54 protein-coding genes (2 of these 54 only partly in view) are annotated in these 56278 nt (G+C 71.3%); 32 read left to right on the forward strand and 22 right to left on the reverse strand.

Annotation, left to right across the window (positions count from 1 at the left end; translation table 11 throughout):
• The 5 genes in view from HHX35_RS25610 to HHX35_RS25630 are tightly spaced (at most 19 nt apart) and all read right to left on the reverse strand, a layout consistent with a single transcriptional unit that may run on beyond the window.
• Positions 1 to 230, reverse strand: the beginning of a protein-coding gene (locus HHX35_RS25610) for a methyltransferase (protein ID WP_310739301.1). Its footprint begins 775 nt before the window's first position; only the first 230 of its 1005 coding nucleotides appear in the window; it begins with the start codon at positions 228 to 230; the stop codon falls past the left edge of the window.
• Positions 227 to 1003 (reverse strand): ABC transporter ATP-binding protein, encoded by a 777-nt coding sequence (locus HHX35_RS25615; protein ID WP_139580873.1) that lies wholly within the window; start codon positions 1001 to 1003, stop codon positions 227 to 229. The genes HHX35_RS25610 and HHX35_RS25615 overlap by 4 nt, the downstream gene beginning before the upstream one ends.
• 9 nt (positions 1004 to 1012) lie before the next feature.
• Entirely contained in the window at positions 1013 to 1801 is a 789-nt protein-coding gene (locus tag HHX35_RS25620) for an ABC transporter permease (RefSeq protein ID WP_182901258.1), read from the reverse strand.
• Positions 1798 to 2571 carry an ABC transporter permease gene (locus tag HHX35_RS25625; RefSeq protein WP_182901259.1) on the reverse strand — a complete coding sequence of 258 codons (774 nt, stop codon included), beginning with the start codon at positions 2569 to 2571 and terminating at the stop codon, positions 1798 to 1800. The genes HHX35_RS25620 and HHX35_RS25625 overlap by 4 nt, the downstream gene beginning before the upstream one ends.
• Before the next feature lie 19 nt (positions 2572 to 2590).
• Positions 2591 to 3682 (reverse strand): ABC transporter substrate-binding protein, encoded by a 1092-nt coding sequence (locus HHX35_RS25630; RefSeq protein WP_310739302.1) that lies wholly within the window; start codon positions 3680 to 3682, stop codon positions 2591 to 2593.
• Positions 3683 to 3984: 302 nt separating this feature from the next.
• Here HHX35_RS25630 and HHX35_RS25635 point away from each other — a divergent pair, with 302 nt between their 5' ends.
• The 5 genes from HHX35_RS25635 (at position 3985) to ffh (ending at position 9857) form a co-directional block, all read left to right on the forward strand.
• Complete coding sequence (locus HHX35_RS25635; protein WP_310739303.1) at positions 3985 to 6762, forward strand: nitrate- and nitrite sensing domain-containing protein; 2778 nt, start codon at positions 3985 to 3987, stop codon at positions 6760 to 6762.
• Entirely contained in the window at positions 6759 to 7187 is a 429-nt protein-coding gene (locus HHX35_RS25640) for a roadblock/LC7 domain-containing protein (RefSeq protein WP_182901260.1), read from the forward strand. The genes HHX35_RS25635 and HHX35_RS25640 overlap by 4 nt, the downstream gene beginning before the upstream one ends.
• A gap of 4 nt (positions 7188 to 7191) precedes the next feature.
• Positions 7192 to 7623: a DUF742 domain-containing protein gene (locus HHX35_RS25645; RefSeq protein WP_182901261.1), complete on the forward strand. Its 432-nt coding sequence runs from the start codon at positions 7192 to 7194 to the stop codon at positions 7621 to 7623.
• A 7-nt stretch (positions 7624 to 7630) separates the two neighbouring features.
• Positions 7631 to 8182, forward strand: a complete 552-nt coding sequence (locus HHX35_RS25650; RefSeq protein ID WP_182901262.1) for an ATP/GTP-binding protein — start codon at positions 7631 to 7633, stop codon at positions 8180 to 8182.
• Between the two features lie 127 nt (positions 8183 to 8309).
• Positions 8310 to 9857, forward strand: a complete 1548-nt coding sequence (gene ffh, locus HHX35_RS25655) for a signal recognition particle protein (RefSeq protein ID WP_139580151.1) — start codon at positions 8310 to 8312, stop codon at positions 9855 to 9857.
• Positions 9858 to 10006: 149 nt separating this feature from the next.
• On the opposite strand, the gene HHX35_RS25660 is transcribed toward ffh, so the two are convergent.
• The gene (locus HHX35_RS25660) at positions 10007 to 10714 is read right to left on the reverse strand and encodes a DUF4232 domain-containing protein (protein ID WP_182901263.1); all 708 of its coding nucleotides are present in this window, start codon (positions 10712 to 10714) and stop codon (positions 10007 to 10009) included.
• Positions 10715 to 10980: 266 nt separating this feature from the next.
• Between HHX35_RS25660 and rpsP the strand changes: the two genes are divergently transcribed.
• From rpsP to HHX35_RS25710, 10 genes are all read left to right on the forward strand, one after another.
• Complete coding sequence (rpsP, locus tag HHX35_RS25665; protein WP_182901264.1) at positions 10981 to 11436, forward strand: 30S ribosomal protein S16; 456 nt, start codon at positions 10981 to 10983, stop codon at positions 11434 to 11436.
• 1 nt (position 11437) lies between these two features.
• Complete coding sequence (locus HHX35_RS25670; RefSeq protein ID WP_079320659.1) at positions 11438 to 11680, forward strand: RNA-binding protein; 243 nt, start codon at positions 11438 to 11440, stop codon at positions 11678 to 11680.
• 165 nt (positions 11681 to 11845) lie between these two features.
• Complete coding sequence (rimM, locus tag HHX35_RS25675; protein WP_182901265.1) at positions 11846 to 12364, forward strand: ribosome maturation factor RimM; 519 nt, start codon at positions 11846 to 11848, stop codon at positions 12362 to 12364.
• A 9-nt stretch (positions 12365 to 12373) separates the two neighbouring features.
• Positions 12374 to 13234, forward strand: coding sequence for a tRNA (guanosine(37)-N1)-methyltransferase TrmD (gene trmD, locus HHX35_RS25680; protein ID WP_182901266.1), 861 nt, complete (start codon positions 12374 to 12376; stop codon positions 13232 to 13234).
• 154 nt (positions 13235 to 13388) lie between these two features.
• Complete coding sequence (gene rplS / locus HHX35_RS25685) at positions 13389 to 13754, forward strand: 50S ribosomal protein L19 (RefSeq protein ID WP_139580156.1); 366 nt, start codon at positions 13389 to 13391, stop codon at positions 13752 to 13754.
• 108 nt (positions 13755 to 13862) lie between these two features.
• Entirely contained in the window at positions 13863 to 14717 is an 855-nt protein-coding gene (gene lepB / locus HHX35_RS25690) for a signal peptidase I (RefSeq protein WP_182901267.1), read from the forward strand.
• Positions 14718 to 14737: 20 nt separating this feature from the next.
• Positions 14738 to 15451 (forward strand): signal peptidase I, encoded by a 714-nt coding sequence (gene lepB / locus HHX35_RS25695; RefSeq protein WP_310739304.1) that lies wholly within the window; start codon positions 14738 to 14740, stop codon positions 15449 to 15451.
• 78 nt (positions 15452 to 15529) lie between these two features.
• Positions 15530 to 16255: a ribonuclease HII gene (locus HHX35_RS25700; RefSeq protein ID WP_139580158.1), complete on the forward strand. Its 726-nt coding sequence runs from the start codon at positions 15530 to 15532 to the stop codon at positions 16253 to 16255.
• Between the two features lie 54 nt (positions 16256 to 16309).
• A complete protein-coding gene (locus tag HHX35_RS25705; RefSeq protein ID WP_030511723.1) occupies positions 16310 to 16633 on the forward strand; it encodes a DUF2469 domain-containing protein in 324 nt (107 codons plus the stop codon).
• Between the two features lie 166 nt (positions 16634 to 16799).
• Complete coding sequence (locus HHX35_RS25710; protein ID WP_220505897.1) at positions 16800 to 17603, forward strand: M23 family metallopeptidase; 804 nt, start codon at positions 16800 to 16802, stop codon at positions 17601 to 17603.
• 187 nt (positions 17604 to 17790) lie between these two features.
• Here HHX35_RS25710 and HHX35_RS25715 read toward each other — a convergent pair whose 3' ends face one another.
• From HHX35_RS25715 to HHX35_RS25730, 4 genes are all read right to left on the reverse strand, one after another.
• The gene (locus HHX35_RS25715) at positions 17791 to 18711 is read right to left on the reverse strand and encodes a tyrosine recombinase XerC (RefSeq protein WP_310739305.1); all 921 of its coding nucleotides are present in this window, start codon (positions 18709 to 18711) and stop codon (positions 17791 to 17793) included.
• Positions 18712 to 18989: 278 nt separating this feature from the next.
• On the reverse strand, positions 18990 to 20261 hold the full coding sequence (gene dprA, locus HHX35_RS25720; protein ID WP_259405377.1) for a DNA-processing protein DprA: 1272 nt from the start codon (positions 20259 to 20261) through the stop codon (positions 18990 to 18992).
• Positions 20261 to 21910: a YifB family Mg chelatase-like AAA ATPase gene (locus tag HHX35_RS25725; RefSeq protein WP_182901268.1), complete on the reverse strand. Its 1650-nt coding sequence runs from the start codon at positions 21908 to 21910 to the stop codon at positions 20261 to 20263. Before HHX35_RS25725 ends, dprA begins: the two co-directional genes overlap by 1 nt.
• Before the next feature lies 1 nt (position 21911).
• Positions 21912 to 22265: a YraN family protein gene (locus HHX35_RS25730; protein ID WP_182901269.1), complete on the reverse strand. Its 354-nt coding sequence runs from the start codon at positions 22263 to 22265 to the stop codon at positions 21912 to 21914.
• Positions 22266 to 22569: 304 nt separating this feature from the next.
• Here HHX35_RS25730 and HHX35_RS25735 point away from each other — a divergent pair, with 304 nt between their 5' ends.
• From HHX35_RS25735 to HHX35_RS25760, 6 genes are all read left to right on the forward strand, one after another.
• Positions 22570 to 24087, forward strand: coding sequence for a CoA transferase (locus tag HHX35_RS25735; protein ID WP_310739306.1), 1518 nt, complete (start codon positions 22570 to 22572; stop codon positions 24085 to 24087).
• 438 nt (positions 24088 to 24525) lie between these two features.
• Positions 24526 to 25422: a 30S ribosomal protein S2 gene (rpsB, locus tag HHX35_RS25740; protein WP_182901271.1), complete on the forward strand. Its 897-nt coding sequence runs from the start codon at positions 24526 to 24528 to the stop codon at positions 25420 to 25422.
• A gap of 193 nt (positions 25423 to 25615) precedes the next feature.
• Complete coding sequence (gene tsf / locus HHX35_RS25745; RefSeq protein ID WP_182901272.1) at positions 25616 to 26449, forward strand: translation elongation factor Ts; 834 nt, start codon at positions 25616 to 25618, stop codon at positions 26447 to 26449.
• Between the two features lie 52 nt (positions 26450 to 26501).
• Positions 26502 to 27272, forward strand: coding sequence for a UMP kinase (gene pyrH / locus HHX35_RS25750; RefSeq protein WP_030511713.1), 771 nt, complete (start codon positions 26502 to 26504; stop codon positions 27270 to 27272).
• A 9-nt stretch (positions 27273 to 27281) separates the two neighbouring features.
• Positions 27282 to 27839 (forward strand): ribosome recycling factor, encoded by a 558-nt coding sequence (gene frr, locus HHX35_RS25755; protein WP_139580165.1) that lies wholly within the window; start codon positions 27282 to 27284, stop codon positions 27837 to 27839.
• Between the two features lie 106 nt (positions 27840 to 27945).
• The gene (locus HHX35_RS25760; RefSeq protein WP_182901273.1) at positions 27946 to 28839 is read left to right on the forward strand and encodes a phosphatidate cytidylyltransferase; all 894 of its coding nucleotides are present in this window, start codon (positions 27946 to 27948) and stop codon (positions 28837 to 28839) included.
• A gap of 36 nt (positions 28840 to 28875) precedes the next feature.
• On the opposite strand, the gene HHX35_RS25765 is transcribed toward HHX35_RS25760, so the two are convergent.
• Positions 28876 to 29910, reverse strand: coding sequence for a suppressor of fused domain protein (locus HHX35_RS25765; RefSeq protein WP_182901274.1), 1035 nt, complete (start codon positions 29908 to 29910; stop codon positions 28876 to 28878).
• 104 nt (positions 29911 to 30014) lie between these two features.
• Between HHX35_RS25765 and rlmN the strand changes: the two genes are divergently transcribed.
• Positions 30015 to 31127 carry a 23S rRNA (adenine(2503)-C(2))-methyltransferase RlmN gene (gene rlmN / locus HHX35_RS25770; protein WP_182901275.1) on the forward strand — a complete coding sequence of 371 codons (1113 nt, stop codon included), beginning with the start codon at positions 30015 to 30017 and terminating at the stop codon, positions 31125 to 31127.
• 19 nt (positions 31128 to 31146) lie between these two features.
• Here rlmN and HHX35_RS25775 read toward each other — a convergent pair whose 3' ends face one another.
• Positions 31147 to 31818, reverse strand: a complete 672-nt coding sequence (locus HHX35_RS25775) for a hypothetical protein (RefSeq protein WP_182901276.1) — start codon at positions 31816 to 31818, stop codon at positions 31147 to 31149.
• Complete coding sequence (locus HHX35_RS25780) at positions 31815 to 32573, reverse strand: ATP-binding cassette domain-containing protein (protein WP_182901277.1); 759 nt, start codon at positions 32571 to 32573, stop codon at positions 31815 to 31817. Before HHX35_RS25780 ends, HHX35_RS25775 begins: the two co-directional genes overlap by 4 nt.
• 126 nt (positions 32574 to 32699) lie before the next feature.
• Between HHX35_RS25780 and HHX35_RS25785 the strand changes: the two genes are divergently transcribed.
• The gene (locus HHX35_RS25785) at positions 32700 to 33446 is read left to right on the forward strand and encodes a DivIVA domain-containing protein (RefSeq protein ID WP_182901278.1); all 747 of its coding nucleotides are present in this window, start codon (positions 32700 to 32702) and stop codon (positions 33444 to 33446) included.
• A gap of 60 nt (positions 33447 to 33506) precedes the next feature.
• Positions 33507 to 34919, forward strand: coding sequence for a M1 family metallopeptidase (locus HHX35_RS25790; RefSeq protein WP_182901279.1), 1413 nt, complete (start codon positions 33507 to 33509; stop codon positions 34917 to 34919).
• A gap of 239 nt (positions 34920 to 35158) precedes the next feature.
• On the opposite strand, the gene HHX35_RS25795 is transcribed toward HHX35_RS25790, so the two are convergent.
• The 7 genes from HHX35_RS25795 to HHX35_RS25825 all read right to left on the reverse strand — a co-directional run bounded on the left by HHX35_RS25795 (position 35159) and on the right by HHX35_RS25825 (position 43968).
• A complete protein-coding gene (locus HHX35_RS25795) occupies positions 35159 to 36709 on the reverse strand; it encodes an FGGY-family carbohydrate kinase (protein WP_182901280.1) in 1551 nt (516 codons plus the stop codon).
• Positions 36706 to 38376 carry a glycerol-3-phosphate dehydrogenase/oxidase gene (locus HHX35_RS25800; RefSeq protein WP_182901281.1) on the reverse strand — a complete coding sequence of 557 codons (1671 nt, stop codon included), beginning with the start codon at positions 38374 to 38376 and terminating at the stop codon, positions 36706 to 36708. The genes HHX35_RS25795 and HHX35_RS25800 overlap by 4 nt, the downstream gene beginning before the upstream one ends.
• Before the next feature lie 64 nt (positions 38377 to 38440).
• Positions 38441 to 39328, reverse strand: a complete 888-nt coding sequence (gene lsrF, locus HHX35_RS25805) for a 3-hydroxy-5-phosphonooxypentane-2,4-dione thiolase (RefSeq protein ID WP_182901282.1) — start codon at positions 39326 to 39328, stop codon at positions 38441 to 38443.
• Positions 39321 to 40331: an ABC transporter permease gene (locus HHX35_RS25810; RefSeq protein WP_182901283.1), complete on the reverse strand. Its 1011-nt coding sequence runs from the start codon at positions 40329 to 40331 to the stop codon at positions 39321 to 39323. The genes lsrF and HHX35_RS25810 overlap by 8 nt, the downstream gene beginning before the upstream one ends.
• Entirely contained in the window at positions 40328 to 41287 is a 960-nt protein-coding gene (locus HHX35_RS25815) for an ABC transporter permease (protein WP_182901284.1), read from the reverse strand. The genes HHX35_RS25810 and HHX35_RS25815 overlap by 4 nt, the downstream gene beginning before the upstream one ends.
• On the reverse strand, positions 41287 to 42798 hold the full coding sequence (locus HHX35_RS25820; protein ID WP_182901285.1) for a sugar ABC transporter ATP-binding protein: 1512 nt from the start codon (positions 42796 to 42798) through the stop codon (positions 41287 to 41289). Before HHX35_RS25820 ends, HHX35_RS25815 begins: the two co-directional genes overlap by 1 nt.
• A 48-nt stretch (positions 42799 to 42846) precedes the next feature.
• Complete coding sequence (locus HHX35_RS25825) at positions 42847 to 43968, reverse strand: ABC transporter substrate-binding protein (RefSeq protein WP_259405378.1); 1122 nt, start codon at positions 43966 to 43968, stop codon at positions 42847 to 42849.
• Between the two features lie 253 nt (positions 43969 to 44221).
• Between HHX35_RS25825 and HHX35_RS25830 the strand changes: the two genes are divergently transcribed.
• Positions 44222 to 44959, forward strand: a complete 738-nt coding sequence (locus HHX35_RS25830; RefSeq protein WP_182901287.1) for a GntR family transcriptional regulator — start codon at positions 44222 to 44224, stop codon at positions 44957 to 44959.
• 14 nt (positions 44960 to 44973) lie between these two features.
• Here the strand turns inward: HHX35_RS25830 and HHX35_RS25835 are convergent, their stop codons facing one another.
• Positions 44974 to 46431 carry a PucR family transcriptional regulator ligand-binding domain-containing protein gene (locus HHX35_RS25835; protein WP_310739307.1) on the reverse strand — a complete coding sequence of 486 codons (1458 nt, stop codon included), beginning with the start codon at positions 46429 to 46431 and terminating at the stop codon, positions 44974 to 44976.
• 93 nt (positions 46432 to 46524) lie between these two features.
• Between HHX35_RS25835 and HHX35_RS25840 the strand changes: the two genes are divergently transcribed.
• The 4 genes from HHX35_RS25840 to HHX35_RS25855 all read left to right on the forward strand — a co-directional run bounded on the left by HHX35_RS25840 (position 46525) and on the right by HHX35_RS25855 (position 51600).
• A complete protein-coding gene (locus tag HHX35_RS25840) occupies positions 46525 to 47385 on the forward strand; it encodes a nitrilase-related carbon-nitrogen hydrolase (RefSeq protein ID WP_182901288.1) in 861 nt (286 codons plus the stop codon).
• A 71-nt stretch (positions 47386 to 47456) separates the two neighbouring features.
• Positions 47457 to 48110: a cyclase family protein gene (locus HHX35_RS25845; protein WP_182901289.1), complete on the forward strand. Its 654-nt coding sequence runs from the start codon at positions 47457 to 47459 to the stop codon at positions 48108 to 48110.
• Positions 48111 to 48356: 246 nt separating this feature from the next.
• A complete protein-coding gene (locus HHX35_RS25850) occupies positions 48357 to 49982 on the forward strand; it encodes an ABC-F family ATP-binding cassette domain-containing protein (RefSeq protein WP_182901290.1) in 1626 nt (541 codons plus the stop codon).
• On the forward strand, positions 49975 to 51600 hold the full coding sequence (locus HHX35_RS25855) for an ABC-F family ATP-binding cassette domain-containing protein (protein WP_182901291.1): 1626 nt from the start codon (positions 49975 to 49977) through the stop codon (positions 51598 to 51600). The genes HHX35_RS25850 and HHX35_RS25855 overlap by 8 nt, the downstream gene beginning before the upstream one ends.
• A 64-nt stretch (positions 51601 to 51664) precedes the next feature.
• Here HHX35_RS25855 and HHX35_RS25860 read toward each other — a convergent pair whose 3' ends face one another.
• Positions 51665 to 52156, reverse strand: a complete 492-nt coding sequence (locus HHX35_RS25860) for an Lrp/AsnC family transcriptional regulator (RefSeq protein ID WP_139580184.1) — start codon at positions 52154 to 52156, stop codon at positions 51665 to 51667.
• Between the two features lie 222 nt (positions 52157 to 52378).
• Here HHX35_RS25860 and HHX35_RS25865 point away from each other — a divergent pair, with 222 nt between their 5' ends.
• From HHX35_RS25865 to HHX35_RS25875, 3 genes are all read left to right on the forward strand, one after another.
• On the forward strand, positions 52379 to 53812 hold the full coding sequence (locus HHX35_RS25865) for a gamma-aminobutyraldehyde dehydrogenase (RefSeq protein WP_182901292.1): 1434 nt from the start codon (positions 52379 to 52381) through the stop codon (positions 53810 to 53812).
• A 51-nt stretch (positions 53813 to 53863) separates the two neighbouring features.
• Positions 53864 to 55012, forward strand: coding sequence for an ABC transporter ATP-binding protein (locus HHX35_RS25870; RefSeq protein ID WP_182901293.1), 1149 nt, complete (start codon positions 53864 to 53866; stop codon positions 55010 to 55012).
• A 97-nt stretch (positions 55013 to 55109) separates the two neighbouring features.
• Positions 55110 to 56278, forward strand: partial view of a spermidine/putrescine ABC transporter substrate-binding protein gene (locus HHX35_RS25875; protein WP_220505854.1) — the 5' portion only. It continues 91 nt past the right edge of the window; the window shows 1169 of its 1260 coding nt (coding positions 1–1169); it begins with the start codon at positions 55110 to 55112; its stop codon lies off the right edge, out of view.

Consider the following 56278-nt stretch of genomic DNA (forward strand, 5'->3'; position numbering starts at 1 on the left):
AGCTCGTACGTCCCCGGAGCGACGGCGCGGACCACGCCGACCGTCTCGAGTTCCCGCAGCAGGCGCGCCAGGGAGAGCTCGTCCGCGTCACACGCCTTGGCGAGCTCCGGCACGTCCATCGGGCCGGAGGCCAGGTGTTCGGCGCAGTTCAGCTCGGCCATCGCGGCGAGCGCGGCGAACCGGGAGAGCCCGCGGATGGCGTCCCAGACGGGGCCGGTGGAGTCGATCACTGCTTCTCCAGAACAGTTGAGGTGGGGGAGCCGCCTCGGACCAGGCGGCCCACTTCGGCACGCAGCCGGACGAACGCGTCGAGTTGCCGCGTCGCGATCTGGTCGCGTGATTCGCCCAGGTCGACCGGCAGGTCGGCGGCGACCCGGGCCGGCGACCGGGTGAGGACGATCACCCGGTCGCCGACGTAGACGCTTTCGTCGATGTCGTGCGTGATCAGCAGGGTCGTCATGCCGTGATGCGCGCAGACCCGCAGCACCAGGTCTTCCAGGTCCTCGCGGGTCTGCGCGTCCACCGAGCCGAAGGGCTCGTCCATCAGCAGCAGGGACGGGCGGTAGGCGAGGGCGCGGGCGATGGACACCCGTTGCTGCATTCCGCCGGACATCTCCCAGGGGTACTTCGCCGCGGCGTCGGCCAGGCCGACCTGGTCCAGTGCGGCCATCGCCGCCTCCCTGCGGCGCCGCCGGTCCAGCCCGCGGCGTCGCAGCGGCAGCGCCACGTTGTTCGCGGCGGTCATCCAGGGGTAGAGCGAACGGCTGTAGTCCTGGAAGACGACGGCCAGGTTGTCGGGGATGCGATCGACGGGCTGTCCGCCGATCAGCACCCGGCCCCCGGTGGGGCGGATGAGACCGGCGACGGACCGCAGCAGAGTGGACTTGCCGCAGCCGGAGGGGCCCACGACGCAGACGAGTTCGCCCTCGGCGGCGCGGATGCTCACCCCGTCGAGAACGCGATGCGAGCCGTACGAGTGGACCAGATCGGTGATCTCGAGCACGATGCCTTCCTAGGTGGTCTGCCTGGCGTTCCTGTGCCAGGCGAGAACGCGCCGTTCCAACAGCAGGAACGCGGAGTTGAGCAGATAGCCGAGGAGGCCGAGCACCACCAGGCAGCCCCACATGTCGGTGTAGAGGTAGCTGCGCTGCGCCGACAGGAGCCGGTAGCCGAGGCCGCCGGAACCGGCGAGGATCTCGGCGATGATGAGCAGGATCAGGGCCAGTGAGAGGGCCAGCCGCAGGCCGGCGAAGATCTTGGGCATCGCGGCGGGAACGATCACTCTGGTGAGCCGCTGGACCGTCGAGAACCCGAAGATGCGCGCGGTCTCCAGGTGCTGCCGGTCCACCGTCCGGGTGCCGTCGATGGTGTTGAGGAGGATCGGCCAGATGATCCCGAACACGATCGTCGTGAGCTGCGCCGGCGTGCTCAGCTTCAGCAGGGCGAGGAAGAAGGGCACCAGCAGCGGGGGCGGCACGGCCCGGCCGAGGTGGATCAGCGGGTCGAGGTAGCCGGACAGGCGGGGAGAACAGCCGATGGCGACTCCGGCGGCCACCCCGAGGACCGCGGCCAGCGTCCACCCGGCGAACAGGCGGGCGAGGCTGGGGCCGAAATCGTCCATCGCCTGCTCCGTCAACAGGAGATGGGCGGGCGGGCCGGACAGCCACATCTCGCCCATCCGGGCCAGCGTCGCCGACGGGGGAGGGAAGAACGGCTGCTCGGCGGCACGGGTGACGATCTCCCAGGCCACGAGCGTCACCGGCACCAGCCAGAGACGGCCGACGGCTCTGATCACGTTCATCGGGCGGCTCCGGTGCGTACGTCGTGCCAGCGGAACAGCCTGCGTTCCACCGCGACCAGGGCGGTGTTGGACAGGACGCCGAACAGGCCGGCCCACAGGGCCGCGCCGAGCATCAGGTCCATCCGGTTGCCGCTCGCGGCCTCCGTGATGTAGATCCCGACGCCCTCCGCCCCTCCTGCGAGCAGTTCCGCGCTGATCACGAGGATGACGGCGGTGCCGGCGGCGACGCGGATCCCGGTCGCGATGAAGGGCGCCGCGCTGGGCAGCGCCACCCGGAGCAGCACGGACACCGGGCCGAACCCGAAGCTGCGCAGGGTCTCCTTGGCGAGCGGGTCGACGTCCCGCAGCGCGTAGATCGTGTTGATGACGATCGGCCAGGACGCCGCGTAGACGACGACGGCCACGCTCAGGTGCAGGTTGTCGCTGAAGAGCAGGATCGCGAGCGGGATGATGGCGACCGACGGGATGGGCCGGAGGAACTCGATCAGCGGCCGTACGGCCCGCTCCACGGGCGGCAGGGCTCCGAGCGCGAGTCCGGCCGGGACCGCCACCGCCACGGTCAGCAGCAGCCCGAGCCCCCAGGCGGCGAGCGAGGCACGCGCGTCGGCGAGGAACTCCTGATCGACGAGCAGTTCCGCCGCGCCGCGGAGGATCGTGGACATGCGGGGCAGGAAGCGGTCGTCGATCAGGCCGGTCGCACCGACGATCTCGGCCGCGGCGAGGAACCCCGCGACGCCGGCGACGCCGCGGAGGACTCGTGCGTGTTCCATGGCAGGTGCGGGATCTCCGTCAGCTCGCCGGGGGCGGCAGGATCATCGACTTCACGTCGAGATCGTTCTTGAGGTAGCCGTACTCCTTCATCAGGTCGGCCACACGCTGCAGGCGGGTCTCGCTGAGGGAGGTCGGGTAGGAGCCCAGGGAGATGACGGCCGCGGTGGCGGCGTCGATCTTGGTGTACTTGGGCAGCGTCTCCTCGACGATCTTGCGGTCCTTCGCGACGAGCGCCTGCGCCTTGCCGAGTGCCCGCTGGAACGCGGCTATCGCCTTCGGGTATTTGCTCGCGATGGCGTCGGTGGTGAACCAGCCGGCGATGGGAAGACTTTCGGTCGGACCGGTCATCTCATCGACGATGATTCGGCCACCCGCTTTCGATTCCACCGTGATGACCGGCTCGGTCATCGCCGCCGCGTCGACCTGGCCGTTTTCCAGGGCGGCGGGCATGTCGGGGAACTTCTTCTCCACGAACTGGTTCGGGGTCGCGGTCACCCCGGCCACCTTCATCTGCACTTCGGCGGTCAGCTGGCTGACGCTGTTGAGAACATTGACCGCTATGGTCTTCCCCTTGAGGTCTGCAACAGTTTTGATCGGGGAGTCCTTTTTGACCATGATGACGAAAGCGCCGGGAGCGGCGCCGTAACTGTCCGCGACGTACTTGAACTTCCCCGCGCCCTTGTCCTGGGCGAGGAAAGTGCCGACGTACGCGCCGAGCGACAGGTCGAGGCTTCCGCCCAGCAGCTTCTGGGTGGCGACCGCGCCGCCGGCGACCACCTCGGGCTGGACCTCCAGGCCCTCGGCCTTGAAGAACCCCCGCTCGATCGCCACCTGCAACGGCGCGCTGTCCGGCACCGGAATCGTGCCGACCTTCAGCGTCGTCTTCTCCAGCCCGTTGCCCGAGGAAGAGGAGGACGTCGTGTCGGAGTTGCCGCAAGCGGTGAGCGTCAGGACGGCCGCGACGCCGACGGCGAGAGTACGCCTTATAAGCCTCATGAAGTCTCCTTGTCTGGAGTGTTGAGGTGGCCGCCCGCGACGGGTCTGTCCCGCATAGACGGCGACGGGCGAGAAGCGTACAGGAGCCGTACGGATTCGATGTGTTTGAGTCACGATTGTAGTCAAATTGAGGACTAAATCACCTCTGTCATCATTTGTAATTACGGCCAAGGGCTTGGACCGGTTCCATGATGAAGGTCGTCGTGCATCTTCCGTCCGATATTGCCTTCTCCCTGCTCGTCGCCACCCTGCACATATGCGTTTGGGGTGGGGCGAAACTCTGGACCGCTCCAAAATCCCAAGCTCTTTGTCTATCTCGACGCCTTATGCTCAAATTGCCCGGTGATGTGCGGGCTCTCGCATTAGAGCGACCCCGGAGCCTTATCCCCTGAGATTCAGCGCGAGAGGTTGCGCCAGTGAGGACAGCAACGATCGAGAGTGGTCGCCGCGCCGAGCCCGAACCGGTCGCCGAGTCCGCAGGCGGCGCGTCCTCCGCGGACGGCGGGCCGCCCGACGGGCCCGCGACCGGCAACTCGATTCAGCTGAAGAACTGGCGGGTGCGAACCAGGCTTGTCGCGCTGATCGTGCTGCCCACCGTCGTCGCGGTCCTGCTCGGCGGCCTGCGGGTGGCGAGTTCGATATCCAGCGCCGCCGAGTATCAGCGGGTGCGCGAGGCCGTCGAGCTCGTCGGCAACGTCGGCGTGCTCCTCCACGAACTCCAGCTGGAGCGCGACCTGTCGATCAAGTACGTCGCGGGCGGCCGTCGCGACAGAGACCTGCTCACCACCGTGAACAACCAGCACGACGCCGTGGACGCCGCCGCGCAGCAGGTGCGCGCCCGGGCCGGGACGAGCGGGGACGCGCTGGGCGGGCTCGGCCGGGAGGACCTGTCGCGGGCCCTGGCCCGGCTGACGGACCTGACCGCGTTCCGGAAGATCGTGCTCGAGTCGCAGCTCCCGCCGTTGCGCGGCATCGAGAATTACCGGCTCGTCACCGACGACCTGCTGAAGCTGTACGACGCGGCGGGCCAGGGAGTTCCGGACGAAGGGCTGTACGCGAGCATCAAGGCGCTCGGGGCGCTCGCACGGGCCAAGGAGGCGGTGTCGGAGCAGCGCGCGCTGCTCGCCATGGGACTGGCCCGGCAGCGGCTCGACCAGGCCGAGCTCGACGCCTTCACCGGCGCGACGGCCAGGGAGCAGAGCGAGCTGGCGGCGTTCACCGCTGTGGCCACCACCGACGAGCGGCAGCTCTACAACGACACGGTCACCGACCAGAAGGTGGACCGGGCACGGTTCTTCATCGACCGGGCGCTGTACCTCGTCGGCACCGGGCAGCCCATCCGCAATCTCAGCGGCAGGGGGGCCGACGCCGACCGCTGGTTCGACGCGATCAGCGAGCAGGCCGACCTCATGCGTGACGTGACCGCCGCCCTGAGCAAGTCGATCGTCGCCCGGAGCGACGCTCTGCAGAGTTCCGACCGGAACGTGGCCGTTGTCAACATCAGCATGGTCGTCGTCGTCCTGCTGCTGGTCCTGCTCATCACCGCCGTCATGGCGCGCTCTCTCGTACGGCCGCTGCGGCGGCTGCGCAGCGAGGCGCTGGAGGTCGCCGGGCACCGCCTGCCCGCGCTGGTGCAGCGGCTGCGCGAGTCCGAGGACGGCTCGGCGGGGCAGGCCGGGGTGCAGCCGATCGGCGTGGCGTCCGCCGACGAGATCGGCGAGGTCGCGCGGGCCTTCGACGAGGTCCACCGCGAGGCCATCCGGCTGGCGGGTGACGAGGCCCGGCTGCGCAGCAACGTCAACGCGATGTTCGTGAACCTTTCACGGCGCACCCAGACCCTCGTGGAGCGCCAGATCGCCCTGATCGACGGACTTGAGCAGGGCGAGCAGGACGAGCAGCGGCTCGGCGACCTGTTCAAGCTCGACCACCTGGCGACCCGCATGCGCCGCAACAGTGAGAACCTCCTGGTCCTCGCCGGGCAGGAGCCCGCACGCCGCTGGAGCCGGCCCGTCGAGATCACCGACGTCATCCGGGCCTCGCTGTCGGAGGTCGAGGGCTACGAGCGGGTGGTGCTGAACTTCCCCTCGGACGTCTCGATCGCCGGCCAGGCCGTCAACGACGTCATCCACCTGCTCGCAGAGCTGGTGGAGAACGCGCTGTCGTTCTCCGCCCGCGACACCCGCGTGGTGGTGTCGGGCAACCGGATCGACGGCGGAGGCGTGATGATCTCCGTCACCGACTCCGGCATCGGCATGACGTCGGAGGAGATCTCCCAGGCGAACTGGAGGCTGGCGAACCCGCCGGTGGTGGACGTGTCGGTGTCGCGGCGGATGGGCCTGTTCGTGGTCGGCCGTCTCGCCGCCCGCAACGGCATCAGGGTCCAGCTCAGGCCGCACGACGGAGGCGGGCTGACGGCCATGGTCCTGCTGCCGGAGTCCATCATGGGTCATCCGGCGAATCAGCCGGAGTCCTACTCGGGCGCGTTCGCCCCTGCCTGGAGCCCCCGGCAGGCCGAGCAGGGGACGGCACAGCAGGGCATCGGAGGCTGGGGCCGTCAGCAGCTGCCGGCCTCCGGGGTCGCGGCGCCGGCTCTCCATGATCCGCTCACCCGGATACGCGGCCGGTCGTCCGGCATGGACGAAGCGGCGACCGGGCCTCTGCCGGCGGTGACCGGGCCAGCCCCGATGGGCTTCGGCGCGATGCCGGCGACGACCGGCCCGGTCTCGATGCCCGGGCCGGTGCACGGCGCTCCCGTCCAGATGGGCGGCGTGCGTCCGAGCGGGGCACAGGCCGGGCCGTCGGCCGAGGAGTACCTGCCGATCTTCGCCTCCGTGGAGTCCGCCTGGTTCCGGCGCACTCCCGCCGCCGACACCGAATCCGGCTGGCAGGACACCCCGTCACTGGACGCCGGGTGGCAGGCCGCGGCGGCGGCCACCGAGAAGCCCGCCTCGGACGGCACGACCACCTCGGGTCTGCCCAAGCGGGTGCCGAAGGCCAACCTGGTGCCCGGCTCGGCCGATCCGGCCGCGGTGGCGTCGGCGGCGCCCGCCCCCTCGCAGCCGCTCCTGTCGCCCGACCGGGCCCGCAGCCGGCTCGCGAGCCTGCAGCAGGGCGTACGGCAGGGCCGGGCGGTGGCCAGGGGCGAACTGAGTGCAGACGAGGGCTACCCGACCGCGAAAGGGGACGGCGCATGAGTGAGTTGAGCCAGGGCGCACGCGGCCTGAACTGGCTGATCGATGATTTCGTGAGTTCGGTGCCCGGTGTGGCGCACGCCGTCGTCGTCTCCGCCGACGGGTTGCCCCTGGCGTTCTCGCACGGGTTTCCCAAGGACCGGGCGGATCAGCTGGCGGCGGTGGCGGCCGGGTTGATCAGTCTGACGCAGGGTGCCTCGCGGGTGTTCGAGGGTGGCCCGGTGACGCAGACGGTGGTGGAGATGCAGCGGGGATTGTTGCTGATCATGTCGATCAGTGACGGGTCCTGTCTGGCGGTGCTGGCGGCGGTCGACTCCGATCTGGGTCTGGTGGCCTACCAGATGACGTTGCTGGTGGAGCGGGCGGGCCAGGTGCTGACCCCCGCGGTCCGCGCCGAACTCCAAGCCATGTCCTATCCCCGGAGGTGACCGGATGGATCCGTGGGGACAGCCGCCGGGCGCGGAACCGTGGGATCAGGAACCCGGCACTCCGTGGGGGCGGCAGCCGGGCGCCCCGATCCCCGAGGAGCCCGCGTCTCCGGTCCGCCCGTTCACCGTCACCGGCGGCCGTACGACACCCCGCATGCAACTCGCGCTGGAGGCGCTGGTCTCCTCCGCCACGACCACTCACTACGACCTGTCCACGAGGCCCCCGGAATTTCGGGCCATCGCCTCCCTGTGCCGTCAGGTGCGGTCGGTGGCCGAGGTGTCGGCGTTGCTGCGGATTCCGCTGGGTGTGGTTCGCGTGGTGATCGCGGACATGGCGGCGGAGGGGCTGGTGCATGTGCATCAGCCGCAGTTGGAGGCCGGTAAGCCGGATCTGAACTTGCTGGAAAGGGTGCTCAGTGGACTTCGCAGGCTCTAGCCGGGGGTTGACCTCGACGAAGATCGTCGTTGCGGGGGGCTTCGGTGTGGGGAAGACGACCTTCGTGGGGGCGGTGTCGGAGATCGTGCCGTTGACGACCGAGGCGGTGATGACCGATGCCTCGGCGGGGGTGGACGATGTGGGGTTGGTGCCGCACAAGACGACCACGACGGTGGCGATGGATTTCGGGCGGGTGTCGCTGGACCGGGATCTGATTTTGTATTTGTTCGGTACGCCGGGTCAGCATCGGTTCTGGTTCATGTGGGATGACCTGGTGCGGGGGGCGATCGGTGCGGTGGTGCTGGTCGACACGCGGCGGTTGGCCGACAGTTTCCCGGCGGTGGACTATTTCGAGGAGGCGCGTCTGCCGTTCGTCGTCGGCGTCAACGGCTTCGACGGGCAGTACACCCACGGGGAGGACGAACTGCGCGAGGCCCTGACGTTGTCGCCCCAGGTCCCGATCGTCCGCACCGACGCCCGTGACCGCGAATCGGTCAAGAGCACCCTGATCACGCTGGTCGAACACGCGCTGACATCCCACGTGAGCGCGGTCCGGTGAGGACCGGCAACGGGCCGGACCGGCGATCTCGCCCCGCCGGCACGGGCGTGAAGGGCGTGCGGGCGGATAGTCTGGGGAGACTGATGGTTCACCGACCCGTCCACTCGCTTCGAGGCTGGCCAAACACGTGTTCGAGACGCTTTCCGACCGGCTGACTTCGGTCTTCTCCTCCCTTCGGTCCAAAGGCAGGCTTTCCGACGCCGACATCGACGCGACCTGCCGCGAGATCCGCATCGCGCTGCTCGAGGCGGACGTCGCGCTGCCGGTCGTGAAGGACTTCGTGGCCCGGGTGAAGGAGCGGGCCCGCGGCGCCGAGGTCTCCCAGGCGCTCAACCCCGCGCAGCAGGTCGTGAAGATCGTCAACGACGAGCTCATCGAGGTGCTGGGCGGCGAGACGCGGCGGCTGCGCTACGCCAAGAACCCGCCGACCGTGATCATGCTGGCCGGCCTCCAGGGCTCCGGTAAGACGACCCTGGCCGGCAAGCTCGCCAAGTGGCTGAGCGACCAGGGGCACGCCCCGCTGCTCGTCGCCTGCGACCTGCAGCGCCCCAACGCGGTGCAGCAGCTCGCCGTCATGGCCGAGCGGGCCGGGGTGGCGGTGTACGCCCCCGAGCCGGGCAACGGCGTGGGCGACCCGGTCGCGGTGGCCCGGCAGTCGGTGGACCACGCGCGCCGCCAGCAGCACGACGTGGTCATCGTCGACACCGCCGGCCGCCTCGGCATCGACCAGGAGCTGATGAAGCAGGCCGCCGACATCCGCGACGCGGTCACGCCCGACGAGGTCCTGTTCGTGCTCGACGCCATGATCGGCCAGGACGCGGTGAGCACGGCTCGCGCGTTCATGGACGGCGTCGGCTTCGACGGCGTGGTGCTGACCAAGCTCGACGGCGACGCCCGAGGTGGTGCCGCCCTGTCGGTGCGGCACGTCACCGGCCGGCCGATCATGTTCGCCAGCACCGGTGAGAAGCTCGAGGACTTCGACGCCTTCCACCCCGACCGCATGGCGGGCCGGATCCTCGACATGGGTGACATCCTCACCCTGATCGAGCAGGCGCAGAAGACGTTCGACGAGCAGGAGGCCGCCAAGATGGCGGGCAAGCTCGTCTCCGGGGACGGCTTCACGCTGGAGGACTTCCTCGAGCAGATGATGATGGTCCGCCGCATGGGGCCCATCAAGAACCTGCTCGGCATGATGCCGGGCATGGGGCAGATGCGCGAGCAGCTCAACCAGGTCGACGACCGCGACCTGGACCGCATCGCGGCGATCATCCGCTCCATGACGCCCGGCGAGCGCCAGGACCCGAAGATCATCAACGGCTCGCGCCGGGCCCGCATCGCCAAGGGCTCGGGCGTGACGGTCACCGAGGTGAACAACCTGGTGGTCCGCTTCTTCGAGGCGCAGAAGATGATGAAGCGGGTGACCCAGGGCATGGGCATCCCGGGCATGCCCGGCGGGCGCAAGCAGAAGGCGCAGAAGCCCAAGAAGGGCCGCCGCGTCAGCGGCGACCCGCGCAAGGCCGCGCTCGGCAAGGCCGGCGCGAACGCGTCGTCCTCGGACGCTCCCAAGCTGCCCAAGGGCCTGCTCGGCAACCTCGGCGGCGGCCAGCTGCCCCCCGGCTTGGAGCTGCCGCCCGGCTTCGACCCGTCGAAGCTGAAGCTGCCCGGCCAGAACTGACGACCGGACCGCCCGCCCGCCGGTTCCCGGCGGGCGGCGGCTGTCTCGTCGCGTCCCGTGTTCTCCGAGGCTCGCCGGTGTCGTCAGAGGCCGGCGCGGTGTCCTCAGAGGCTCGCGCAGTGTTCTCCTCAGAGGCTCGCGCGGTGTCCTCAGAGGCTCGCGCCTGGGGCCATCGGCCTGGCGTCGATCCTGCCGTCGTCGCAGACCGTCGCGGTGAACGGGACCTCCAGATGCGCCACCTCGTCCGGCGGAATGATCATCAGCCGGGCCGAGGAGGGGCACCGGGTCTCGTGCCCGCTCGGCACCACGGTCCAGTGGAGCCGGGCATTGGCGCTCGCCCCGGGGCGCAGCGTCACCCGATGCGGGGTGACGCTCTCGCGGCGGGTGCGCGTGCGCAGCACGTCGCCCCGGCCGTCGATGAGGACGAGCCCGACGAAGCCGTACACCCAGCAGGTCTTGCCCGACGTGTTGGTCAGCACGAGCGGCGCGTAGCGGTTGCCCGCCGCCGGGTCCTGCCGTCCCACCCGGGCCCGCAGGCCGGTCGTACGGCACCGCTCGGGGGCTGCGCCCGTGCTTCGCGTGCCCGTGCTTCGTGTGGCCGTGCTTCGTGTGGCCGTGCTTCGTGTGCCCGTGCTTCGTGTGTCCGTGGTTCGCGCCGCGGCGCCGTACCGGACGGACGCCGCGCCGGCGGCGGTGGCCCGTCCCGTGTCCGCGGCGGGTGGGGTTGTCGTGTGCCGGGTCGTCGTCCTGGCCGGGGGAGCGGCGGCCGCGGAGGGCGTGGTGCCCGTGCCGCAGCCGGCGGCCAGCAGGGCGAGGGCCGCCACTCCGGCCGTGAGGGTCCTGTTCGCAACTCGCATGAACAGTTGGACGGCCTGCCGGCGCGATCAGTTCGCATGCCCGTTCCGGAGCCATGGGCGCATCCGTGCCGAAATCAGGGCGGCGGCGGGACCGTCCTTTGCGGAGCATGGGGAATCATCTGGCAGAATGTCAGGCTGGAACATCGTGGCCAGGTGGGTGCCCTCTCACCCCCGCCGGTCGCGCCTGTCCCTCGGGCGGGCTCCCATCGTGCCCCACTCGATGAGACACCGCTCACCCACGCTCTAATGCAGGAGAGACCACACCCGTGGCAGTCAAGATCAAGCTCAAGCGGCTCGGTATGATCCGCAACCCGCAGTACCGCATCGTCGTCGCCGACGCCCGGAGCAAGCGGGACGGCCGCGCCATCGAGGAGATCGGCCTGTACCACCCGAAGGAGAACCCCTCGCGCATCGAGGTGAACTCCGAGCGGGTGCAGTACTGGCTGGGCGTCGGCGCGCAGCCGACCGACCCGGTCCTGAAGATCTTCAAGCTGACCGGCGACTGGCAGCAGTTCAAGGGCGAGCCCGCCCCCACCACTCCGCTCCTGGTCGCCGAGCCCAAGCCGGACCGGCACGCGGCGTACGAGGCCGCCGCCAAGGAGTCGCTCTCGGGTGACACCGGCGCCGCCGCCACCACGCCGAAGAAGGCCAAGAAGACCGTGAAGGCCGAAGAGACCGCCGAGGCCCCGGCCGCGGAGGAGAAGCCGGAAGGCGAGGCCTGAGGTGCTCGAGGAGGCCCTCGAGCACCTGGTCAAGGGCATCGTCGAGCATCCGGACGACGTCCGGGTCCGCGCACGGCGCATCCGCACCGGGCGCGTTCTCGAGGTCCGGGTTCATCCCGACGACCTCGGCAAGGTCATCGGCCGTGGCGGCCGTACGGCCAAGGCGTTGCGCACCGTCGTCAACGCGTTGTCGAACGGCAAGTACGTGCGGATCGACCTGGTTGACCTTGAAGAGGCGCGCTGAGCCGAACGACGCGTCCGGGGGACCCCGCACCGGGGTCCCCCGGCGTGTTTTCCGGCTTCGAACCGGTCTCTTCCGGGGGGTTCGCCATGACAGACCGGTTCGGGCGGCGGCGTTCGGACCGTCGCGTAGAAGTCGCGTTGAAGCGGTAGCGGAGGTAGGCGACAAGTGCAGCTAGTCGTGGGCAGGATCGGCCGCCCGCACGGCGTGCGGGGCGAGGTCACGGTCGAGGTGCGCACCGACGAGCCCGATCTGCGCTTCGCTCCGGGGGTGGCGCTGGCCACCGACCCGGCGTCGGCCGGTCCGCTGACGGTGGAGCGGGCCCGGTGGCACAAGGGGATCCTGCTGCTGACCCTCGCCGGCGTGGAGGGCAGGGACGCGGCGGAGGCGCTGCGCGGCACGCTGCTCGTCGTGGACTCCGCGGACCTGCCGCCGATCGAGGACCCCGACGAGTTCCACGACCACGAACTGATCGGCCTGACGGTGGTCACCACCGAGGGGGAGCGGATCGGCGAGGTCAGCGACGTCCTCCACCACGGACAGGACCTGCTCGTGGTGGCCCGTCCCTCCCGCGACGAGGCGTACGTCCCGTTCGTCAAGGCGCTCGTGCCCGAGATCGACCTCGGCAAGGGAATCCTCGTCGTCGACGCCCCGCCCGGCCTGCTCGACGCCCCAGAGGCGGAGTAGGGGCCGCAGATGCGCGTCGACATCATCTCGATCTTCCCGGAGTATTTCGCCCCGCTCGACGTCTCTCTCATGGGCAAGGCCCGCGAGCGCGGCATCCTCGACATCCACCTCCACCAGCTCCGCGACTGGACGCATGACGTCCACAAGACCGTGGACGACACGCCGTACGGCGGGGGCCCCGGCATGGTGATGAAGCCGGAGGTCTGGGGCGAGGCCGTCGACGCGGTGATCGAGGACGGACGCGCCGCCTCCGGGGAGGACGCGCTGCCCCGGTTGATCGTCCCCACGCCGAGCGGCCGGCCGTTCACCCAGGAAGTGGCGCTGGAGTACGCCGAGGAGCCGTGGCTGCTGTTCGCCCCGGCGCGGTACGAGGGCATCGACTCCCGCGTCGTCGCCGAGTACGGCGAGCGTCTGCGCACCGACGAGGTCAGCATCGGCGACTACGTCTTAGCCGGGGGAGAGGCGGCCGTCCTGGTGATGGTGGAGGCCGTGGGGAGGCTGTTGCCGGGGGTCCTCGGCAACGCGCGCTCCGTCGCCGACGACTCCTTCGCGCCGGGGGACATGGCCAACCTGCTGGAAGGCCCCGTCTACACCAAGCCGCCCGTGTGGCGGGGGCACGAGGTGCCGGAGGTCCTGCTGTCGGGCCACCACGGCAGGATCGCCCGGTGGCGGCGTGACGAGGCGCTGCGCCGTACGCTGGACCGGAGGCCGGAACTGGTCGCCAGGCTCGACCGGGACGGCCTCGACAAGCACGACCGGCGCGTCATCGAGGAGTTCGAGGAACGTCTCGAGGAGCGCCGTTCCGCCGCCGCGTCTCGCACCGCGTCTCGCCCCGGGTTTCGCGCAGCGCCGGAAGATGTGGCAGACTGAATCGCTGCTGCCTACTTCGGCATGGCCGGGTGCGCCCGGCCTGGACGTGGCAGACAAGACGTATCAAGCCAAGCACGCGTGTCCCCCTCGTCGCCGAGCCCTCGGGCCGGCCGGGTGGACCTCCGTGTGCCCATGTGAATGAGGAACCGCCGCCATGCACACGCAGATCCAGGAGATCGAGAAGGCTGCCCTTCGCAGCGACGTACCGGCTTTCCGCCCGGGTGACACGCTGGAGGTCCACGTCCGCGTCGTCGAGGGCAACCGGTCCCGCATCCAGGTGTTCAAGGGCTTCGTCCTGCGCCGCCAGGGCGGTGGCATCCGTGAGACGTTCACGGTCCGCAAGGTCAGCTACGGCGTCGGCGTCGAGCGCACCTTCCCGGTTCACAGCCCCGTGATCGAGAAGATCAACGTGGTTACTCGCGGCGACGTGCGCCGGGCCAAGCTGTACTACATGCGTGACCTGCGCGGAAAGGCCGCGCGCATCCGCGAGAAGCGCGAGGCGCAGCCGGCCGCCAAGTAAGGCTTTGGAGATCGTGGTCCGTGTCTCAGGCGCGGGCCACTTTCTTTTTGCCGGTGATGCGGTGTCCCCGGCGCTCGCCGTCGCGGACATCATCTAGGCTCAGCAGCGATGGCTAGCGAGGGACAGGGGCCGGGCACGCGTCGCCCTGCCGAGGACGGGGTGGACGTGGTCGCCGAAGACGTCAAGCAGAACGCCGAGGACGGGAAGAAGAAAGGCTCGTTCTGGCGGGAGTTGCCCGTCCTGATCGTGGTCGCCCTCGCTCTGGCCCTGCTGATCAAGTCTTTCGTGGTCCAGGCGTTCTATATCCCATCCGAGTCGATGGAGGACACGCTTCTCATCAACGACCGGGTGCTGGTGAACAAGCTGGTCTACCACGTACGCGACATCGAGCGCGGCGACATCGTGGTGTTCTCCGGCGTGGACTCCTGGGACCCCGAGGTGAAGCTCGAGGAACCGTCCAACCCCATCGCGGCCGGGCTGCGCTGGCTCGGCACCGCCTTCGGGGTCGTGCCGGGGGAGAAGGACTACATCAAGCGGGTCATCGGCGTGCCGGGCGACAAGGTCAAATGCTGTGACAAGCAGGGCCGGGTCACGGTGAACGGCGTGCCGCTGAACGAGAAGTCGTACCTGTATCCCGGCGACGAGCCGTCCGGGCGCGAGTTCGAGGTCACCGTCCCGCCGGACCGCCTGTGGGTGATGGGCGACCACCGCTCGGTGTCCTGGGACTCCCGCCTGCACATGGGCGACCCGGGCGGCGGCACCATTCCCGCCGACAAGGTGATCGGCCGCGCGTTCGTCATCGTCTGGCCGTTCAACCGGGCCAAGATCCTGCCGATTCCGGAGACGTTCGCGCAGCCGGCGCTCCATGCGGCCCTCGGGGCCGCGCCGTTCGTCGCGGGCTTCGCGGGGGCCGTGCCGCTGGTGGCCCTGCGCCGGCGACTGGTGAGGCGACGAAGGACGTGACAGAGCCGGAGGAGGCAGCCGTGGGAGAGTCCGACGAGAGTCGCTTAGGCACCGCCGGGCCGGTCGGATCCGCCGACGTTTCTGAGGCACCGGCGGAGCCGGCGGCCGCGGGCGAGGCGGGCGAGGACGAGCGGACCGTCGGCGGGAAGAAGGACCGGCCCGCGAAGAAGAAGGGCTCCGGCCTTCTGGAGACCCTCATGTACGTGCTCGGCGGGGTCGTCGTCGCCCTGCTGGTCCACACCTTCCTGCTGCAGTCGTTCTGGATCCCGTCGGAGTCGATGCAGAACACGCTCCTGGTCGACGACTACGTGGTGGTCAACAAGCTCGCGTACAAGCTCGGGCCGGTGGAGCGCGGCGACATCGTGGTCTTCAAGGGCTGGAACGGCGAGGACACGATCAAGCGGGTGATCGGGGTGGGCGGCGACCACGTGAAGTGCTGCGACGCCAAGCATCGCATCACCGTGAACGGGACGCCGCTGGACGAGGAGGGCAAGTACCTCTACCCGGGGGCCGAGCCCTCCGGCCGTGAGTTCGACGTGAAGGTCCCCAAGGGGCGCTTGTGGCTGATGGGCGACCACCGGAACAACTCGGCGGACTCGCGCTTCTACCCGGACGACGGGCACCAGGGCACGATCTCCGAGGACGACGTCACCGGGCGGGCGTTCCTGCGCTACTGGCCGCTCAACCGGATCTCGTTCCTCTCCCGGCCCGACACTTTCTCCGTCGTACGCTGATCTCACCTGCGGCTTTGCCGTCGGCGGTGGTTCCGGCCGTATCGCCGGTCCCGAATGGGGCGTAATCTGCTTGTCGTCATGACAGCTGCCTATCGCCCGCGCCCGAGTGTCGTACGACGGGACTCCGGACTCTACGGCTACGAGCGGGCCCTGGCCCGGCGGGGGTTCACGCCGGTCGCCGGGGTGGACGAGGCCGGTCGCGGCGCCTGCGCCGGGCCGCTGGTCGTCGCCGCGGTCGTGCTGGGGCGGGAGATCGACGGGCTGAGCGACTCCAAGCTCCTGACGGAGGCCGTGCGCGAGCGCCTCTACGAGCGGATCACGGCGACAGCCCGGGCCGTGAGCGTGGTCGTGATCCCTCCCGAGGAGATCGACTCGCGCGGCCTGCACAAGTGCAACGTCGCGGGGATGCGGCGGGCCGTCGCCGGCCTGGGGCTCGTCCCCGGTTACGTCCTCGTGGACGGCTTCCCGGTGGCCGGGCTGCCCGCGCCGTCGCTGGCGGTGTGGAAGGGCGACCAGGTCGCCGCGTGCGTGGCGGCGGCCTCGATCGTGGCGAAGGTGACGAGGGACCGGTTGATGCACGGGCTCGACGAGGTCTACCCGCAGTACGGCTTCGCCCTGCACAAGGGCTACGTGACCCCCGGCCATCGGCGGGCCCTGGCGCGGCATGGGCCGAGCCCCCACCATCGGTTCTCGTTCGTGACGGTGGCCAGGGTGACTCGTGGGACAAGGATCCCGGCCGGGGGCCTATGGACGGGGCAGGATGAGGACATGCGCGAGAATGAGGTTGGGACCGGTGTCGTCTGAACGGGTCGGCCTCGACAGTGGGATCCCGACGGGGAGTGGCAGAGGAGGACCGGGATGAGCGCGGAAGATCTCGAAAAGTACGAGACCGAGATGGAGCTGCAGCTCTACCGGGAGTACCGCGACGTGGTGGGCCTGTTCACCTACGTGGTCGAGACCGAGCGGCGCTTCTATCTCACCAACTCCGTCGATCTCGACGTCCGCACCGCCGAGAACGGCGATGTCTTCTTCGACGTCAAGATGCAGGACGCCTGGGTCTGGGACATGTATCGCCCGGCCCGCTTCGTGAAGAACGTGCGGGTGGTGACCTTCAAGGACGTCAACGTCGAGGAACTGGCCAAGCCCGACCTCGAGATGCCCAAGGAGGGCTTCTCCAGCTGATCGTGCGCGGCCTGTCCCCAGAACGGCGTTCGGCCGCTCGGCGCGGGCCTTCGGGGCGCATCGTCGTGGCATGCGTCTCGTCGCGTACGTGCTCGTACTGGTCCTGCTGACCGCGGCTCCCACCCGGCCATCGGGCGCCGTCCGGCCTGTGGCCGCTGGAGGCCCCATGACGCCGTACGCGGCCACGACCGCGAGGGCGCCGGGGGCTGTGAGGGTCCTGACCCGCCGGTCCGCGGATCCGTCGCCGGCGGGCGCGCGCCAGTCCGCCGCTCCGTTGCCGACGGGCGCGACCCGAACCGCGGACGCATCGTCGAGTGCGCCCCGGCCTGCGGACGCATGGCCGGCGGGGACGCCCCGGTCCGCGGGCGCCAACACGCTCGGACCGGCTCGGTCCATCGGGCCGGTAGGCGGATCGCCGGCCGGGCCGGACCGGGCTGAGGACGTCGTGCCGGCGGGGACCGCCCGCTCTCGCGGGAACGCGCACCGGGTGGGGCCGGTCGCGCCGGGCCCGACGGGGCCGCGTGGAGCCGCGTCCGGCTGGCGATGGCCGCTTGCCGGGCCCGCACATCCGATAAGGCGCTTCGATCCGCCCCCACAGCGGTGGCTGGCCGGTCACCGGGGTGTGGACCTGGCTGCTCAGCCCGGAGAGAAGGTCATGGCCGCAGGACCGGGAGTCGTCGGCCTGGCGGAGCGGGTGGCGGGCCGGGGGGTCGTGACCATCTCACATCCCGACGGCCTGCGCACCACCTACCTGCCGGTCCGGGCCCTGGTCCGGCCTGGCGACGTCGTCGCGGCCGGTCAGGTCATCGGCGTCGTCGAGGAGGACGCCGTCGCTCACTGCACCGCCCCCTGCCTGCACTGGGGACTCTTGCGCGGACGTCTCTACCTGGACCCGCTCCTCCTGTTCGGCCGAGGGCAGGTCCGCCTCCTGCCCCGCTGGCCCGTCCGCGACGCCCGCCGGCCGTCATGACGACCGAGAGACGTGACAGCCGGGCCCGCTGGTCCGGGCGAGGCTGACGAATGGTGCGCGTCCGCAGTGCCCAGGCGCGCTGCTCAGAGGCGGTGCTGAGCTCCTTGGGCGCGGGTGTCGGCTGCTTGGGCGCGGTGCTCAGTTGCTTGGGCGCGGTGCTCAGGGGCGGTGCTCGGCTGCTTGGGCGTCAGGCGCGGGGATGAGCCTGGCGGTAGGCGGCCCGCAGCCGCTCGATGGACACGTGCGTGTAGATCTGTGTGGTGGCCAGGGATGCGTGCCCGAGCATCTCCTGCACGGATCGCAGGTCGGCCCCGCCTTCGAGTAGATGGGTGGCGGCGGTATGGCGCAGCCCGTGCGGGCCCATGTCGGGGGTTCCCTCGACCTGGGCCAGGCGGGCGTGCACGACACGCCGGACGGTGCCCTGGTCGATCCGGCCTCCTCGGACGCCGAGGAAGAGCGCGGGGCCGCTTCCCTCGCGAATCCACAGGGGCCTGCCCCGCACGCACCAGGCGTCCAGGGCCTGCAGGGCGGGCAGCCCGAAGGGAACCGTCCGCTCCTTGCGTCCCTTGCCCAGCACGCGGACCGTCCGGCGGTCCCGGTCCACGTCGTCCACGTCGAGGCCGCACAACTCGCTCACCCGCACGCCGGTCGCGTACAGCAGCTCCAGCATCGCCCGATCGCGCAGGTCCCTGGCGTCGCCCGGCCCCTGCGTGGACAGGACGGCCTCGGCCTCGGTCTGGTCCAGCACCTTCGGCAGCCGCCGTTCGGCCTTCGCCGTGCCGAGGAGCAGCCCCGGGTCACTCGCCAGCCATCCCCGTCGCTGGCAGAAGGCGGTGAAGACCCGGGCGCAGGCGGAACGGCGGGCCAGCGTCCCCCTCGATCGTCCGGCCTGGTGCTGGTCCCCCAGCCAGTCACGCAGGACGGTGACGTCAAGAGCGGACACGTCGTCGTGCCCGGCGGCCCTCATGTGCGCGAACAGCGAGGAGATGTCCCCGAGATACGCCCTCAGCGTGTGCGGCGACAGGTCCCGTTCGAGCCGCAGATGCCGCTCGAACTGCTCAAGGACGGTGTCGAACTCCCCGAGTCCCTGCCCTTCGCCCGCTGCCACGACGTCGTCCTTCCCTCTCTCTTCCGGCCTGATGCGGGTGCGCCGCCCTGTTCCATCGCGCCCTGTCCCATTTCCCGGCGGGCGGCATCCGATGCGCGAGTGCGTCCCGTGAGCCCAGTGGGGAAGGCGAGGCCACGATTCGCATGCTAACCATTGGCCTCATTCCAGAGCGCCGGCCGCCTGCACCGGCGCGGTCGGCACGTCGCGATCGTGCGAGCGAACCGACGACCGCCGGCAAGATCTCCGCCGAGCACGCCATGATGACGCGCGCCGCCCGTCTATTGGCGTGCGGCAGGCCGCAGCCGCCACCCCCGGTCCACGTTCTCCACGAACCCCGCGGCGGCCAGAGCGCCGAGGCAGGCGAGTGCCGTCCCGATGTCAACACCGGCGGCGACGGCGATCGCGGCGGGACCTGTGGCGCCGCGTGCGGGGATCGCTTCGAGCACACGCCTGGTCTCGTCGTTCAGCCCGTCTCGAGGCCGCACGGGCCCGCGTTGCTCCGGTGCGAGGTCGTCACCGATGGAGCCGACCAACTCGATGATCTCTTCGGCCGAGGTGACGCAGACGGCCTTGCCCTGACGGATCAGGACGTGGCAGCCCGTGGAGACCTCCGTGGTGATGGGACCGGGCACGGCCATCAGCTGCCGGTTCAGGCCCCAGGCATGAGTGGCCGTGTTGAGCGCACCGCTGCGCGCGGCGGCCTGCACGACGACGGTCCCCCGGGACAGGGCGGCGATCACCCGATTGCGGATGAGGAACCGCAGCCGGGTGGGGTGTGCGCCCGGCGGCCACTCACTGATCACCACCCCCTGCCGGCGCACCGCACGGAACAGGTCCTCGTGCGCGCTGGGATAACACACGTCCGTCCCGCAGGCGAGCACGACGACCGTCGGTGTTCCGGACGCCAGCGCGCCCCGGTGGGCGGCGCCGTCGATCCCGTAGGCGCCACCGCTGATCACCGTCCATCCGCGCCCGCCGAGACTCATGGCGAACTCGGCCGCCACGGTCGTGCCGTACGCGGTCGCGGCCCTGGCTCCGACCAGGGAGACCGAGCGCAGGCAGGAGAAGCGCAGGTTCGCCCGTCCGTCCACCCACAGTCCGAAGGGCCTCGCGTCGCCGAGGTCGTCGAGCTGGGTGGGCCATTCGACGTCACCCGGAACGACGAGCCGCGCTCCTCGCCGCATGCCCTGCGCCAGGTCGTCTGACGGGTCCGTGTAGCGGGCCGCCCAGGCGGCCGCATGCCGGCCGAGATCCAGGTGGCGCCTGGAAGCCTCGGCGCGGTCCTTCTCATCACGCGCGAAGCCAGGGTCGAGCACGCCGCGTCTCGCCTGCTCCATGGCGCCCACCGGACCATAGCGGGCGATCAACCGGCCCATCACCGCGTCGCCTGCCTCGGCCATCCGCATGATCGCCACGCGGGCCGGCCGTTCCGCCCTTCCGGGACCGGTCGCGCCACCGGCGTCCCCAGCCGGGCCGGAGGCGTCTGCTGTCGGTGAGACGGACTTGCCGGCCGGCGCGTCGCCGGCGGTGGAGAACTCGGTCGCTTCCATCAATCCACTCCGAGCCACAGTGCGAGGGCCGCCGACGTCTCGGCCTGGCCCGGACGGTCCTTGCAGGTGAGATCCGCGATCGTCCAAGAGATGCGGAGCACGCGATCCAGGCCGCGTGCGCTGAGCGTGCCCACGTCGAGACCTCGATGGAGCGGGGCCATCGCGGCGTCGGGCAGGCGGAAATCACGGTGCAACGCGGATGGCGACACCTCCGCGTTGGTACGCCAGGGAGTGCCGGCCAACCGTCTGGCGGCCCGCTCGCGCGCCAGCCTCACCCGCTCGGCCACGGTCGCGCTGGTCTCCACGAAGTGCCGGTCCGCGAGCAACTCGGCGCGGGTGGCCCGGCCGATCTTCACCTTCACGTCGACGCGGTCCAGCAGTGGCCCAGAGAGCCGGTCGAGATAGCGGCGACGGCCCGCCGGGGTGCACTTGCAGGGGTGTCCAACCGATCCCTGCAGGCCGCACGGACACGGATTGGCCGCCAGGACCAGCATGAACCGGGCGGGAAACGTGACCGCGCCGACAGCTCGCGCGATGGTCACCGTGCCCGACTCGAGGGGTTGCCGCAGGGAGTCGAGCACGGTCGTCGCGAACTCCGGCGCCTCGTCGAGGAAGAGCACGCCTCGGTGCGCGAGCGACACCGCTCCGGGCCGCACGACGCCTCCGCTCCCACCACCCACGACGGCCGCCATCGTGGCGCTGTGATGCGGCGCCATGAAAGGGGGCCGGGTGAGCAGCGGACGCCCCGGCGGCAGCGTTCCCGCCACCGAGTGGATGGCCGACACCTCCAGGGCCGTCTCCTGGTCAAGCGGCGGCAGGAGCGTCGGCAGGCGCTCGGCGAGCATGGTTTTGCCGCTCCCCGGCGGGCCCAGCATCCAGAGGTTGTGCCCTCCGGCGGCGCACACCTCCAGCGCTTTGCGGCCCATCGGCTGCCCGGCCACATCGCACAGGTCCAGCCCCGGTGCGCCCCGGTCGCCGCCGTGCGGTCCTGCCGCACGCGACGCGTCCTCGACGCGCCCGGCGTACCCGCCATGCCCGCCATGCCCGCCACGCCCGGCGTGCTCGGCTTGCTCGGCTTGCTCGGCGTCCTGCGACAGCGAGGCGGCGTCCGCCACCACCGGAAGCCGATGCAGGTCGCCCGAGCGCAGCCACCCCACCAGTTCGGCGAGAGTGGCGACGGGAACCACGGTGAGATCGGGCACGAGAGCGGCCTCCGCGGCGTTGAGCGCGGGCACCACGACCGTGCGCACCCCCGCCTCGGCGGCGGCGAGCGCGGCCGGCAGCACGCCTCTGATCGGCCGGACCCGCCCGTCGAGACCGAGCTCGCCGAGGAACATCGGCGCCGCGATCCGCTGCGCGGGCACGGCGCCGGCCGCGCCGAGCACCGCGATCGCGATGGCCAAATCGAAGATCGATCCTCGCTTGGGCAAGGTGGCCGGGAACAGGCTCACGGTGACCCGTGCGTCGGGCCAGGCGAACCTGCTGTTGATCAGCGCGGACCTCACGCGGCCCCGGGCTTCGCTGATCGCGGTGTCGAGAAGCCCGATGAAGTGTGTCCCGGCGATGCCGGGGCCCACATCGGCCTCGACCTCCACAAGGCGTCCGGTGACGCCCACGAGGCCGACGCAATGGGTCCGGGCGACGGGCATCTCAGACCACCCCGCGTTCGTGCCTGAGTGAGAAGTCGCCGGCGAACCGCTCGATCGCGATCACGTCGACCCGTATGGTGTCGAAACGCTCCGCGTGCATGGCCAGCCATCTGACGGCCAGCGTCCGCAGGCGCAGCAGTTTCTCACCGGTCACCGCCTCGAAGGCGGTGCCGTGGCTCCGCCCGGAGCGGGTCTTCACCTCCACGATCACCAGCGCGTTGCCGTCACGGGCGACGATGTCGACCTCGCCCTCCGCGCAGCGCCAGTTGCGGTCGAGTACGCGCATGCCCTTCGCCGTGAGAAAGGTCACGGCGAGTTGTTCGCCCTGCCTGCCCAGCCGATCCTTCGCCGCCATGGGACCACCTCCGCCGCAGACACTCGCCGAAGCGGCCCCGGGCCCGTGCCACCGAACCTCTTTCTGTGGAAAAGCCCGCCGCGCGATTCGACGGCTGTGGACGGGCGGAGGAAATCGCAGGTGGGCATCGTGAGGAGGCTCTCATCGTCCACAGCCGAGGCCGGGAGCGGAAGGGGGAGGGTGGCCGAGAGCAGACTGCGATCGGCATGGATACTTGCCCCGGCTCCCGGGAGGCGGCTCTGCCGTCATGGAGCACGCCGCCGGGCATCGGGCGCCGCAGGGCATCGGCAGTGAGGAGCCGGCAGTGACCGCGAGGCTGATCAGGGAATTGGGCGCGGGCGCCGGGGTCACCCTGCCCGAGGTCCGGGTCATCGGCGAGGACCCCGTCCTGCCGTCCGTCTTCCCCCTCGGCACGATGGCCGCGGCCTCGGCCGGCGCCCTGACCGCCGCCGTCGCGGCGTACGCCGCCCGCGCTGGGGAGAGCGGCGAGGAAGGGGCCGGCGGCCGGCAGCCCACTCGCGGGGAGCTCGGCGATCCGGATGTGACGATCGATGTCCGGCACGCCGCCGTGGCATTCCAGAGCGAGAGGCATTTCCGCGCCGACGGGAAAGCCATGGACGTCTGGGCCGAGCTGTCGGGGGACTACCGCACCTCGGACGGCTGGATCCGGCTCCATTGCAACTTCGATCATCACCGTGATGCCGCCATGCGCGCGCTCGGGCTGTCGCCCGGCTCGGGCAAGGAGGACGTCGGCAGGGCGTGCGCCGGCCGCACGGCAGTGGAGATCGAGGAGGCGGTGATTCACGAGGGCGGCTGTGCGGCGGCGATGCGGAGCAGGGCCGAGTGGCTCGCGCACCCCCAGGCGCGGGCGCTGGCCGGCCTTCCTCTCGTCGGCGTCTCCCGGCTGTCAGGTGGGGACGGCCGGCCGAGCGAGACCGGCCGCAGGGGGACCGGCCGCAGCGGGGCCGATAGCGGTGGGACCGGCGGCGGGGCCGGCCGCGCGCGGGCCGGCCATACGCGCGGCGGCCCCGGCAGCGGCCTCCCGGCCGGGACGGAGCGGCCGCTCGGCGGCGTGCGAGTGCTCGACCTGACTCGCGTGATCGCCGGGCCGGTGGCCGCGCGGGCGCTCGCGGCGTACGGCGCGGACGTGCTCCATGTGGGCGCCGCACACCTGCCCGAGGTGCCGGGGCTCGTGGTGGAGACGGCGTTCGGCAAGCGGTCGTGCCACATCGACCTGCGTTCCGAGGCGGACAAGCTGCGGGAGCTGGTCCGTCAGGCCGACGTGGTCATCCAGGCGTACCGGCCCGGGGCCCTGCGGGCCAGGGGTTTCGGGCCGGACGACCTCGCCGCTCTGCGGCCCGGCATCGTCTGCGTCGACATCTCCGCGTACGGCACCCGCGGGCCATGGGCCTCAAGGAGGGGATTCGACAGCCTCGTCCAGATGGCATGCGGGATCGCCCACGAGAACGGCGACGGCCTGCGGCCGAGCCCGCTGCCCGCGCAGGCTCTCGATCACGGCACCGGCTACCTGGCCGCGTTCGGCGCGGTCGCCGCGCTGCTCCGGCGGGCGGCCGAGGGTGGCTCGTGGCACGTCGAGGTGTCATTGGCGAGGACCGCGGCGTGGCTCGACGATCTCGGCAGGATCGACGGGGCGGGGGTGCGGCAGCCCCGGGTGGAGGATCTGCTGGCGACGATGGACAGCTCCTTCGGCACGCTCACCTATGTGACCCCGCCCGGCGCCGTCGACGGGACGCGGCCGCACTGGACGAGCCCGCCGCCCCGCCAGGGGGAGCACCCCGCGGCATGGGCTCCGTCCCCCTGACGACAGCCGTCCCCCTGACGACAACGGACGCCTGCCGGGCCCGGCCGTTGCGACGTCTGTGAGGCGTGCGCGGGAGAGCGCGGGGAGGCGGCGGGGCGATAGCCGGCGGGGCGGGTGCGTGTGAAGGAGGAAGGCCGGCAGGGCACTGCTCGGCGAAGGCCCTGTGCCAGCTGGTTCCGGCAGGCCGAGGGGGATCGGCGGGGCCGGTGGTGGTGTGACGGCGTGCTGATCCGGCAAGGGTCAACTGAAGGGGCGGATCCGGGTAGACTGTTCGACGGCCTGCTAGGCGGGCCGAATTCGCACGCCCACTCACGAGCCGCCTTCTCGGTCCGGACCGCGTCCGGTGAAAGCGGCCCGGGGCGTCAGGGCGCGGGCAAGACGCCCGCGTGACCAACCGAGACCGTGCCCGAGGGCACACGACCATGGAGGACCATCACCATGGCCCCTGTCGTCACCATGCGGCAGCTGCTGGAGAGCGGCGTCCACTTCGGCCACCAGACCCGTCGGTGGAACCCGAAGATGAAGCGCTTCATCTTCACCGAGCGCAACGGCATCTACATCATCGACCTGCAGAAGTCGCTGTCGTTCATCGACCGTGCCTACGACTTCGTGAAGGAGACCGTCGCGCACGGCGGCACCATCATGTTCATCGGCACGAAGAAGCAGGCGCAGGAGTCGATCGTCGAGCAGGCGTCGCGCGTCGGCATGCCGTACGTGAACCAGCGCTGGCTGGGCGGCATGCTCACCAACTTCTCCACCGTGCACAAGAGGCTCCAGCGGCTGAAGGAGCTCGAGGAGCTCGACTTCGACAACGTGGCAGGCTCCGGGCTCACCAAGAAGGAGCTCCTGATGCGCCGCCGCGAGAAGGAGAAGCTGGAGCGCACCCTCGGCGGTATCCGTGACATGGCCCGCGTCCCGAGCGCGGTCTGGGTCGTGGACACCAAGAAGGAGCACATCGCGATCAACGAGGCCAAGAAGCTCGGCATCCCGGTCGTCGCGATCCTGGACACGAACTGTGACCCGGACGAGGTCGACTACCCGATCCCGGGCAACGACGACGCCATCCGCGCCGTCAGCCTCCTCACTCGCGTGATCGCCGACGCCGTCGCCGACGGCCTCATGACCCGTGCGGGCGCCGGCCGCGGTGACGAGAAGCCCGCGGGCGTCGCCGCCGCCGAGCCGCTGGCCGAGTGGGAGCGCGAGCTCCTCGAGGGCGGCGAGGCCGCCCCGGCCGCCGAGACCGCCGAGGCCCCGGCCGCCGAGGCTCCGGCCGCTGAGGCTCCGGCTGCCGAGGCTCCGGTCGCCGAGGAGCCCGCGCAGGGCGAGCAGGCCTGACGAACGACCACGGATCCCCGCCGGGCGCGGCGCCTCCGGCCGGCCGCGACGGCGGGGATCTCCCAGGGAACGACCTGGTTCCGGTGCGGTAGGGCGACGCCCGCCGCGCTGAGGGCTTCACCGGGTGGGTGCTCGGCACGGGTGCCCACCCCCCAGACGATTCGCATCCGGGTCCCGAAGAGGAAATTGGACAATGGCTTCCGTAAACATGGCCGACGTCAAGCGGCTTCGCGAGCTGACCGCCGCCGGCATGATGGACTGCAAGAAGGCGCTCGAGGAGTCCGAGGGCGACTTCGACAAGGCCGTCGACATCCTGCGTCTGAAGGGCGCCAAGGACGTCGGCAAGCGCGAGGCCCGCACCGCGTCGAACGGCCTGGTCGCCGTCAAGCACGAGGGCGACTCCCTCGCGGCGCTGCTTGAGCTCAACTGCGAGACCGACTTCGTCGCCAAGAACGAGCGTTTCCAGGAGCTCGCCGCCGACATCGTCGCGCACATCGTCGCGACCAAGCCCGCCGACGTGCCGACCCTGCTCGAGTCCGAGCTGAACGGCAAGACCGTCAAGGAGCTGCTCGACGAGGCCAACGCGGCGCTCGGCGAGAAGATCGAGATCCGCCGGTTCGCGGTGCTGGAGGGTGGCTTCATCACCTCCTACATGCACAAGACCGACCCGCAGCTCCCGCCGGCCGTGGGCGTGCTCGTGCAGCTCGACACGCCGAACGCCGAGGTCGCCAAGGACATCGCCCAGCACACCGCCGCGATGGCGCCGAAGTACCTCAGCCCCGCCGAGGTGCCCGCCGAGGTCATCGAGAAGGAGCGGTCGCTGTTCGAGCAGATGACCCGCGAGGAGGGCAAGCCCGAGGGCGCCATCCCGAAGATCGTCGACGGCCGGGTCAACGGCTGGTACAAGGACTTCACCCTGCTGGAGCAGGCGTTCGTGAAGGACAACAAGAAGACGATCGCGAAGTTCGCGGACGAGGCCGGCGTCAAGGTCCTGGCCTTCACCCGCTACAAGGTCGGCCAGGCTTAGGCTTACTGCCAGGAGCTTTTCGACCCGCGCTACATCCGAGGAGGCCGCCGCCGTGCAGGAGAACACCAGACCCGCCACGCCGGCGGCTTCGTCGTACGACGGGCCGCTGCGCTGGAAGCGGGTGATGCTGAAGCTGTCGGGTGAGGCGTTCGCGGGCGGGGAGTCCCTCGGGATCGACCCGCGCGTCGTCGCCCAGCTGGCGGACTCGGTCGCCGAAGCGGTCCGTGAGGGCGTGCAGGTGGCGGTCGTCGTCGGCGGCGGCAACATGTTCCGCGGCGCCGCCCTGTCGCAGGGCGGCATGGACCGCGCCCGGGCCGACTACATGGGCATGCTCGGGACCGTCATCAACTGTCTCGCCCTGCAGGACTTCCTGGAGAAGCGCGGCATCGACACCCGTGTGCAGACCGCGATCACGATGCAGCAGGTGGCCGAGCCGTTCCTGCCGCGCCGTGCGATCCGCCACCTGGAGAAGGGCCGCGTGGTCATCTTCGGCGCGGGGCTCGGCTCGCCGTTCTTCTCGACCGACACCTGCGCCGCACAGCGCGCGCTGGAGATCGGCGCCGAGGCGTTGCTCAAGGGCACCCAGGTCGACGGCGTGTACGACTCGGACCCGCGCAAGAACCCCGACGCGGTCCGATTCGACCAGCTTGATTACGGTGAGGTGCTGACGCGGGGCCTCGGGGTCATGGACGCCACCGCGATCAGCCTGTGCATGGACAACGGCCTGCCCATCGTGGTCTTCGATCTCATGGGCGAGGGCAACATCCTCCGGGCGGTCCGTGGTGAGAAGATCGGCACGCTGGTGAGTCCGGCAGGGAAGTAGGGAGCCGCAGTGATCGACGAAACCCTCCTCGAGGCCGAGGAGAAGATGGACAAGGCGGTGACGGTCGCCAAGGACGACTTCGCGAGCATCCGCACCGGCCGTGTGACGCCCTCGATGTTCAACAAGATCAATGTTGATTACTATGGGTCGCCGACGCCGATCCAGCAGCTCGCGTCGTTCCACGTCCCCGAGGCGCGCATGGTGCTCGTGCAGCCCTACGACAAGGGCTCGCTGACCGCGGTCGAGAGGGCCATCCGCGACAGCGACCTCGGCGTCAACCCGAGCAACGACGGCACCGTGATCCGCGTGGTGTTCCCCGAGCTGTCGGAGGAGCGCCGCAAGGAGTACATCAAGGTCGCCCGCAACAAGGCGGAGCACGGCCGGGTGTCCGTACGGAACATCCGCCGGCACGCCAAGGAGACCCTCGACAAGCTCGTCAAGGACGGCGAGGCCGGCGAGGACGAGGTCCATCGTGCGGTCAAGGAGCTCGACGACCTCACCCAGAAGCACGTCGCGAAGATCGACGAGCTGCTGAAGCACAAGGAAGCCGAGCTGCTCGAGGTCTGACGTCGCGGCCCGGAGAGCGGGCCGTACGGCACGACCGTGATCCTTGTGCCGCACCGCGCGAGCGGAGCGGCGCAAGGATCACGCGCATATAGAGAGTTGGGACGCTGTGGACGGAACTGCTGCCGCCGGCGACCGGAACCCGGCGGGGGGCCCGGCGGGCCCCTCCGGCGATGCCGCCGAGAAGCCCTCGGGCCGCACGGGCCGCAACCTTCCGGCAGCGGTGGGGGTCGGCCTCGCGCTCGGCGCGGTGGTCATCGGCTCGCTCTACTTTGTCAAGGTCGCCTTCCTCGTCGTGGTCCTCGTGGCCATCGGCGTCGGCATCCACGAGATCGTCAAGGCGTTCGGCGGGTTCGGCATCCGGGTGCCGCTGCCGCCCCTGCTGGCCGGCATGGCGGCCATGGTGCTCGGGCCCTTCTGGGGCGGCACGTCGTTCCTGGTCGGCGCGTTCGCCGTGACCGTGATGGTGCTGCTGACCTGGCGCATGTTCCAGGGCGCCGAAGGCTTTGTCAGGGACGCGACCGCCGCGGTGTTCGTCTCCGTCTATCCGGCGCTGCTCGCGGGGTTCGTGCCGTTGCTGCTGGCTCCCGAGGACGGGCCGGACCGCGTGATCGTCTTCGTCGTGGTCACCGTGTGCAGCGACATCGGGGGATATTTCGCCGGGATCTTCTTCGGCAAGCACCGGATGTCGCCGCACATCAGCCCGAAGAAGACCTGGGAGGGCTTCGCCGGGTCCACCCTCGCCTGCGTCGTGGGCGGCGCGTTACTGGTCCACTTCCTGTTGCAGGGCGAGTACTGGGAAGGCGCCGTCGTCGGCCTGGCGGGAGTCGTGTGCGCGACGCTCGGCGACCTCGTCGAGTCGGTGATCAAGCGTGACATCGGCATCAAGGACATGGGCACGTTGCTGCCGGGGCATGGCGGGGCGATGGACCGCCTCGACTCGCTGCTGTTCACGCTCGTCCCCGTGTGGCTGTTGCTCACGCTCCTGGTCCCGGTCGCCTGACAGGCCGGTCCGGGTCCCGGCCCGGCGCCCCACGCGTCAGATCCGGCTGGTCATCGCCAACCGTTCGCTGATCGCGCGATGGCCGTGATCGGCCACGAGGCGGAGTTCGGACTCGGTGAGCGGAAGCAGCCACAGCCACCGTACGGCGTCACCGCCGAACATGAATCCCGACATGTCCGGTAGTCCGGGCGGGTCCATCAGCATGAGCACCCCCTGGTGCCCGCCGTCCAGCGGGAACGTGACCGGGTTCTGGAACCAGCGGGCCGTGTGCCCGTGCCCCAGCCATGTCACCGAGCGCCACGGATACTGCCCGAGCCAGGCGAACAGCCGTGCGGCGACCCTCGGATCCTGCCTGGTCGCCAGCGCCAGTTCCACCCGGCACGCCGTGTCGTACATCTCCGCGGCGGGCATCCGCTGGCAGCTCATGCCGACCGTGGACAGGACCGTGTAGTCCCGCGTGAACGTGGGCGGGCGCTCGCTGACGCCCACCAGGGGGAACCGGTCGCCGCCGACGTCCCAGTAGCGGCCGGGCGTCCCGAGCCTGCTGTCCAGGTGGCCGAGCACGAACTGCTGGTAGGTGGCCCAGCTGCCCTCCGCCTGCCGCCACCGCCAGTACGCGCGGGCCTTCGCCACCCGGGGGGAAAGGCCCTCCAGCGCCTCGCCGAGCGGCCAGGCGAAAGGCGACTCCCCGACGGCGTCCCGCGCGTACCCGGGCAGGCCGCGCTCCATGTCGGCCCACGCCGGAATGACCGCCAGGAGCGTGTCGTTCTCGTACAGGGCGACGCCGTCGCCCTCCTCGAACCACAGCACCGACAGCGACTCCGCGTCCAGGGGCGGCCGGCCGGAGGGATGCGCGGTGTGCGCCTCGGGCATCACCGGCGGCAGCCCGGCGTCGGCCCGGCCGACATCGGCCTCGGCGGGCGCGGGGACGTGGTTGGCCAGCCAGACCGCTCCGTGGACGATCCCCTCCGCGCCACGAAGGTAAGCTACGGAGGAGGTCCGGTCGGCTTCGATCGTCAGTGTGCGGCTCCCGTAGGGGTTGGTGCTGGTGAGCACGACAGTGGTGTCCACACCTCACCTCTCGTACGCCTCCGGGATTCGACCGCCAGACAGAATGTAAAGCCGGTTGCGCCAGTCGTTAAGACCATGGCCGCGGATGATGGAAAGGGTTTTGCGTGAGCGAGCAGCCGAAGACCGGGCAGCTGACCTTCGTGGCGCCCCGCAGGGCCAAGCCGCAGCGCCACCTCGCCGACCTGACCATGGCAGAACGCAGGGCGGCGGTGGCGGAGCTGGGGGAGAAGCCGTTCCGCGCCGACCAGCTCTCCCGCCACTACTTCACCCGGCTGACCGGCTCTCCCGAGCAGATGACCGATCTGCCGGGCGCGCTGCGCGAGCGGCTGGTCGAGCAGCTCATGCCCCCGCTGCTGACCTCCGTGCGCGAGATCACCTGTGACGGTGGCATGACGCGCAAGACGCTGTGGAAGCTGTTCGACGGCTCGCTGGTCGAGTCGGTCCTGATGCGTTACCCCGACCGCGTCACGATGTGCGTCTCCTCCCAGGCCGGGTGCGGCATGAACTGCCCGTTCTGCGCGACGGGCCAGGCCGGGCTCACCCGCAACATGTCCACCGCCGAGATCGTCGAGCAGGTCGTCGCGGGCGCGCGGGCGCTGGCCGGCGGCGAGGTCCCGGGCGGTCCCGGACGGGTGACCAACGTGGTCTTCATGGGCATGGGCGAGCCGATGGCCAACTACAAGGCCGTCATCGGCGCCGTCCGCCGCCTGGTCGACCCCGCGCCGGAGGGCCTCGGCATCTCGGCGCGCGGCGTCACGGTGTCGACGGTCGGCCTGGTGCCGGCGATCGGCAAGCTCGCCGACGAGGGCCTGCCGGTGACGCTCGCCGTCTCCCTGCACGCGCCGGACGACGAGCTCAGGGACACGCTCGTGCCGATCAACACTCGGTGGAAGGTCGCCGAGGTGCTCGACGCGGCCTGGAGCTACGCGGCCAAGACCAAGCGGCGCGTGTCCATCGAGTACGCCCTGATCAAGGACATCAACGACCAGGAGTGGCGGGCCGACCTGCTCGGCCGCCTGCTCAAGGGCAAGCTCGTGCACGTCAACCTGATCCCGCTCAACCCCACGCCCGGCTCGAAGTGGACCGCTTCACGTCCCGAGGACGAGCGGGCGTTCGTACGCCGCCTGGAGTCCCACGGGGTCGCCGTCACCGTACGGGACACCCGGGGGCGGGAGATCGACGGGGCGTGCGGGCAGCTCGCCGCGGCGCCCCAATAGCCGCCGCCTCAGTGGTGGCCTAGGGTCGCGTGCGGCGCAGCCAGGTGTAGGCCGCCAGTCCGATCGCGGGCCACAGCAGCGACTGCACCGTGATCAGGGGCAGCCCGGACAGCAGCACACCGTGATGGGCGTCCCGCATCCAGGCCATGACCGGCACGGTGAGCCAGCGGGCACCGGCCATGCTGAGCACCAGCATCGACAGGTAGCCGAGGATCAGGGCGATCGTGGAGACCGCGGGAGAGGGCAGGATCGGGCGGCTCGTCAACGCCCCGAGCGCGACCCCCGCCGTCGCGGACAGCAGATGCAGCCACACCCCGGCCAGGAGCACGGTGAGGGTGGGGGAGGCGTCGAGGCGGAGGAGCAGCACGGCCTCGGCGAGCGAGGCCAGGACGAGCAGCGACGCGAACGCCGCCAGGAGGCCGCTCACCAGCTCCCTCGGCCCCAGCGCGGACAGGGCGACGCTGCGCTGCTCGTCGGGTTCCGTGTCGAGCAGGCCACGCGCGGCCCAGGCGAGCACCGGCACGAGCATGGCCGCCGAGTCCGCGGTGGCCCCGATCTCCTGACCGGCGGGAATGGAGCCGGCGTAGAGGACCGCGAGCAGCGCCAGCAGCGCGATCAGCGGTTGGAGAGCCCGGTGTGAGGCGACGTAACCGGCCAGGCGGAACCTCGCCAGCGCCATGACGGGTGTCATCCGGCGGCCTCCCCGGCGACGCGGGCCGTGATGCGCCCCGTGATATGCACCGTGCAGCCCTCGGCGCGCAGGCGGTCGGCCAGGTCCGAGGCCCTCGACGGGTCCACCGCCACCTCCAGCACGGTCAGGGCCGTCTCGCCGGCCTCCTCGACCGGTTCGAGTTCCCGTACGACCCGGTCGCGGACCTCGCAGCGGCGCAGACCGGGAAAGGCGCGCAGATCACCCTGGTGGTCGCTCACTACCACGATCCCTCCACGCGCGCTGACGTCCCCGATGATCCTGGGGAGTTCGGCGCGGGTGGCGGCGTCGAGACCGGCGAAGGGCTCGTCGAGCACGAGCAGCCCCGGCTCCGCGAGCAGTGCCTGCGCGAGCCCCACCTTGTGCGCGCTGCCCTTGGACAGATCGGGCAGGCGCTGCCCGAGCAGGTGGTCCATGCCGAGCCGCTCGCTCCACCTGCCGATCGCGTCCGTGCTCACCCTCCGGACCGCCGCCATGTGCCGCAGGTAGGACGCCACGGTGAACGGCTGGTCCGCGGGGAACCGCTCGGGGGCGTACCCGACGACCCTGGGGCGGTCCTCGACGCTACCGCGTACGGGCCTGAGCAGCCCGGCGACCAGTCGCAGGAGAGTCGACTTGCCCGTGCCGTTGGGCCCGGTGACCTCGACCACGTCCCCCGCGTCGAGGACCAGGTCGGCGTCGGACAGGATCCAGGGGTCGCGCCGTCCATACCGGAAGGAGAGGCTGGCGATCCGCATAGTTTTTTGAGCCTATCGGGATGTTCCTCCCGGCGTACGAACATCGGTCGATCTTTGGGTCTCGCCTTTCTGTTGGGACTCCCGTCAAAATGGACGGGCGTCAGCAACGGGCAGGGAGGTGTGGTGGTGAACCGCTTTCCCCGCGTCATGGCCGTGCGCCTGGGCTATGACCCCGGACAGGTCGACGACTTCGTGCGCAGGATCGAGCGGACGCTCGGGCTCGGCCCGCTCGACGGGCCGCCGGTGACGGCCGACGAGATCAGGAACGCGAAGTTCGCCGTCAAGCTCGGGGGTTACAACGAGACGGCGGTGGACTTCGCGCTCGACGCGTTCATCGTGGCGGTCGAGGCGAGGGCGGGCCAGGACATCGCGACCGCCCCGGCCGCGCCGCGCAGACCGGCCGTGTCGCCGCCGTCCGCCGCCGAAAGGCCCGCAGTCAGGAACGCCGCCGTCGAAGGGCCCGCCGTCAGGACGCCCGCCGTCACAAAGCCCGAGCCCGCCGCTCCGAAGCCCGCCGACCTGGCCGTGGCGGCTTCGTCCCCCCGTACGCGTGCCGAGGAGCGGGCGCGATCGGACACGGCCCCCGCGAAGGCCGCCGGCCCCGGGGAGTCCTGGCTGGAGACGCAGGCGGCCCGGGTGGAGCGCGTGGCCTTCCGTCCGGGGCGGCTCGGCATGGGCTACCGCGAGGAGGAGGTCGACGCGTTCCTCGACCGGGTGGTGGCGACGCTGCGCGGGACGGCGGCCGAGCCGTTGACGGCCGAGCAGGTCAGGAAGGCCACGTTCGCCACCGTCGTGTTCCGGCCCGGCTATGCGATCCACGAGGTGGACGGCTTCCTGGCCGAGATGGCGAGCGTGCTCGAGCGCTGCCCCTGACGCGATCCGCAAAGCTCGTAAATCGCAATTTTTGTGGCGCAATGCAGCACGATAGGGATCATGCTGCGAAGATCATCCCCCCTGGCGGCGTTCGTCGCCACCGGTCTCACCTTGATCATTCCCCTGCCGGCCGTGCCGGCCCACGCGAGCACCGGCTCCGGCGCCTACGTTCCCGGCTCGGCCGGTCTCGGCGACCCGTACTTCCCCCAGGCGGGCAACGGCGGATACGACGTCGGCCACTACACGATCCGGCTGCGGTTCACGCCGAAGACCCGTCACCTCGGAGCCACGACGACGATCACGGCGACGGCGACCGAGAACCTGTCCCGGTTCGACCTCGACTTCTCCGGGCCGGAGATCGGCAAGGTGGAGGTGAACGGCGAGCGGGCCTCGTACGCCCGGAAGGGTCAGGAGCTCGTCGTCACGCCCCGGCACGGACTGCCGTCCGGGAAGACGTTCACCGTCGAGGTGTCCTACGCCGGGCGGCCAAAGGCGATCAAGGACAGGGCGCTCGGCGTCACCGGCTGGCTCGACACCAAGGACGGCGCCGTCGTGCTGGCCGAGCCGGACGGCGCCCGTAGCTGGTTCCCGGTCAACGACAACCCGCGGGACAAGGCCACCTACACCTTCGAGATCACCGCGCCCGAGGGGCTGACGGTCCTGGCCAACGGCGAGCCGAAGAACTCCGGCGTCGCCGGCCCGCGGGGCGGCTACAGGACCTCGAAGTGGGAGATGCGCCGGCCCATGGCGTCCTACCTCGCCATGGTCGCGATCGGGAAGTTCACGGTCAGCCGGGGCACCGTCGACGGCATGCCCAACATCACGGCCTACGATCCCTCCCTGGCCAAGGAGTTCAAGCACCTGCACGGCACCACCGCCAAGGCGATCACATGGGAGTCGAAGATCTTCGGCGACTACCCGTTCTCCTCCACGGGCGGCATCGCCGACCGGCTCGGCGTCTACTACGCGCTGGAGACGCAGGGCAGACCGGTGTACGACGCGGGCATGGCGGACGAGCCGACGATCGTGCACGAACTGGCCCACCAGTGGTTCGGCGACAGCGTCGGCCTGCGCAGCTGGAAGGACATCTGGCTGAACGAGGGCTTCGCGTCGTACGCCGAGTGGCTGTATCAGGAGCAGCACGGCGGTCCCTCCGCAGAGAAGACCTTCGCCGAGCACTACAGGCACAAGGCCGGCAGCGCCTTCTGGAAGCTCAAGACCGGCGACCCGGGCCGCAACGGCATGTTCGACTGGAACGCGATCTACGTCCGCGGCGCCATGACCGTGCACGCACTGCGCAGGAAGATCGGCGACGAGACGTTCTTCACGCTGCTGCGCACGTGGACGAAGGAGAACCGGCACTCCACCGTCACCACCGAGGACCTCATCGCCCTGGCGGAACGGCTGTCCGGTCAGAACCTGGACAACCTGTTCGACGCGTGGCTGTACAAGGCGGCCAAGCCGAAGCTGTGACCGGCGCGGGTCGCGGGCGGCCGATGACACGGCCGCCCGCTCCTCGGGACGGCGCCGGGGCAGCGCGCCGGGACAGCGCCGGGACAGCGCTGCCGGGAACTCCTTCCCGCGCGCCCGGCGCCCCCGCGGTGGCGCCCCCGCGGTGGCACCGCCGCACCGGTGCCGCCGCGCTGTGTCGCTGCGCTGTGTACTGCGCTGTGCAGCCGCGCTGTGTCGCCGCGCTGTGCCGCCGTGACCTGTCAGCGGCCGTCCGACGTGGGAGCAGGTTCGAACCCCGCCGTCCGATACCGCTCGACCTCCGACCACGCGGCGGACATCCCGGCCAGGCATCGGTCGAACACCTCCGCCTGCCGGACGTACGCCTCGCGGGCGGGGCCGGGGCGGACGCACAGGTCGTCGGTGTCGCTTACCGACCACGGCACGTCGCTGTGCCCGAGCGCGGCGGGCAGCAGCGAGGCGACCCCGCGTGCGCCGAGTTCGCTGGTGAGCTGCCGGCGGACGGGACGGCCGAGCACGTCGGCGAAGATCTGCGCCCAGACCTCCGAGCGCGCGCCGCCACCGGCCAGCCGCCAGGGACGGTCGCCCACGTCGGCCCCGCTGGCCAGGACCCGATCGAGCTGCACCCGGTGATACTGGGCGACCCCCTCGATGACCGCACGGGTGAGATGCCCGCGACGGTGTACGGCGGAGATGCCGAGGAAGGTCCCCGAGGCCGCCGGATGCTCGGGGGCGCCGTTGACGAACGGCAGGAACAGCAGCCCGTCCGCGCCCGGCGCCACCGTCGCGGCCTCGGCCAGCAGGTCCGCGGCGGGGACGCCGGCGGTCGCCCGGTGCGGCACCGACGCGGTGCTCAGCCAGTCGAGGTTGGCGGCCGACGTGGGGGCGACCTCCATGGCGAGCATCGTCCCCGCGTCGGGCATCAGCGCGCTGAGCGTGACCTCGGGGGCGGGGGTGGCGGCGGGGACGACGACCCCGTTGATGGCCCAGGTGCCCACGATGATCGTCACGTCGCCCGGCGCCCGGCCGCCCGCGCCCAGGGTGGCGGCCACGCAGTCCATGCAGCCCGCGATCACGGGCAGCCCCTCCGGCAGCCCGGTCAGCTCCGCGACTCGGGCGCTGAGCCCGGCCACGACCTGCCCGGACTCCCGCAGCGGCGGGAAGCGGTCGAGGTCGCCGGCCGGAAGCCCCACCAGCTCGAGCGCCGTGGGGGTGTACTCGCGGGTGTCCAGCGCCACCATGCCGAACGCGCTCGCGTCGCTGTAGTCGGCGCTGGGCACACCGGTGAGCTGCGAGGTCACCCAGTCCTTGCACGACAGCGCCCACCGGGTCGCGGCGTACGCCTCGGGCTCGGCGTCGTGCATCCAGCGCAGGAGCACGGACGGCTGGGCCGCCCAGGGGATGGAGCCGGTCTCGGCGGCCAGGCGGCGGGCGGCCTCCGGCTCGATCGCGTCCACGATGTGCTGGGCCCGGCTGTCCGACGACGCGATGGCGGGCCCGACCGGCCGCAGCGACGCGTCGACGGGGTAGAGCCCGTTGCCGTGGGCGGCCACGCCGATGCCGGCCGGCGCGTACCCGCCGGCGGCGAGCTTGCCCGCGAGGTCGCCGAGCAGCGACACGACGGTGTCGGCCAGCCCGGTCATGTCCACGTCGTGCCGGTGGGCGGTCACGCTGGTCCGCGGGGTGCGGGCGTGCACCACCCCCACCTCGCGCCCCTCGGCGTCGAACGCCGCGGCCTTCGACGCGGTCAGGCCGACGTCGACCCCGATGTAACACGTGGCCAGATTCGTCATGCTGTCCTCCCGTCGCTGCCCCTGCCCCTGCCTCCGCCCGCCGCCACGGCCAGCGCGCGGGGACGGTGGCGCCGCAGTTCGCTCTCGTAGGCGGCGACCTCGGCGCGGGCCCGCCCCTCGTCCCACCCGAGGTGTCGTACGGCGACGTCCGCGCAGGTCGCGGCGCTGGAAAGGCCCATGTCGCCGTTGAGCCCGACAAGGATACGCCGCAGCATGACGTCGGCCAGCGTGACCGCGCCCTCCTCGCGTACGGCCATGACGACCTCGGCGGCCAGGGCGCCGGTCTCCTTGTCGACGACCTCGGCGAGCGAGGGGTCCTCCGCGGCGAAGTCGAGCACCCGGCGGGCGCGCACGCCGTACAGCTGCAGCAGCCGGCGGGAGGACGCGGCGTCCAGTGGCGACTCACGCAGGAAGTCGCGCACGAACTCCGGCCAGTCCGAGGTGTCCGCGCCGGGGAACGGCCGGGTCCGTGTGACGCACGGGCGGGGCCGCTTGCCGACCACGCGCAGCGCCTCGTCGGTCACGTCCTCCGCGAGCGCCCGGTGGGTCGTGAGCTTGCCGCCGATGACCGTCAGCAGGCCCCGGTAGGCGGGCGCGTGGTTGAGCACGGTGTGCCCACGGCTGATCTTGGCGTTGTCCGACACCCCGGCCGTGTACGGCAGGGGCCGGATCCCGGCGACGCTCCACAGCACGTCGGCGGGCGTGAGGTTCGCCCGGGGGAAGATCCGGTTGGTCTCGGCGAGCAGGTAGTCGATCTCGGCGTCGCTGGCGACGACCTCGTCCAGGTCGCCCTCGTAGGTGAGGTCGGTGCTGCCGAGCACGTAGCGGCCCTGCCAGGGGAAGACGAAGATGGGCCGGCCGTCGGCCGCCGCCTCGAAGAAGATGCAGGTGTCGGGGGCTCCGGGGAACGGGTCGAGGACGATGTGGCTGCCCTTGGTGCCGCCGTTGAGCCGCCGGCTCTCGACCTGGCCGTCGAGGATCCGGTCGATCCACGGCCCCGCGGCGTTGACGGTGACGGCCGCCCGGATCTCGCCAAGTGTTCCGGTCCGCACGTCCTCGGTGCGCAGGCCGGCCACCCGGTCGCCCTCAACGATCAGACCGGTGACGGAGGTGTAGGTGAGGACCCGCGCGCCCAGGTGACTGGCGTCGAGGAGCAGTTCGACGCAGAGCCGCTCCGCCCACGGCACCTGCGCGTCGTGGAACAGCGCCGCCCCGCGCAGGCCCTCGCGCGACAGCGTGGGCCACCGGCGGGCCACCGAGCGGACCGGCACGCCCCGGCTGAGCCCGCGTCCCCGGCCCAGAGCCATCGTGTCGAACGCCAGCAGGCCGAGCCGGATCAGCGCTCCCGGCCGGGTATTCCCCTCGTAGAAGGGGATCAGCATCGGGTAGTCGCGGATGAGGTGGGGAGCGGTGCGGAACAGCAGGTGCCGCTCCCGGATGGATTCGTGCACGAGCGTGAAGTCGTAGCGCTCGAGATACTTGAGGCCGCCGTGGATCAGCCGGCTGGAGGTGCTCGACGTGCCCGAGCCCACGTCGGCGCGGTCGACGACGACGACGCGCAGGCCGCGGGCGGCGGCGTCCCGGGCGACGGCGAGCCCGTTGATACCGGCTCCGATGACGGCGAGATCGACGACGTCGTTCTCACCGAAGGGGACGTGTTGCGACATGGGTGGCTCCCGGAGGGTGACGGGCGCGGGTCCGCGGGCGGACCCGCGCCGGAGAAGGATCGGACTAGGCTGCGGAGCCGCCCGCCTTCTCCTTGTAGATCTCGTACGCCTCCTCGGGCTTGAGCCCGTCGTGCACGACCGCGCGGACCGCGGCGAGCATGCCGGCGGGGCTGTCGCTCTGGAAGATGTTGCGGCCCATGTCGACGCCGGCGGCGCCCTCCTGGATCGACCGGTAGGCCATCGTCAGGGCGTCGATCTCGGGCAGCTTCTTGCCGCCCGCGACGATGATCGGCACCGGGCAGCTCGCGGTGACGGTCTCGAAGCCCTCCTCGACGTAGTACGTCTTGACGATGTGGGCGCCCATCTCGGCGCTGATCCGGGTGGCGAGGCGGAAGTAGCGGGCGTCGCGGACCATGTCCTTGCCGACGGCGGTGACGCCGAGCACGGCGACGCCGTGCCGCTGGCCGGCGTCCACGAGGGCGGCCAGGTTGGCGACCGACCGCGACTCGTGCTCGCCGCCGACGAACACCTGGATGGCCACGGCCGCGGCGTTGAGGCGCAGCGCGTCCTCCATGTCGAGCGCGATGTGCTCGTCGGACAGCTCGCGCAGGATGCTCGGGCCGCCGCTGGCGCGCAGCACGATGCCGGCGCCGGTGGTCGCGGGGATGCTGGTGCGCAGCGCGCCGCGGGTCATCATGATCGCGTCGGCGTCCGGCACGAGCGGGGCGATCCGGGTGTCGAGGCGCTCCAGGCCGGCCATCGGGCCGACGAAGTAGCCGTGGTCGAACGCCAGCATGACCGTGCGCCCGGTGTCCGGCCGGAAGATGCGCGACAGACGGTTGCGCAGGCCCCAGTCCTGCCCGTGCGCGCCCTTGACGTGGAAGCCGCTCGCCGCGGGCCCGGCGGACGTCCCGAAGTCGCGGGCGTCGAGCAGGCCGTCGGTGTCAGCCATCAGTGTCGTCTCCTGTGCTAGTGGTGGTGGCGGTCGCGGTGCGCGATCGCCGTCTGAACAGAGATGCCGTACGGTCGCCCCCGCCGGCGAGGAAGAGGACGAAGAGCACCAGGCCGCCCTTGAGCAGGTTCTGCGCGGCGGTGCTCCAGCCGACGAGGTTGACCAGTCCGTCGAGCAGGATGAAGAAGAGAGCCGCGCCCCACACGCCCACCGGGACGGCCCGGCCGCCGGAGATGAGGGTGCCGCCGATGACCACGACGGCCACGGAGTCGAGCAGGTAGCGGGTGCCGAGATCGGCCGAGGGCGCGATGTAGGCGGCGAGCAGCGCGCCGGTCAGCCCGGCCAGCGCCCCGCTCAGCAGGTAGGTCGACCCGATGATCCGGGCGATCGGGATGCCGGCCCGCTCGGCGGCCCGGCGGCTCTGGCCCACCGCGATCAGCGACCGGCCGTAGACCGTTCGGCGCAGCAGCGCGACGACGAGCACGGTCAGCACCGCGATCGCCAGCGCGAGGAGCGGGACGCCGGCCGGGCGCAGGTTGAGCGCCGAGCGCAGGCCGGGGTCGGGCACTGCGGTGAAGCCGTTGGCCATCGACAGCGTGATCGAGGAGGCGACGAGCCCCGCGGCCAGCGTGGCGATGATCGGGGGGACGGACAGACCGAGGATGGCCACGGCGCTGACCGCCGCGACGAGGACGCCGACGCCGATCCCCGCGAGGATCCCCACGGCCGCGGAGCCGGTCGCGGAGGCCGCCGCCACCGAGACGAACCCGGCGAGAGAGATGACCGACCCCACCGACACGTCGATGTTGCCGGGGCCCGCGCTGATGACCAGCATCTGCCCGAGCCCGACGATGACGAGGTAGGGCGCGAGCGACAGGGCGAGGGAGACGGTCTGCCCGCCGCCCTGGCCCGAGATGACCAGGATCACCAGCCACACGAGCGCGGCGGCGGCGAAGCCCCAGATCCAGGGGCCGTTCCATTGGCGGGTCACGCGGATGTTCATCGCAGCACCTTCCCCACGACGACGCGGCCGGCGAGCACGGCCAGGACGATCACGCCTTGCACGGCCGACTGCATGTCGGACCGCACGTCGAGCAGGCTGAGAACCACGCTGACCAGCCCCAGCGTCACCCCGCCGATCGCGGCGCCCCACGGCACGGCGTTGCCGCCGGAGAACGAGCCGCCGCCGAGGATCACCGCGGCCACGGTCATGAGCGTGTAGCTGGAGGCCGACGACACGTCTCCGCCGCCGGTCTGGGAGGCCAGGACGAGGCCGGACAGCACGCCGAGCGTGCCCGCCGTCGCGTAGGCGATGACGCGTGAGGTGAGCGGCCGCAGGCCGGCCCGCCGCAGTGCGACCGGGTTGCTGCCCAGACCGCGCATCCGCACGCCTGCGGCGCTGCGCGCGCTGAGCAGGTAGACCGCCAGCGCGACGACCAGGATCGGCAGCAGCGGCGCCGGGAAGCCCGCGGGCTGCCACGCGCCGAACGACGCCAGCCACCCGGGGGTCGTGCCGCCCGGCGTCGGCAGCAGGAACAGGCCGAGCCCGAGCCAGACGAACGAGGCCCCGAGGGTCGCGATCAGCGCCGGCACCTCGCGCAGGTGGATGAGCAGGCCGAGCACGGCGTACGCCGCGACCAGCCCGAGCAGGACGAGCGCGCCGACGAGGGGGGACGACACCAGCAGGGTGGCGGAGACCACCGTGACCAGGCCGACGAAGTTGCCGATCCCGAGGTCGATGTCGCCGACGGCCATGAGCGTCATCTGCGCCTGCGCGGCGATCACCAGCGGCACGGTCGCGGACAGGACCAGCGTGAGGCCCTCCACAGTGAGCACGCCCGGCTGGAGCGACGAGCAGACGCAGAGCATCGCGATCAGGGCGACGGCGCTGACCGCGGCCGGGGCCGAGCGGCGCATCCGCGCGCGGTCGGGCAGCGCCGGGGCGAGAAGCTGCGCCATCAGTCGTTCCCTCCGTCCTCGTTGAAGGAGACGGCGATGATGCGTTCCTCGGAGATCTCCTCGCCGGTCAGTTCGGCAACGATCCGGCCGGCCCGGAAGACGTAGACCCGGTCGCAGTGGGCCATCTCGGCGTTCTCGCTGGAGTACCAGACGATGCTCCGGCCCTTCGCCGCCTCCTCCCTGATGAGGCGGTACAGATCGGTCTTGGTGTGCACGTCCACGCCGCGGAACGGGTCGTCGAGCAGCACGAGCCCGGCGGGGGAGGCGAACGCGCGGGCGACGATGACCTTCTGCTGGTTTCCGCCGCTCAGCTCGGTGATCCCGGCCTCCGCGCCGCCCCTGATGGCAAGGCGCTTCACCCAGTCGCCGACCACCGCGCGCTCCTCGGCCGGACGGCGCAGGCCCTTGCGGGCGATGCCGCGCAGCGCGGTCACGATCAGGTTGTCGCCCACGCTCCACAGGGGCAGGACGCCCGACCGCTGCCGGTCGCCCGGCACGTACGCCCGCGTCACGTTCACCGTCGTGTCGCGCCGGACCGGCCGCCACAGGCGTTCGAGCACCTCCTGCTGGCCCTGGCCGGCCAGCCCGGCGAGGCCCACGACCTCGCCCTTGCCGACCCGCAGGGTGACCTCGCGCAGGCCGGGCGCGGTGGCGCCGCGCAGCTCGGCCACCGTCTCCCGCGCGGCGGCCCCGCCGGCGGCCGTCCGCGTGCCGGTCCCGGCAGGAACGGCGACGTGGGCTCCCATCAGCTCGAGGACGTCCGGCTCGCCGAGCCCGGCGGCAGGCCGTTCCGCGGTGACCGCGCCGTCGCGCAGCACGGCCACCCGGTCGGCCACCGAGAGGACCTCGCGGATGCGGTGCGAGATGAGCAGCACGGCGGTGCCGGTCTCGGTCAGCCCGCGCACGTAGGCGTACAGCGACCGGGCGGCGTCCGGGCCGAGCGACTCGGTGGGCTCGTCGAGGATCAGCAGGTCGAGCCGGTCCACCAGGCAGGCCCGGGCGATCTCCACCATCTGGCGCCGGGCCAGCGGCAGGTCCTCCACCCGGTCACGCGGGGAGACGCCGTGACCGGGGAACATCTCGTCGAGGCGGCGGCGCACCGCGTCGCTCGCCGCCCGCCGCCACCGCAGGCGGGGCAGGCAGTGCCGCGAGGACACCCACATGTTCTCCGCCACGGTGAGGTCGGGGCACAGCGACGTCTCCTGGTAGGCCATCCGCACCGACCGGAAGTCCTCGGCGGACGCCTTCCTCCCGTGCACGAGGACCGTGCCCGTGTCGCAGGCCTCCAGTCCGGCGAGCACGCGCATCAGCGTGCTCTTGCCCGCGCCGTTGTGACCGACCAGCCCGAGCACCTCGCCCGCGCGGACCTCCAGGTCCACGCCCGTCAGGGCCCGGGTGCGCCCATACGCCTTGGTCACGCCCCTGGCGGTGACGACGGGCGGCCGGGCGGCCGGTCCGGTGTCCGTCTCCGGCGGCGCCGTGCCGCCGGCCGGGAGATTGTCGACGTGCATGCCCGGTCTCCTCCGTCTCCTCCGTGCCGTGGTCGATGTGAAGCCGGATCAGCTCGCGGCCGACGGGATCGGCGGCTGAACCGGCTTGCCGCCGGTCTTCACGGCCTCCACCTGCTGGCGGAACAGCTCCTGGGTCCACGGCCAGGCGGCGTACTCGTCGGGCTTGAGCACCGAGGCCCAGGCGTCGCGGTCCTTCTGCTCGATCAGGACGATCGGGAAGGTCATCTGCTTGGGCACGTCCTTGCCGCCGAGCAGGTCCAGGGCCTCCCAGAGCGCGGCGACCGACTGGCCGGGGTCGGACATGACGGCGACCGAGCCGTTGTCGATCTTGTTGTCCCGCCAGTAGCCCAGCGCGCGGCCGTTGGTCTCGAAGTCGACCGCGGGCACGGGCTTGCCCGCCGTGGCGAACGCCTGGGCCACGCCGTAGCCGTCGCCGCAGCCGATGACGCCGTCCACCTTCGGCACGCTGGACAGCACGCCGAGCACGGCCTTCTGCGCGGTGGCGCCGTCGCACATGCCGGTGACGGTCGCCACGGTCTTCACCCCGGGGTAGTCCGCGAGGATCTTCTTGGTGGTGTCGAGCATCTCGGCCTCGGGCTGGGAGCCGACCACGCCGCGGCTCACGATGACCGAGCCCTTGCCGCCGATGCCCTCCAGCAGCGGCTTGGCGGCGTACGTCGCCCAGTCGACGAAGCTGTTCTGCAGCACGTGCGCGCAGGGCGCGTCGATGGCGGAGTCGAAGACCACGACCTTCACGCCGGCCGTACAGGCCTGCTGGATCACCGGCTGCAGCGCGGTCGGCGAGGCGGGGTCGATGAGCAGCGCGTCGGGCTTCTGCAGCAGCAGGCTCTTGATCTGGGCGACCTGCTCGGTCGCCGAGTTCTCGCCCGGCGCGTTCACGACCTTGTACTTGCCGATCAGCCCGTCGGTCTTGGCCTGCTCGGCGGCGGCCTCGAACTTGGCGATCATCGTCTGCCGCCAGCCGTTGCCGATGAAGCCGTTGCTGAGCGCGATGAAGGGCTTGTCACCGCCGCCGCCCGCGGTCCCGCCGGCGGCGTCCGCGGTGGCGCTACCGGAGCCGCCGGAGCCGCAGCCCGCGGCCAGTACGGCGAGAGCGGAGATCGCCGCCGCGGCGGAGGCGGCGCGCCAGGGCCGGCGTGTGGGACGCATGTGCATGGTGTCTCCAGACAGAGCGGGTTCGCGAGGGGGGAGAGTCGGCGTGAAGGCTTCGCCCGATCGACCTGTCATTACAGGTCTGTAGTGACAAGCAAACTAAGTGGGCGTTACGGGCCTGTCAAGAGTCTGTTTTTGGTCACCTCGAACCGCCGGTGCCGGATAATCTTGGTAACAGCCGGGCCCACTTGTAGTTACAGGTCCGAGTGGGGCATCCTGCTGCGGTGCCGCCGAGGAGGTTCCCGTGACGATGACCTATCCCCCCCTCAACCGCGACGGGGCGGAACCGCTGTGGATGCAGCTCATGCGGGCGTTGCGCGCGGAGATCGAGAGCGGCGTGCGCGGGCCCGACCAGCCGCTGCCGTCCGAGGCCGAGCTGAGCGACCTGTTCGCGGTCTCCCGCACGGTCGTCAGGGAGGCGCTGCGCGAGCTGGTCCAGCAACGGCTGATCTACAAGGTAAAGGGCAAGGGAGCCTTCGTCGCGCCCCGCAAGACCGAGCTGAGGTTCGTCGGGTCGATGTCCGGGTCCGCCGACGACCTGCGGGAGTCGGGGCGCCGGGTGACCACGCAGACCGTCCATCAGGCGCTCGGCGAGGCCGACGAGCGGGAGGCCGCGCTCCTGCGCATACCGCTGGGGGAGCAGGTCGTCCGGCTGCGCAGGCTCCGCCGGGTCGACGGCCAGCCGTGGCTGCTCGTCGACACCGCGCTGCCCGCCCGGCTCGTCCCCGGTCTAGAACGCGCCATCCTGGAGAACCAGTCGCTGTACGACGTGCTGCGCCGCCGATATGGCATCGAGCCCGCCGCGGCCGACCGCTGGATCGAGGCGGTCTTCCCCAACCGGGAGGACGCGGCCCTGCTTGAGGTGGCCACCTCGACGCCGCTGCTCGGCATCGAGTCGGTCGCGTGGCTGGAGGACAACACTCGGTTCGAGGCGTACTACGCCCTCCACCGCAGCGACCAGACGCGCTTCTACGTCGGCATCCGCTGACCCCCGCCGGGCGTTCAGACCCGGCCGAGCTGTCCCGCGGCGCGGATGGCGAGCCACACCTCGGCGAAGTCGCCGGTCGCCGACAGGTCGCGCCCGGTCAGCGCGCCGAAGCGGCGCAGCCGGTACGACAGCGTGTTGGGGTGCACGTGCAGGGCCCGCGCGGCGTCGTCGACGCGGCGGTCGCGCTCCATCCACGTCCGCACCGACGCGATCAGTTCCGATCCGTGCTCGGCGTCGTACCGCATGACGTCACCGAGCACGTGCTCGACCAGGGCGGCCAGCACGCCCACGTCGTCGGGCAGCCACCGGCCCGTGGTGTCCTCGCCGTAGGCGACCAGCGGCCTGCCCGCCTCGGCGGCGCGGGAGGCCGCCCACAACGCCTCGCGCTGGGCGACGCGCAGCGACGACCCGGGCTGCAGGGGGCGGCTGACGCCGGCCGCGACGCCGGGCACCGCCTCCAGCTCCGCGGTGGCGACGGCCGCCGCCGTCAGCACGTAGAGGTCCCGGTGGCGGCGGAGCATGAGGTGCGGGTGCTCGCCGAGGGCCTGCAGGACGGCGTCGTCGGGGGCGTCGCGCACCACGAGCAGCGCGATGTCGCGGTCGGGCGGCAGGCCCATCAGGGCGAGCCTGCGCCGGGCGGTCTCCGGGTCGAGCACGTCCTGCAGCAGCTCGGCCAGCGTCTCCGCGCCCTGGCGGCGCAGCGTCTCGCGTTCGCTGCGCACCATGGCCACCCGCAGGGCGGCGACGGTCGCGATGTGCTGGACCACGGCGAGCCCCGCCGGGCGGGCCCCCTCCCGTTCGAAGGCGACCAGGAACCCGGCCGGTCCGCCGGGTGCGGGCACCGGGAGCGCGAACCCGCCGGGGATCGTCGGCGGGGCGTCCGCCGAGGCGGGCAGCCGCACGGACGGCGGGGGCGCCGGCACGCCGGGCAGCAGTGGGCGGCCCTGTGGCGTGCTCAGGTAGATCTCGTAGCCCGACAGGCGTTCGAGCCGCCGGAACAGCCCGGCCGTGTCCAGGCTCTCGGACGCGAGCCAGCGCAGCGCGCCGAACACCTGGAGCTGCGCTCCCAGCCGCTGCCTGGCGTCCTCCTGCACGGCCGCCGCGACCTCCTGCGCGATCGCGATGAACGGCACGGCCAGCGGCACCTCCAGCACGGGGAACCCCCGCTCCTCGGCCGCGTCGAGGAAGGCCCGGCCCAGCGGGGGGACGTGCAGCCCCGCGCTGAGCGCGAGCGCGGCCACCCCCGCGTCGTCGAGCCGCTCCAGGTACGCGCGCTGGGCACCCGCGCTCTTCGGCACGCCGATACCGGTCGTCATGATGACCTCGGCCCCGAGAAGCCAGGGTGTGGGGTCCTCCAGCTCGCTGACGTGGGCCCAGGAGACCGATCTGCCGAGGCCGCGCTCGCCCGCCAGCACCCTCAGCTGCAGCGCGGGGGAGCGCAGCAGGTCCTCCACGGTGTTGTGCGCGTCCACGACGGCCAGCCTATTTCCCGAGATGACACTGATTGTCCTGATGCAGGGGAGTCGGGCACACTCGAGCGATCTCCCCCTCACCTGGAGGAACGTATGAGTCCGAGCGCCCGGCCGCACGATGGTGGGGCCCTGACCCGGGTCGCCGTGGCGCAGCTTCCACTGCGCGTCGGCGAGCCGGAGGCGAACCGCGCCGCCGCCGCGGCGGCCGTCGCCGAGGCCGCCGCGGCCGGGGCCCGCCTGGTCGTGCTGCCCGAGCTGGTCAACAGCGGATACGTCTTCACCGGCGCCGAGGAGGCCAGGGATCTGGCCGAGCCCGCCGACGGCCCGACCGTCACGGAATGGGGCCGGCTGGCCGAGGACCACGACCTGGTCGTCGTGGGCGGGTTCTGCGAGCTGGCGGAGGGCGTCGTGCGCAACAGCCAGGTCATGGTCGACCCCACCGGGACCAGGGCCGTCTACCGCAAGGCCCACCTGTGGCACGACGAGCAGGACGTGTTCGCGCCCGGCGACGCCGCCGCTCCCGTGGTGGACACCGCGCTCGGCCGGATCGCCATGATGGTCTGCTACGACCTGGAGTTCCCCGAGTGGGTGCGGGCGGTGGGCCTGGCCGGGGCCGACCTGCTCGCCGTCTCCACCAACTGGCCGGTCTCGCCCGTCCCGGCCGGGGAGCGCTCGGTGCTGGTCGCCCACGCCCAGGTGGCCGCCGCCGCCAACCGCATGTTCGTCGCGGTGGCCGACCGCTGCGCCGCCGAGCGCGGGGTGGGCTGGGTGTGCGGCACCTCGGTCATCGGGCCGGACGGTTACCCGCTGGCGGGGCCCGTGCTCAGGGACGGGCCCGCCGTGCTGGTGGCCGACTGCGACCTGGCCGCGGCCAGGGACAAGGCCACCGGCCCGCGCAACGACGCCCACCGCGACCGGCGGACGGATCTGTACGGGATCTCGCGGACGCGCTGACGCCGACCCGTCCCCCGTGTGGCCTACGATCTGATCGGCCTGCTCGCGCTCGGAAAGGCCGGGAGAAGCACATGATCGTCGACCTGTCGGTGCCCGTCGTGAGCGGCATGCCCGTCTACCCCGGGGACCCGGAGGTGGAGATCGCTCCCGCCCTCACGGTGGCGGCCGAGGGCGTGAACGTCCTCGGCCTGCACCTCGGGTCGCAGTCCGGCACGCACGTGGACGCGCCGTATCACATCGACGACGCGCTGCCCACGCTCGACGCCCTGCCGCTGGAGCGGTTCCTCGGCCCGGCGGCGGTCCTCGATGTCCGGGGCCTGCCCCCGCGCACGCCGATCACCCCCGCGATGCTCGGCACGGTGGCCGCACGGCTGGGCCCGGGGACCGTCCTGCTGGTCGCGACGGGCTGGGACGAGCACTGGGACACGCCCGGCTACCCGGCCCACCCCTACCTGGAGGCGGAGACCGCCCGCCGGATCGTCGCCTCGGGCGTGCGGACCGTGGGCGTCGACGCGCTCAGCGTCGACCCCACCCCGGCTCCCGCCGATCTGCCGGCGCATCGCGTGTTGTGCGGGGCGCACGCCGTCATCGCGGAGAACCTGCGCGATCTCGGCCCGCTCCTGGAGGCCCAGGCCGCCGGCCGTCCGATCGAGGTCTCCCTGCTGCCGCTGCGTCTCCAGGCCGCCGACGGGTCTCCCGTACGCGCCGTCGCCCGGATCGGCTGACCTTCGGCGAACGCGTCGAGTTGACGGATGGCGGCGTCGAGCTGCTATGGTGTCGGGCGCTCGTGATCCCAGGCTAGGAGACCAGACGTGGTAGGTGAGGACGACATCTCCGGGTGATACCGGAGGTTGACCGGCCCCGGCAGGCGCGTATGACCGCCGCCGATGTGGCCCTCGTCGTCGTTCCCCCATCCCTGTCCCCTTGCCGGGCGGCTCCGGCACGCCCGGATCACGTACGAGGTCTCTCGCATGTCCGATGCGTTCATCATCTGTTCCAGCCTGTCCTTCTCCTGGCCTGACGACACGCCCGTCTTCAGTGACCTGTCCTTCACCGTGGGCGGTGGCCGTACGGGCCTTGTCGCTCCGAACGGTGCGGGCAAGAGCACGCTGCTCAAGCTGATCGCCGGCGAGTACCGGCCCCGCGGCGGGAGTGTCTCCGTCAGCGGCGTGCTCGGTTACCTGCCGCAGAGCCTGCCTCTCACCGGCGACCTGACCGTGGCCGAGGTTCTCGGGATCGCCCCGGTGATCGCCGCGCTCGACGCCATCGAGGCGGGCGACGCCGCCGAGGAGCACTTCACCACGATCGGCAACGACTGGGACATCGAGGAACGCACCCGTGCCCAGCTCGACCGGCTCGGGCTCGGCGACCTCGCGTTCGGCCGCACCCTGCGTACGCTGAGCGGCGGCCAGGTCGTCTCGCTCGGCCTGGCCGCCCAGCTCCTCAAGCGGCCCGACGTCCTGCTGCTGGACGAGCCGACGAACAACCTCGACCTCGGCGCGCGCCGCAGGCTCTACGACGTGCTCGGCGACTGGAACGGCTGCCTGCTGGTGGTCAGCCACGATCGGGCCCTGCTCGACCGCATGGACCGCATCGCCGAACTCGACCGGGGGGAGGTCCGCTTCTACGGCGGCGGATTCACCGCGTACGAGGCGGCCGTACGCGGTGAGCAGGAGGCCGCCGAGCGGACCGTGCGCAGCGCCGAGCAGGAGCTCAAGCGCGAGAAGCGGGAGATGCAGCAGGCTCGCGAGCGGGCCGAGCGCCGCGCGGGCAACGCCGCCCGCAACCTCAAGAACGCCGGGCTGGCGCGGATCTTCGCCGGAAACATGAAGCGGGGCGCCCAGGAGTCGGCGGGGCGGGCGGGCCAGATGCACGCCGCCCGCGTCAGCGACGCCAAGGCCAGGCTCGACGAGGCCGGTCGGGCGCTGCGCGACGACCAGAAAATCGCGCTGGAGCTGCCGGGGACCAACGTGCCCGCCGGGCGAACGGTCTTCCTCGGCGAGGGCCTGCAGGCCCGCGGCCTGTTCGCCGAGCCGGGCGTCGACCTGGCGATCCGCGGCCCCGAGCGCATCGCGCTGACCGGCCCCAACGGCGCGGGAAAGTCCACCCTGCTGCGCCTGATCGGCGGCGAACTGGAGCCGGACGCCGGCACGACCAGGCGAGCCGACGGCCGGGTCGCCTACCTGTCGCAGCGGCTCGACCTGCTCGATGTGGATCGCACCGTGGCGGAGAACCTCGCCGCGTTCGCCCCCGGCATGCCGGAGGCGGAGCGGATGAACCTGCTCGCCCGCTTCCTGTTCCGGGGCGCGCGTGCGCACCTGCCGGTGGGCGTGCTGTCGGGCGGCGAACGGCTGCGTGCCACGCTGGCCTGCGTCTTGTGCGCCGAACCGGCGCCCCAGCTCCTGCTGCTCGACGAGCCCACCAACAACCTCGACCTGGTCAGCGTGGGGCAGTTGGAGAGCGCGCTCGGCGCGTACGAGGGGGCGTTCGTGGTGGTCAGCCACGACGAGCGGTTCCTCTCGGAGGTCGGGGTGGACCGGTGGCTGGAGCTGTCCGGGGGCCGTCTGCTGGAGACCGGGGGACCCGCCGGTGAGTGACGCGCTGCTCGCCCGCGACCTCGTTCGCACGCTGGGCGGTCGGCGGGTGCTCGACGGTGTCACCCTCACCGCCGCCCCCGGCCGCCGGATCGGACTGATCGGCGAGAACGGCGCGGGCAAGTCCACCCTGCTGAGGCTGCTGGCGGGGGCGGACCAGCCCGACGCAGGCACCGTCGTCCGCCCGGCCGACCTCGGGTTCCTGCATCAGGAGATGCCGTTCGACGGCCAGGTCACGATCGCCGACGTGCTCGACGACGCCCTGCGCGAGGCACGTGCGGACCTGGCCGAGCTCGACCGGCTCACCCGTGCGCTGGCCGCCGCCCCGGACGACGCCTGCCTGCTCAGCGCGTACGGGGCGCGGCTGGAGCGGGCGCAGGAGCGCGAGTCCTGGGACGCCGATCGGCGCGCCGGGATCGTTCTCGACCGGCTCGGCCTCGGCGGTGTGCCCCACTCCCGTACGCTCGCGACGCTGTCGGGCGGGCAGCGCGGACGGCTGGCCCTGGCGGCGCTGCTCGTCAGACGGCCCGCGGCGCTGCTGCTCGACGAGCCCACCAATCATCTGGACGACGACGCCGCGGTGTTCGTGGAGGAACAGCTCCGCGGGATGACGGGGGTCGTGGTGGTGGCGAGCCACGACCGGGCGTTCCTCGACGCGGTCTGCACGGACCTGGTCGATCTCGACCCCGCCGTCGGCGGGCCCGTCCGGTACGGGGGCGGCTACGGAGCCTACCTGACGGAGAAGCGCGCGGAGCGGGAGCGCTGGGAACGGCGTTACGCGGAGGAGCAGTCGGAGCTCGGCGAGCTGCGCCGGGCCGTCGCGGTGACGGCGCGGCGGGTGGCGCAGGACGGATTGAGGCGCGACAACGAGAAGATGGGGTACGGCCACACCGGGGGGCGCGTGCAGAGCCAGATCTCGCGACGGGTGCGCAACGCCGCGCGGCGGCTGGCCGAACTGGAGAGCGACCAGGTGGCGGCTCCACCGGCCCCGTTGCGCTTTCGTGCTTCCGCCCTGGTCGCCGACGTCGCCTCCGGCACTCCGGAGGACGCCGCTTCCGGCGCGCCTCTGCTTTCGCTGCGGGAGGTGCGGGTGCCGGGGCGGCTCGCGATCGACCGGCTCGACGTGCTCCCGGGCGAGCGGTTGCTGGTCACCGGGCCGAACGGAGCGGGCAAGTCGACGCTCCTGGCCGTGCTGGCCGGACGGCTGGGCGCGGAGGGTGAGGTGCGGCGCAGGCGCGGCCTCACCGTCGCCCTGCTGGCCCAGGACACCGTGTTCGAGCGGCCGGACCGCACGGCGCGGGAGACGTACGAACTGGCCCTCGGCGCGGAGCGCGCCGAGTCCGTGCCGCTGCGCTCCCTCGGGTTGATGGGGCCGCGGGACCTGGACGTGCGGGTGGGCGAGCTGTGCGTCGGACAGCGCCGGAGGCTCGCGCTGGCGCTGCTGGTGGCGGACCCGCCCGAACTGCTTCTGCTGGACGAGCCCACGAACCACCTCTCGCCCCGCCTGTCCGGTGAGCTGGAGGAGGCCATCGGCGCCGAAGGGCCCGGCGCGATCGTGCTCGCCAGCCATGACCGGTGGTTGCGCACCCGATGGCGGGGCCGCCGCATCCGGCTTCCTTAGGCAGCACACGCTCCGGCTGCGGAAGGCCGGCGCCGGAGCCTCCGTCAGCGGGTGCCTCAGGAGGTCAGTGGGTACCCCAGGAATAGGTCTGCTTGTGCAGCTTGAGGTAGACGAACGTCTCGGTCGCGCGCACGCTGGAGATCGCCCGGATCTTCCCCAGGATCTCGAGCAGGTGGGTGTCGCCCTCGCAGACCACCTCGACCATGATGTCGACCGAGCCGGCCGTGAGCACCACGTAGTCGATCTCGGGGATCTGCGACAGTTCGTCGGCGACCCGCTCCAGGTCGCCCTCGCACTTGATGCCGATCATGGCCTGGCGGGGGAAGCCCAGGGTGAGCGGGTCGGTGACGGCGACGATCTGCATGACGCCGAGGTCGAGAAGGCGCTGCACGCGCTGACGCACCGCGGCCTCCGACAGCCCCACCGCCTTGCCGATGGCGGCGTACGGCTTTCGCCCGTCCATCTGAAGCTGCTCGATGATCTGCTTGGAGATCTCGTCGAGCACCACCGGCCCACCCTTCGCGGCAGCCGCGCGAGCCTTAGGCGGAGTCGTCATCCTCGGGGGGTGTCCTCTCTTGGCGGGCTTCGATCGCCGTAGCGACCTGGTGTTACAGCATCGTGTTTGACATGTTGCGCTTGTGGTCTGACATGTTGTCAGCTCCATCGCTCGCTTCAAGCGATTCCGTAGCAATTTGGTATCTTAGCGACGAAATCCCTTGTCGTAGGCTCTTTCCTCTGCCAGAGTCGCGACAACTCAGCCACCACCAGGAGGTCAACGGTGACCACCCGTCTCCAGAACTTCGTGAACGGGAAGTTCGTCGACGCCGCGAGCGGCCGTTTCTCCGACGTCGTAGACCCTACGACGGGGGAGGTCTACGCCCAGGCACCGGTGTCGGGTCAGGAGGACGTCGACGCCGCGTACGCCGCCGCGACGGCCGCCTTCGAGACGTGGGGCCAGACGACGCCGGGCGAGCGCGCGGCGCTGCTGCTGAAGGTCGCCGACGCGATCGAGGCCCGCGCTGAGGAGATCAACGAGGCCGAGTGCCGCAACACCGGCAAGCCCCGCGCCCGCATGGCCGAGGACGAGACCCCGGTCGCCGCCGACCACTTCCGGTTCTTCGCCGGTGCGGCCCGCACCCTGGAGGGCCCCACCGCCGGGGAGTTCCTCGCCGACCACACCTCGATGATCCGGCACGAGCCGATCGGCGTCATCGGCCAGGTCACGCCGTGGAACTACCCGATGATGATGGCGGTGTGGAAGATCGCCCCCGCTCTCGCGGCCGGCAACACGATCGTGCTCAAGCCGTCCGACACCACCCCGGTCTCCACGCTGAAGCTGGCCGAGATCCTCGGCGACGTCCTGCCGGCCGGCGTCTTCAACGTCGTGACCGGCGACCGGGAGACCGGCTCACTGGTCGTCGGTCACCCGGCCGCGAGCATGGTCGCGATCACCGGCTCGGTCGGCGCGGGCATGTCGGTCGCCAGGACCGCCGCCGACGACCTCAAGCGCGTCCACCTGGAGCTGGGCGGCAAGGCCCCGGTCGTGATCTTCGAGGACGTCAAGGACATCAAGGCCGTCGCCGAGGCGGTCGCCGGGGCGGGCCTCTACAACGCCGGCCAGGACTGCACCGCCGCCTGCCGCGTGCTCGTGCAGGAGAGCATCCACGACGAGTTCGCCGCGGCGCTGGCCGAGGCCGCCGCCGCCACCAAGCTGGGCGGCCATGACGTGGAAGACGCCTACTTCGGGCCGCTGAACAACGCCAACCAGCTCGCCCGGGTCGAGGGCTTCTTCGAGCGGGTCCCCGAGCACGCGAAGGTCCTCACCGGCGGCGCCCGCGTCGGCGACCAGGGATTCTTCTTCGCGCCGACCGTCGTGGACGGGCTGAAGCAGGACGACGAGATGGTCCAGGACGAGATCTTCGGGCCCGTCATGACCGTGCAGACGTTCTCCGACGAGGCCGACGCGCTGGCCAAGGCCAACGGCGTCCGCTACGGCCTGTCCGGCTCGGTGTGGACCTCCGACCACGGCCGGGCGATGCGGATGTCCAAGCGGCTCGACTTCGGCATCGTCTGGGTCAACACCCACATCCCGTTCGTGTCCGAGATGCCGCACGGCGGCTTCAAGCACTCGGGCTACGGCAAGGACCTGTCCGTCTTCGGCCTGCACGACTACACCCGCGTCAAGCACGTCATGCACTACATCGGCGAATAGGTACGTCCGGCTCCGGACGGACACCTATCGAAAAAGAGGGATAAGCCTGGAATGACAGAGATCCAGGCGGGCCCGGGGGCAGCCGTCGCGGCTGCCCCCGTATCAGGAGACGTGCCCGCCATCGAACTCGACAACGTGGTCAAGGAGTACGTCTCGCACGGCGAGGTCGTACGGGCGGTCAAGGGCGTGAGCCTGGCTATCGCGGAGGGGGAGTTCTTCTCCCTCCTCGGCCCCTCAGGCTGCGGCAAGACCACCAGCATGCGAATGATCGCCGGGTTCGAGGACCCCACACAGGGGGTCGTCAGGCTCCACGGGGAGGACGTCACGAACGTCCCGCCGAACAAGCGTGACATCAACATGGTGTTCCAGTCCTACGCGCTGTTCCCGCACATGAACGTCTGGGACAACGTCGCGTTCGGGCTCAAGCGCAAGAAGGTCCCCGACGCGGAGATCAAGCGCCGCGTCGGGGAGATCCTGGAGGTCGTGGACCTGGTCGGCCGCGAGAAGCGCCGGCCGAAGGAGATGTCGGGCGGCCAGCAGCAGCGCGTCGCGCTCGCCCGCGCCCTGGTCAACCGGCCCCGCGCGCTCCTGCTCGACGAGCCGCTCGGCGCGCTCGACCTCAAGCTCCGCCAGGCCATGCAGATCGAGCTCAAGCGCATCCAGCGCGAGGTCGGCCTCACGTTCGTCTACGTGACGCACGACCAGAGCGAGGCGCTGACGATGAGCGACCGCATCGCGGTCATGAACGACGGCCTCGTGGAGCAGCTCGCGGACCCCCGCGAGATCTACGAGCGGCCCGCCAGCAAGTTCGTGGCCGGGTTCATCGGCACCTCCAATCTGCTGAGCGGCACCGTCCAGCAGGTCACCGGCGACACGGCCGTGCTCGCGCTCGGCGCGAGCGACCGGATCCTCATCCCCGCCGACGGCGCGCTCGCGGCCGGCGCCACGGTCGACCTCACGGTCCGGCCCGAGAAGATCAAGATCGCGAAGGATCAGCCGGAAGGCGACCTCAGCGTGGTGCGGGGGACGGTCGCCGAGGTCGTCTACCTCGGCACTTACAACAGCTACGTCGTGGTGCTCGGCGACGGCGCCGAGATCACGGTCTTCGAGCAGAACGCACACGACAGCACGATCACCGCCGAGCGAGGCGACACGGTCTGGCTCTCCTGGCAGCCCTGGCACTCCTACGCGCTGCGGTAAATCCCCGCGTCGACTTCCTTCCCCCGTCGAACCCCCGCGACGAATCCCCGAACCCGGTACAGCGAACCCGGTACAGCGAACCCGGAGCACGAACCCCATGAACGACCCATACAGGCAGGACCCCGCCCTCCTCCGCGGCATGACCCAGCGCCGGCTCGGCAGGCGCGACGCCTTCCGGCTCGCGGGCCTGTCGGCCGCCGGGCTCGCCCTCGCGGCCTGCGGCGTGCAGGGCAAGGGCGCGGCCAGGCCGTCCTCCTCCGCCCAGGCCCAGTCCGAGGTGGAGAAGTACTGGTCGGGCAAGACCAAGAACGGCCACGTGGACTTCGCCAACTGGCCGCTCTACATGGACCCCAAGCAGCCCGAGCTCAAGCAGTTCACCCAGCAGACCGGGATCACGGTGACCTACAAGGAGGTCATCCAGGACAACCCGAGCTGGTTCGCCAAGATCCAGCCGCAGCTCGCGGCCGGGCAGTCGATCGGCTACGACCTGATGGTCGTCACCAACGGCCTGCACTTCACCCAGCTCGTCCAGCTCGGCTACCTCGTTGCGCTCGACCACGCCAAGCTCCCGAACTTCACGGCCAACGCGGGGGAGCGGTACAAGAACGAGTCGTTCGACCCCGGCAACGTCTACAGCATCCCGTGGGCCTCCGGCATGACCGGCATCGCCTACAACCCCAAGTACGTCGACACCCCGCCGACCAGCATGGCCGACCTCTGGAACCCCAAGTACAAGGGCAAGGTCGGCATGATGTCCGACTCCCAGGAGATCGCCAACTTCGGCCTGTTCGCGCTCGGCATCGACCCGGACACCTCGACCGAGGCGGACTGGCAGAAGGCCGCGGCCAAGCTCCAGGAGCAGCGCGACGCCGGCATCGTGCGCAAGTACTACGACCAGGCGTACATCGACCCGCTGGCCAAGGGTGACATCTGGCTCACGATGGCGTGGTCGGGCGACGTCTTCCAGAAGAACGTCTCCGACGGCACGGACCTCAAGTTCGTGATCCCGCAGGAGGGCGCGACCATCTGGACGGACAACATGATGATCCCGAAGACCGCGACGAACCCGGTCGACGCGATCATGCTGATGGACTTCTTCTACGACGTGAACGTGGCGGGGCACCTCGCGGAGTACATCAACTACGTCACCCCGGTCCCGGCCGCCAAGGACGTCATCGCCGCCGACGCCGCCAAGGCCACGGGCGCCGACAAGAAGCTCCTGGAGCAGGTGTCGACCAGCCCGCTGGTGTTCCCCAGTGCCGAGGA

It is taken from the genome of Microbispora sp. H10830, from assembly GCF_014161375.1.
In the GTDB taxonomy this organism is placed as follows: domain Bacteria; phylum Actinomycetota; class Actinomycetes; order Streptosporangiales; family Streptosporangiaceae; genus Microbispora; species Microbispora catharanthi.

What these genes read in the sequence shown, in the direction of transcription:
- HHX35_RS25620 (WP_182901258.1), bottom strand. Translation starts at nt 1,801, where the DNA reads ATGAACGTGATCAGAGCCGTCGGCCGTCTCTGGCTGGTGCCGGTGACG.
- HHX35_RS25625 (WP_182901259.1), bottom strand. Translation starts at nt 2,571, where the DNA reads ATGGAACACGCACGAGTCCTCCGCGGCGTCGCCGGCGTCGCGGGGTTC.
- HHX35_RS25640 (WP_182901260.1), top strand. Translation starts at nt 6,759, where the DNA reads ATGAGTGAGTTGAGCCAGGGCGCACGCGGCCTGAACTGGCTGATCGAT.
- HHX35_RS25645 (WP_182901261.1), top strand. Translation starts at nt 7,192, where the DNA reads ATGGATCCGTGGGGACAGCCGCCGGGCGCGGAACCGTGGGATCAGGAA.
- HHX35_RS25660 (WP_182901263.1), bottom strand. Translation starts at nt 10,714, where the DNA reads ATGCGAGTTGCGAACAGGACCCTCACGGCCGGAGTGGCGGCCCTCGCC.
- trmD (WP_182901266.1), top strand. Translation starts at nt 12,374, where the DNA reads ATGCGCGTCGACATCATCTCGATCTTCCCGGAGTATTTCGCCCCGCTC.
- rplS (WP_139580156.1), top strand. Translation starts at nt 13,389, where the DNA reads ATGCACACGCAGATCCAGGAGATCGAGAAGGCTGCCCTTCGCAGCGAC.
- lepB (WP_182901267.1), top strand. Translation starts at nt 13,863, where the DNA reads ATGGCTAGCGAGGGACAGGGGCCGGGCACGCGTCGCCCTGCCGAGGAC.
- HHX35_RS25700 (WP_139580158.1), top strand. Translation starts at nt 15,530, where the DNA reads ATGACAGCTGCCTATCGCCCGCGCCCGAGTGTCGTACGACGGGACTCC.
- HHX35_RS25705 (WP_030511723.1), top strand. Translation starts at nt 16,310, where the DNA reads ATGAGCGCGGAAGATCTCGAAAAGTACGAGACCGAGATGGAGCTGCAG.
- HHX35_RS25710 (WP_220505897.1), top strand. Translation starts at nt 16,800, where the DNA reads ATGACGCCGTACGCGGCCACGACCGCGAGGGCGCCGGGGGCTGTGAGG.
- dprA (WP_259405377.1), bottom strand. Translation starts at nt 20,261, where the DNA reads ATGGAAGCGACCGAGTTCTCCACCGCCGGCGACGCGCCGGCCGGCAAG.
- HHX35_RS25725 (WP_182901268.1), bottom strand. Translation starts at nt 21,910, where the DNA reads ATGCCCGTCGCCCGGACCCATTGCGTCGGCCTCGTGGGCGTCACCGGA.
- HHX35_RS25730 (WP_182901269.1), bottom strand. Translation starts at nt 22,265, where the DNA reads ATGGCGGCGAAGGATCGGCTGGGCAGGCAGGGCGAACAACTCGCCGTG.
- rpsB (WP_182901271.1), top strand. Translation starts at nt 24,526, where the DNA reads ATGGCCCCTGTCGTCACCATGCGGCAGCTGCTGGAGAGCGGCGTCCAC.
- tsf (WP_182901272.1), top strand. Translation starts at nt 25,616, where the DNA reads ATGGCTTCCGTAAACATGGCCGACGTCAAGCGGCTTCGCGAGCTGACC.
- HHX35_RS25775 (WP_182901276.1), bottom strand. Translation starts at nt 31,818, where the DNA reads ATGACACCCGTCATGGCGCTGGCGAGGTTCCGCCTGGCCGGTTACGTC.
- HHX35_RS25780 (WP_182901277.1), bottom strand. Translation starts at nt 32,573, where the DNA reads ATGCGGATCGCCAGCCTCTCCTTCCGGTATGGACGGCGCGACCCCTGG.
- HHX35_RS25790 (WP_182901279.1), top strand. Translation starts at nt 33,507, where the DNA reads ATGCTGCGAAGATCATCCCCCCTGGCGGCGTTCGTCGCCACCGGTCTC.
- HHX35_RS25795 (WP_182901280.1), bottom strand. Translation starts at nt 36,709, where the DNA reads ATGACGAATCTGGCCACGTGTTACATCGGGGTCGACGTCGGCCTGACC.
- HHX35_RS25800 (WP_182901281.1), bottom strand. Translation starts at nt 38,376, where the DNA reads ATGTCGCAACACGTCCCCTTCGGTGAGAACGACGTCGTCGATCTCGCC.
- lsrF (WP_182901282.1), bottom strand. Translation starts at nt 39,328, where the DNA reads ATGGCTGACACCGACGGCCTGCTCGACGCCCGCGACTTCGGGACGTCC.
- HHX35_RS25810 (WP_182901283.1), bottom strand. Translation starts at nt 40,331, where the DNA reads ATGAACATCCGCGTGACCCGCCAATGGAACGGCCCCTGGATCTGGGGC.
- HHX35_RS25815 (WP_182901284.1), bottom strand. Translation starts at nt 41,287, where the DNA reads ATGGCGCAGCTTCTCGCCCCGGCGCTGCCCGACCGCGCGCGGATGCGC.
- HHX35_RS25820 (WP_182901285.1), bottom strand. Translation starts at nt 42,798, where the DNA reads ATGCACGTCGACAATCTCCCGGCCGGCGGCACGGCGCCGCCGGAGACG.
- HHX35_RS25825 (WP_259405378.1), bottom strand. Translation starts at nt 43,968, where the DNA reads ATGCGTCCCACACGCCGGCCCTGGCGCGCCGCCTCCGCCGCGGCGGCG.
- HHX35_RS25830 (WP_182901287.1), top strand. Translation starts at nt 44,222, where the DNA reads ATGACCTATCCCCCCCTCAACCGCGACGGGGCGGAACCGCTGTGGATG.
- HHX35_RS25840 (WP_182901288.1), top strand. Translation starts at nt 46,525, where the DNA reads ATGAGTCCGAGCGCCCGGCCGCACGATGGTGGGGCCCTGACCCGGGTC.
- HHX35_RS25845 (WP_182901289.1), top strand. Translation starts at nt 47,457, where the DNA reads ATGATCGTCGACCTGTCGGTGCCCGTCGTGAGCGGCATGCCCGTCTAC.
- HHX35_RS25850 (WP_182901290.1), top strand. Translation starts at nt 48,357, where the DNA reads ATGTCCGATGCGTTCATCATCTGTTCCAGCCTGTCCTTCTCCTGGCCT.
- HHX35_RS25860 (WP_139580184.1), bottom strand. Translation starts at nt 52,156, where the DNA reads ATGACGACTCCGCCTAAGGCTCGCGCGGCTGCCGCGAAGGGTGGGCCG.
- HHX35_RS25870 (WP_182901293.1), top strand. Translation starts at nt 53,864, where the DNA reads ATGACAGAGATCCAGGCGGGCCCGGGGGCAGCCGTCGCGGCTGCCCCC.